General features: G+C 65.6%; 50 protein-coding genes and 1 tRNA gene (2 of these 51 running past the window's edge). 24 read left to right on the top strand and 27 right to left on the bottom strand.

The window, feature by feature from the left end:
* A protein-coding gene (locus AC1DQQ_RS00790; RefSeq protein ID WP_478043994.1) for an alpha/beta hydrolase family protein crosses the window boundary here: on the top strand, positions 1-926 show its 3' end. Its footprint begins 1,093 nt before the window's first position; 926 of the gene's 2,019 nt are visible here — the last part of the coding sequence; the start codon falls outside the window, past its left edge; it ends in the stop codon at positions 924-926.
* A gap of 91 nt (positions 927-1,017) precedes the next feature.
* Positions 1,018-1,611 carry an orotate phosphoribosyltransferase gene (gene pyrE / locus AC1DQQ_RS00785; protein WP_478043993.1) on the top strand — a complete coding sequence of 198 codons (594 nt, stop codon included), beginning with the start codon at positions 1,018-1,020 and terminating at the stop codon, positions 1,609-1,611.
* Positions 1,612-1,691: 80 nt separating this feature from the next.
* Here pyrE and AC1DQQ_RS00780 read toward each other — a convergent pair whose 3' ends face one another.
* The 3 genes from AC1DQQ_RS00780 to AC1DQQ_RS00770 form a co-directional block, all read right to left on the bottom strand.
* On the bottom strand, positions 1,692-2,441 hold the full coding sequence (locus AC1DQQ_RS00780) for an isocitrate lyase/PEP mutase family protein (RefSeq protein ID WP_478027652.1): 750 nt from the start codon (positions 2,439-2,441) through the stop codon (positions 1,692-1,694).
* Positions 2,442-2,554: 113 nt separating this feature from the next.
* Positions 2,555-3,352 carry a LytR/AlgR family response regulator transcription factor gene (locus AC1DQQ_RS00775; protein WP_066826631.1) on the bottom strand — a complete coding sequence of 266 codons (798 nt, stop codon included), beginning with the start codon at positions 3,350-3,352 and terminating at the stop codon, positions 2,555-2,557.
* Positions 3,349-4,509 carry a sensor histidine kinase gene (locus AC1DQQ_RS00770; RefSeq protein WP_478039865.1) on the bottom strand — a complete coding sequence of 387 codons (1,161 nt, stop codon included), beginning with the start codon at positions 4,507-4,509 and terminating at the stop codon, positions 3,349-3,351. The genes AC1DQQ_RS00775 and AC1DQQ_RS00770 overlap by 4 nt, the downstream gene beginning before the upstream one ends.
* A 119-nt stretch (positions 4,510-4,628) precedes the next feature.
* On the opposite strand from AC1DQQ_RS00770, the gene AC1DQQ_RS00765 reads away from it, so the two are divergent.
* From AC1DQQ_RS00765 to AC1DQQ_RS00755, 3 genes are read left to right on the top strand one after another with little or no spacing between them, the layout of a single operon-like run.
* Entirely contained in the window at positions 4,629-5,039 is a 411-nt protein-coding gene (locus AC1DQQ_RS00765; protein WP_478043992.1) for a hypothetical protein, read from the top strand.
* Positions 5,040-5,087: 48 nt separating this feature from the next.
* Positions 5,088-7,334, top strand: coding sequence for a TonB-dependent receptor (locus AC1DQQ_RS00760; protein ID WP_478043991.1), 2,247 nt, complete (start codon positions 5,088-5,090; stop codon positions 7,332-7,334).
* Entirely contained in the window at positions 7,331-8,674 is a 1,344-nt protein-coding gene (locus tag AC1DQQ_RS00755) for a PepSY-associated TM helix domain-containing protein (RefSeq protein WP_478043990.1), read from the top strand. The genes AC1DQQ_RS00760 and AC1DQQ_RS00755 overlap by 4 nt, the downstream gene beginning before the upstream one ends.
* A gap of 115 nt (positions 8,675-8,789) precedes the next feature.
* On the opposite strand, the gene AC1DQQ_RS00750 is transcribed toward AC1DQQ_RS00755, so the two are convergent.
* Both AC1DQQ_RS00750 and ligA read right to left on the bottom strand, forming a co-directional pair.
* Positions 8,790-11,558 (bottom strand): TonB-dependent receptor, encoded by a 2,769-nt coding sequence (locus tag AC1DQQ_RS00750; RefSeq protein WP_478043989.1) that lies wholly within the window; start codon positions 11,556-11,558, stop codon positions 8,790-8,792.
* 150 nt (positions 11,559-11,708) lie between these two features.
* Positions 11,709-13,844, bottom strand: a complete 2,136-nt coding sequence (gene ligA / locus AC1DQQ_RS00745; protein WP_478043988.1) for an NAD-dependent DNA ligase LigA — start codon at positions 13,842-13,844, stop codon at positions 11,709-11,711.
* Positions 13,845-13,864: 20 nt separating this feature from the next.
* Here ligA and AC1DQQ_RS00740 point away from each other — a divergent pair, with 20 nt between their 5' ends.
* A complete protein-coding gene (locus tag AC1DQQ_RS00740; protein WP_478043987.1) occupies positions 13,865-14,269 on the top strand; it encodes a hypothetical protein in 405 nt (134 codons plus the stop codon).
* 44 nt (positions 14,270-14,313) lie between these two features.
* Here AC1DQQ_RS00740 and AC1DQQ_RS00735 read toward each other — a convergent pair whose 3' ends face one another.
* The 3 genes from AC1DQQ_RS00735 to AC1DQQ_RS00725 all read right to left on the bottom strand — a co-directional run bounded on the left by AC1DQQ_RS00735 (position 14,314) and on the right by AC1DQQ_RS00725 (position 17,772).
* Complete coding sequence (locus AC1DQQ_RS00735; RefSeq protein ID WP_478043986.1) at positions 14,314-14,862, bottom strand: hypothetical protein; 549 nt, start codon at positions 14,860-14,862, stop codon at positions 14,314-14,316.
* A 46-nt stretch (positions 14,863-14,908) separates the two neighbouring features.
* Positions 14,909-16,573 (bottom strand): DNA repair protein RecN, encoded by a 1,665-nt coding sequence (gene recN / locus AC1DQQ_RS00730; protein ID WP_478043985.1) that lies wholly within the window; start codon positions 16,571-16,573, stop codon positions 14,909-14,911.
* Positions 16,574-16,821: 248 nt separating this feature from the next.
* Complete coding sequence (locus tag AC1DQQ_RS00725) at positions 16,822-17,772, bottom strand: outer membrane protein assembly factor BamD (RefSeq protein ID WP_478027642.1); 951 nt, start codon at positions 17,770-17,772, stop codon at positions 16,822-16,824.
* A 142-nt stretch (positions 17,773-17,914) separates the two neighbouring features.
* Here AC1DQQ_RS00725 and AC1DQQ_RS00720 point away from each other — a divergent pair, with 142 nt between their 5' ends.
* The gene (locus AC1DQQ_RS00720; RefSeq protein ID WP_478027641.1) at positions 17,915-18,739 is read left to right on the top strand and encodes a class I mannose-6-phosphate isomerase; all 825 of its coding nucleotides are present in this window, start codon (positions 17,915-17,917) and stop codon (positions 18,737-18,739) included.
* A 50-nt stretch (positions 18,740-18,789) separates the two neighbouring features.
* Positions 18,790-19,959 (top strand): glycosyltransferase, encoded by a 1,170-nt coding sequence (locus tag AC1DQQ_RS00715; RefSeq protein WP_478027640.1) that lies wholly within the window; start codon positions 18,790-18,792, stop codon positions 19,957-19,959.
* On the opposite strand, the gene AC1DQQ_RS00710 is transcribed toward AC1DQQ_RS00715, so the two are convergent.
* The 5 genes from AC1DQQ_RS00710 to yajC are packed head-to-tail and all read right to left on the bottom strand — an operon-like array spanning position 19,946 to position 24,582.
* Complete coding sequence (locus AC1DQQ_RS00710; protein WP_478027639.1) at positions 19,946-21,196, bottom strand: DUF3089 domain-containing protein; 1,251 nt, start codon at positions 21,194-21,196, stop codon at positions 19,946-19,948. The two genes, AC1DQQ_RS00715 and AC1DQQ_RS00710, sit on opposite strands and share 14 nt — an antisense overlap.
* Before the next feature lie 57 nt (positions 21,197-21,253).
* Entirely contained in the window at positions 21,254-21,625 is a 372-nt protein-coding gene (locus AC1DQQ_RS00705; RefSeq protein WP_478043984.1) for an Mth938-like domain-containing protein, read from the bottom strand.
* Positions 21,625-22,599, bottom strand: a complete 975-nt coding sequence (gene secF, locus AC1DQQ_RS00700) for a protein translocase subunit SecF (RefSeq protein WP_478027637.1) — start codon at positions 22,597-22,599, stop codon at positions 21,625-21,627. The genes AC1DQQ_RS00705 and secF overlap by 1 nt, the downstream gene beginning before the upstream one ends.
* A gap of 13 nt (positions 22,600-22,612) precedes the next feature.
* Entirely contained in the window at positions 22,613-24,238 is a 1,626-nt protein-coding gene (gene secD, locus AC1DQQ_RS00695; protein WP_478043983.1) for a protein translocase subunit SecD, read from the bottom strand.
* Positions 24,238-24,582, bottom strand: coding sequence for a preprotein translocase subunit YajC (gene yajC / locus AC1DQQ_RS00690; protein ID WP_478027635.1), 345 nt, complete (start codon positions 24,580-24,582; stop codon positions 24,238-24,240). The genes secD and yajC overlap by 1 nt, the downstream gene beginning before the upstream one ends.
* A 386-nt stretch (positions 24,583-24,968) precedes the next feature.
* Here yajC and AC1DQQ_RS00685 point away from each other — a divergent pair.
* The 3 genes from AC1DQQ_RS00685 (at position 24,969) to AC1DQQ_RS00675 (ending at position 26,719) form a co-directional block, all read left to right on the top strand.
* Positions 24,969-25,045: transfer RNA gene (locus tag AC1DQQ_RS00685), tRNA-Pro, on the top strand.
* 559 nt (positions 25,046-25,604) lie between these two features.
* Positions 25,605-26,174: a cation efflux transmembrane domain-containing protein gene (locus AC1DQQ_RS00680; protein WP_478027634.1), complete on the top strand. Its 570-nt coding sequence runs from the start codon at positions 25,605-25,607 to the stop codon at positions 26,172-26,174.
* A gap of 164 nt (positions 26,175-26,338) precedes the next feature.
* Positions 26,339-26,719: a nuclear transport factor 2 family protein gene (locus AC1DQQ_RS00675; RefSeq protein WP_478027633.1), complete on the top strand. Its 381-nt coding sequence runs from the start codon at positions 26,339-26,341 to the stop codon at positions 26,717-26,719.
* 94 nt (positions 26,720-26,813) lie between these two features.
* On the opposite strand, the gene AC1DQQ_RS00670 is transcribed toward AC1DQQ_RS00675, so the two are convergent.
* Complete coding sequence (locus AC1DQQ_RS00670) at positions 26,814-28,430, bottom strand: FAD-dependent oxidoreductase (RefSeq protein ID WP_478044501.1); 1,617 nt, start codon at positions 28,428-28,430, stop codon at positions 26,814-26,816.
* A gap of 41 nt (positions 28,431-28,471) precedes the next feature.
* Positions 28,472-28,834: a UBP-type zinc finger domain-containing protein gene (locus AC1DQQ_RS00665; protein WP_478043982.1), complete on the bottom strand. Its 363-nt coding sequence runs from the start codon at positions 28,832-28,834 to the stop codon at positions 28,472-28,474.
* Positions 28,835-28,925: 91 nt separating this feature from the next.
* Here AC1DQQ_RS00665 and AC1DQQ_RS00660 point away from each other — a divergent pair, with 91 nt between their 5' ends.
* Complete coding sequence (locus AC1DQQ_RS00660; RefSeq protein WP_478043981.1) at positions 28,926-30,299, top strand: FAD-containing oxidoreductase; 1,374 nt, start codon at positions 28,926-28,928, stop codon at positions 30,297-30,299.
* Positions 30,300-30,467: 168 nt separating this feature from the next.
* Here AC1DQQ_RS00660 and AC1DQQ_RS00655 read toward each other — a convergent pair whose 3' ends face one another.
* A complete protein-coding gene (locus tag AC1DQQ_RS00655) occupies positions 30,468-31,364 on the bottom strand; it encodes an N-acetylmuramic acid 6-phosphate etherase (protein WP_478043980.1) in 897 nt (298 codons plus the stop codon).
* 238 nt (positions 31,365-31,602) lie between these two features.
* On the opposite strand from AC1DQQ_RS00655, the gene AC1DQQ_RS00650 reads away from it, so the two are divergent.
* The 4 genes from AC1DQQ_RS00650 (at position 31,603) to AC1DQQ_RS00635 (ending at position 36,596) form a co-directional block, all read left to right on the top strand.
* Positions 31,603-32,475 (top strand): glucosamine kinase nucleotide-binding domain-containing protein, encoded by an 873-nt coding sequence (locus AC1DQQ_RS00650; RefSeq protein WP_478043979.1) that lies wholly within the window; start codon positions 31,603-31,605, stop codon positions 32,473-32,475.
* Positions 32,476-32,719: 244 nt separating this feature from the next.
* A complete protein-coding gene (locus AC1DQQ_RS00645; protein ID WP_478043978.1) occupies positions 32,720-33,772 on the top strand; it encodes a serine hydrolase domain-containing protein in 1,053 nt (350 codons plus the stop codon).
* The gene (locus AC1DQQ_RS00640; RefSeq protein ID WP_478043977.1) at positions 33,769-35,013 is read left to right on the top strand and encodes an exo-beta-N-acetylmuramidase NamZ family protein; all 1,245 of its coding nucleotides are present in this window, start codon (positions 33,769-33,771) and stop codon (positions 35,011-35,013) included. The genes AC1DQQ_RS00645 and AC1DQQ_RS00640 overlap by 4 nt, the downstream gene beginning before the upstream one ends.
* Positions 35,013-36,596 (top strand): sodium:solute symporter, encoded by a 1,584-nt coding sequence (locus tag AC1DQQ_RS00635; protein ID WP_478043976.1) that lies wholly within the window; start codon positions 35,013-35,015, stop codon positions 36,594-36,596. Before AC1DQQ_RS00640 ends, AC1DQQ_RS00635 begins: the two co-directional genes overlap by 1 nt.
* Before the next feature lie 33 nt (positions 36,597-36,629).
* On the opposite strand, the gene AC1DQQ_RS00630 is transcribed toward AC1DQQ_RS00635, so the two are convergent.
* Together AC1DQQ_RS00630 and AC1DQQ_RS00625 are read right to left on the bottom strand one after the other, a co-directional pair.
* Positions 36,630-37,691 carry a class I SAM-dependent methyltransferase gene (locus tag AC1DQQ_RS00630; protein WP_478039827.1) on the bottom strand — a complete coding sequence of 354 codons (1,062 nt, stop codon included), beginning with the start codon at positions 37,689-37,691 and terminating at the stop codon, positions 36,630-36,632.
* A 113-nt stretch (positions 37,692-37,804) separates the two neighbouring features.
* The gene (locus tag AC1DQQ_RS00625) at positions 37,805-38,206 is read right to left on the bottom strand and encodes an SRPBCC family protein (protein ID WP_478043975.1); all 402 of its coding nucleotides are present in this window, start codon (positions 38,204-38,206) and stop codon (positions 37,805-37,807) included.
* A gap of 126 nt (positions 38,207-38,332) precedes the next feature.
* On the opposite strand from AC1DQQ_RS00625, the gene AC1DQQ_RS00620 reads away from it, so the two are divergent.
* Entirely contained in the window at positions 38,333-38,923 is a 591-nt protein-coding gene (locus AC1DQQ_RS00620) for a bifunctional transcriptional activator/DNA repair enzyme AdaA (protein ID WP_478039823.1), read from the top strand.
* Positions 38,924-39,062: 139 nt separating this feature from the next.
* On the opposite strand, the gene AC1DQQ_RS00615 is transcribed toward AC1DQQ_RS00620, so the two are convergent.
* Positions 39,063-40,079 (bottom strand): LLM class flavin-dependent oxidoreductase, encoded by a 1,017-nt coding sequence (locus AC1DQQ_RS00615; protein ID WP_478043974.1) that lies wholly within the window; start codon positions 40,077-40,079, stop codon positions 39,063-39,065.
* Positions 40,079-40,984, bottom strand: coding sequence for an ATP-grasp domain-containing protein (locus tag AC1DQQ_RS00610; protein ID WP_478039819.1), 906 nt, complete (start codon positions 40,982-40,984; stop codon positions 40,079-40,081). The genes AC1DQQ_RS00615 and AC1DQQ_RS00610 overlap by 1 nt, the downstream gene beginning before the upstream one ends.
* Before the next feature lie 199 nt (positions 40,985-41,183).
* Between AC1DQQ_RS00610 and AC1DQQ_RS00605 the strand changes: the two genes are divergently transcribed.
* The 4 genes from AC1DQQ_RS00605 (at position 41,184) to AC1DQQ_RS00590 (ending at position 46,071) form a co-directional block, all read left to right on the top strand.
* Positions 41,184-43,055, top strand: a complete 1,872-nt coding sequence (locus AC1DQQ_RS00605) for an ABC-F family ATP-binding cassette domain-containing protein (RefSeq protein ID WP_478039817.1) — start codon at positions 41,184-41,186, stop codon at positions 43,053-43,055.
* Between the two features lie 282 nt (positions 43,056-43,337).
* Positions 43,338-44,891 carry a WS/DGAT/MGAT family O-acyltransferase gene (locus AC1DQQ_RS00600; RefSeq protein WP_478043973.1) on the top strand — a complete coding sequence of 518 codons (1,554 nt, stop codon included), beginning with the start codon at positions 43,338-43,340 and terminating at the stop codon, positions 44,889-44,891.
* Positions 44,891-45,355, top strand: a complete 465-nt coding sequence (locus tag AC1DQQ_RS00595) for a phasin family protein (RefSeq protein WP_478043972.1) — start codon at positions 44,891-44,893, stop codon at positions 45,353-45,355. Before AC1DQQ_RS00600 ends, AC1DQQ_RS00595 begins: the two co-directional genes overlap by 1 nt.
* A gap of 8 nt (positions 45,356-45,363) precedes the next feature.
* Entirely contained in the window at positions 45,364-46,071 is a 708-nt protein-coding gene (locus tag AC1DQQ_RS00590) for a hypothetical protein (RefSeq protein ID WP_478039812.1), read from the top strand.
* Positions 46,072-46,158: 87 nt separating this feature from the next.
* On the opposite strand, the gene AC1DQQ_RS00585 is transcribed toward AC1DQQ_RS00590, so the two are convergent.
* The 7 genes from AC1DQQ_RS00585 to AC1DQQ_RS00555 form a co-directional block, all read right to left on the bottom strand.
* The gene (locus tag AC1DQQ_RS00585; RefSeq protein WP_478043971.1) at positions 46,159-46,944 is read right to left on the bottom strand and encodes an esterase/lipase family protein; all 786 of its coding nucleotides are present in this window, start codon (positions 46,942-46,944) and stop codon (positions 46,159-46,161) included.
* Between the two features lie 35 nt (positions 46,945-46,979).
* On the bottom strand, positions 46,980-47,513 hold the full coding sequence (locus AC1DQQ_RS00580) for an N-acetyltransferase family protein (protein ID WP_478043970.1): 534 nt from the start codon (positions 47,511-47,513) through the stop codon (positions 46,980-46,982).
* Positions 47,510-48,586 carry an alpha/beta fold hydrolase gene (locus tag AC1DQQ_RS00575; RefSeq protein ID WP_478043969.1) on the bottom strand — a complete coding sequence of 359 codons (1,077 nt, stop codon included), beginning with the start codon at positions 48,584-48,586 and terminating at the stop codon, positions 47,510-47,512. The genes AC1DQQ_RS00580 and AC1DQQ_RS00575 overlap by 4 nt, the downstream gene beginning before the upstream one ends.
* A 98-nt stretch (positions 48,587-48,684) precedes the next feature.
* Complete coding sequence (locus tag AC1DQQ_RS00570; RefSeq protein ID WP_478039804.1) at positions 48,685-49,032, bottom strand: poly(R)-hydroxyalkanoic acid synthase subunit PhaE; 348 nt, start codon at positions 49,030-49,032, stop codon at positions 48,685-48,687.
* A 180-nt stretch (positions 49,033-49,212) separates the two neighbouring features.
* Positions 49,213-49,845, bottom strand: coding sequence for an Isoquinoline 1-oxidoreductase subunit (locus tag AC1DQQ_RS00565; RefSeq protein WP_478043968.1), 633 nt, complete (start codon positions 49,843-49,845; stop codon positions 49,213-49,215).
* Positions 49,842-51,995, bottom strand: coding sequence for a xanthine dehydrogenase family protein molybdopterin-binding subunit (locus tag AC1DQQ_RS00560; RefSeq protein ID WP_478043967.1), 2,154 nt, complete (start codon positions 51,993-51,995; stop codon positions 49,842-49,844). The genes AC1DQQ_RS00565 and AC1DQQ_RS00560 overlap by 4 nt, the downstream gene beginning before the upstream one ends.
* Positions 51,992-52,459, bottom strand: coding sequence for a (2Fe-2S)-binding protein (locus AC1DQQ_RS00555; protein WP_478043966.1), 468 nt, complete (start codon positions 52,457-52,459; stop codon positions 51,992-51,994). Before AC1DQQ_RS00555 ends, AC1DQQ_RS00560 begins: the two co-directional genes overlap by 4 nt.
* A 100-nt stretch (positions 52,460-52,559) precedes the next feature.
* Here AC1DQQ_RS00555 and AC1DQQ_RS00550 point away from each other — a divergent pair, with 100 nt between their 5' ends.
* The 3 genes from AC1DQQ_RS00550 to AC1DQQ_RS00540 all read left to right on the top strand — a co-directional run.
* Positions 52,560-55,028 (top strand): DegT/DnrJ/EryC1/StrS family aminotransferase, encoded by a 2,469-nt coding sequence (locus tag AC1DQQ_RS00550; RefSeq protein ID WP_478043965.1) that lies wholly within the window; start codon positions 52,560-52,562, stop codon positions 55,026-55,028.
* Entirely contained in the window at positions 55,025-56,095 is a 1,071-nt protein-coding gene (locus AC1DQQ_RS00545) for a glycosyltransferase family 2 protein (protein WP_478043964.1), read from the top strand. Before AC1DQQ_RS00550 ends, AC1DQQ_RS00545 begins: the two co-directional genes overlap by 4 nt.
* An 88-nt stretch (positions 56,096-56,183) precedes the next feature.
* Positions 56,184-57,150 carry the 5' portion of an acyltransferase family protein gene (locus AC1DQQ_RS00540; protein WP_478027607.1) on the top strand. Its footprint extends 110 nt past the window's final position, so only the first 967 of its 1,077 coding nucleotides appear in the window; its start codon is at positions 56,184-56,186; its stop codon lies beyond the right edge, outside the window.

The raw sequence follows: 57,150 nt of genomic DNA, 5'->3' as shown, positions 1-57,150 counted from the left end.
ATGCCAAGCGCGAGACGATCCTGTTCCGCGTCGCCAAGATGGGTCAGGCGGAGACCTGGTACATTTTCGATACGGTGTCGGGCGGCATCGGACGCTTCGCTTATGGCAACGACACGCTGAAGGACGCGATGCTCAATCCGGTCTCGGTTGTCACCTATCCGGCGTCGGACGGGAAGAAGATCGAGGCGATCCTGACCATGCCGCGCCATCGCGCCGGCCAGAAGAATTTGCCCTTGATCGTGTTGCCGCATGGCGGTCCCTGGGCTCGTGATCGCGCCGATTGGGACCCCTATGGCTGGGCGCAATCGCTCGCCGAGCTCGGCTATGTCGTGATCCAGCCCAATTATCGCGGCTCGACCGGCTATGGCAGCGAATGGGAAAAGGCGTCCGAAAAGGCCTGGGGCTATCGGATGCAGGACGATCTCAACGACGCCATTCCCTGGCTGGCCGGCCAGGGAATCGCGGATCCCAAGCGCGTCTGCATGTTCGGCTGGTCCTATGGCGGCTATGCGGCATCGCGTGCTGCGGAACGCGATGGCGACAAATATCGCTGCGCGATCAGCGGCGCCGGCGTCCACGACCTCATCGCGATGCAGCGCTATGACAAATCCTATCTCGGCCGCTACGGCGCCAAGATGGGCATGGGATCGGCCAGCGGTGACCTGGAAGACGCATCGCCGGGTCTCCATCCGGAAAAATACTCGATCCCGATCCTCATCGTCCAGGGGGCAAAGGACGTCCGCGTCCCGCCCGCCCAGGCGCGCGACCTGGTCGGACGACTGAAAAAGGCGGGCAAAGTGGAGGGCAAGGACTTCTTCTATCTCGAGCAACCGCTCAATACGCATAACCTGCTGCGCGAGGCCGATCGTGTGCAGTTGATGCAGGAGGTCAAGAAGTTCCTCGACCGATTCAACCCGGCGACCTGATCGCGCCGGTTGACGCATCGCCGGGGTTGATCGAAGGAGGGGCGCCGCCGGCCGCGGTGGCGCCCTTTCCCTTTGCCCCCGTGAGGACCCCATGGCCGCCCCGTACGACCGCGAAGCCCTTCGCACGCTGCTCGCCACGCGCACGCTCAAGCGCGGCGATTTCCTGCTCGTCTCGGGCAAGCGCAGCCGCATCTATTTCAATATGAAGGCAACGATGATGACGCCCGAGGGCGCGGCGCAATGCGCGCGCGGGCTGTTGTCGGTGCTGGGCGATCTGGACGCCGATTACGTCGCGGGGCTGGAAATGGGCGCGGTGCCGCTGCTCGGCGGGATCGCGGCATTGAGCTGGGACATCGGCCGGCCGATCGGCGCGGTGTTCGTGCGCAAGGCGGCGAAGGCGCATGGCACCTCGCTGATGGTCGAGGGGCTCGACGATAGCGGCGGCGAGACGCTCCAGGGCAAGCATGTCGTGCTGATCGACGATGTCGCGACCAGCGGCGGATCGATCCTCAAGGCCGCCGAGCAGATCGAAGCGGCGGGCGGCATCATGAAGGACGCGATCGTCATTCTCGACCGCGAACAGGGGGCGGATGCCAATCTCGCCGAGCGCGGGATCACGCTGCACGCGCTGTTCACCGCGACCGATCTGGGAGTGACCGAGGCGGACAAGCTGCCGCTCGACTGAAAGCCGTCGCCCCGGCGGAGGCCGGGGCCTCAGGCCGTACCGCGACTCTCCTGCGATCCCGGCCTTCGCCGGGATGACGGTTATTTCCAGTTGATTGCCGGCCGCGCTTGCTCCTCGAGCCAGGCCATCGCCGCGAACCACGGGCTGCCGCCATAACTGACGCGCGCGACGCCGGCATCGGCGAGCGGCTTGGTTGGCGCGCCAGGACCGGGAATGACGTTGATCAGCGCGCCGGTACGCTTGACGATCTCGGCGATCGCCGTCGTATCGCGCAGACCGGGGACGAAAATGCCGCTCGCACCTGCCGCCATATAGGCCGCGGCGCGATCGACGGTTTCGTCGAGCATCGATGCGTCGTGCTGGTCGGCCGGCGCGCGCAGATAGAGGTCGATACGGGCATTGATGAAGAACGCCTCACCCGCGCCCTTGCGCGCCGCCGCGACGCGGTCGGCCTGGGTCGCGATCGGATAGACGCCCTCACCGCCGATCACCGAATCCTCGAAATTGCAGCCGACCGCACCGGTCGCGGCGAGGCCGGCCAGATTGACGGTGATCCCGGCCGCGTCCCGGGCATAGCCGCTCTCGAAATCGATCGAGACGGGGACGTCGACCACATTCATGATCCGCTTCGCATTGTCGAAGACGAGATCGAGCGGCACTTCCTCGCCATCGCCGAAGCCGAGCGACCCAGCCGCGCCGTAGCTGCCGGTCGCGATCGCCTTAGCCCCCGCCTTGGCGATCGCCACCGCGCTACCCGGATCCCAGCAATTGTAGATGATCAGCGGGTCGCCAGGGACGTGGAGCGCGGTGAAGGTTTCAAAGGCGGACATGACGATTCTCCTGGAAGGCTCGACTTTTGTTGCCAATTTGTTCCGCACTGGTCAAGCGATGGGAATCCGGCGGAGCGAGCGGGGAGAGCCGACGTGACCCTCCCCGCTCGGCTCTAGTGGACGAAGCGCGCCACCACGTCGCGATAGCTGCGGCTGACTTTCACCTGGCCGCCCGAATCGAGCACCAGGAAACATTCGCCATTGGTATGCGGCTTGACCTGTCGGACAAGGTCGAGATTGACGATCGTCGAGCGATGCACGCGCTGGAAGCGGCGCGGGTCGAGCCGCTTTTCCAGATCCTTCATCGTCTGGCGCAGGATCAGCGTGTTGTCGCCGGTCTTGATGCACATGTAGTCGCCCGCCGCTTCGACCACCTCGATCGTGTCGACGTCGACGCGGAAGATCTTTCCACGATCCTTGATGTTGATCAGCTTTTCGAAGCGATTGGACGACACCTCGCCGCCATCGGCGATCTCCTCAGCTGCTTCCGGCGCAACCTCGGCGAGCGCTTCCTTGTATTTGCCGACTTCCTCGGCGGTGCGCTTCTCGCTCAGGCGCTGGCGGACGCGGTCGAGCGTGTCGGCAAGACGCGATTCCTCGACCGGCTTGACCAGATAATCGGTCGCCTGTGCCTCGAAGGCGCGAATGGCGTGGTCGGAATAAGCGGTGACGAAGACGAACAGCGGCGGTTCGACTTCCATCAGGCCCTGGATCACCGAAAAGCCGTCGAATCCCGGCATCTGGATATCGAGAAACACCAGATCGGGCTTGTTTGTCTTGATACTGCGGATCGCCTCGCGCCCGTTGGCGCAACGATCGATGATCTCGACATCGTCATGCGCTTGAAGGCGGAGTTCGAGCCCCTGGATCGCGAGCGCTTCGTCGTCCACCAGGATGGTTCTTATGGTCATGCGGCCTCTCTATTCGGATCTTCCAACTGGTACGGAATCTCGATCTCCACAGCAAAGCCGCCCCCTGGTGCAGACCGAGCATCGAAACGGTGGTCAGGTCCGTACGCCTGAGCCAACCGATCTCTTATATTGGCGAGCCCCACGCCAGTTGAAAGGCTCGGCCCTAACTTGCTCTCGATCAAGCCGGGGCCAGTGTCCGAGACGGTAATCCGGACCCGTTCGCCGACGAGACGTGCCGAAACTGCGATTTCCGCCCCCTCCTCGCTCGGCGTGACCGCATATTTGATCGCGTTTTCGACCAATGGCTGGAGCAACAAAGAGGGCAAACGCGCGCGTTCGGCGCGGGGATCGATCTCGAATACCGGGCGCAGGCGCTTTTCGAACCGCATCTTCTCGATCTCGAGATAGAGTTTGAGCGTATGTACCTCCTGCGCGACCGTCACGTTCGCGGTCGGCTCGTAAATCAAGGTGAAGCGCAGGAAGTCGGCCAGCCGCGACAGCATCGCATTGGCGCGCTCGGTTTCCTTGAGCAGCACCAGGGTCGAGATCGAATTGAGCGTGTTGAACAGGAAATGCGGGTTGAGCTGATAGCGCAGCATCGCCAGCTGCGCCGACGACGCCTGATTGCCGAGCACCAGCAGCTGGTCGGCCTGCTGTTCGACGATCAGATAGAAATTGATCCCGAAATAGAGCGCCGACCATCCCGCCAACACGGTGAAATTGAGGAACAGCTGGCCGAATACCAGGCCCAGGTTGAGGCCCGGATTGTCCTTCATGATGCTGTAGGAGAAACCGTTGAGCACCGCCGCCAGGAACGTCGCGCCGGCCAGCGTCACCACCGTCAGCAGGATCGCGCTGATCCGCGGCAGGCGGCGATAATAACCGTACAGGGTCGAAAGCAGCAACGTGATGCAATAGCCGACGATCGATTCGATGATCCCGGGGACCAACGCCGACATCGGTGCGCCATTGGACACCGACGACACCGAGCGAAGCAGCAGATAGCCGCCCCAGCCGACACCCTGCAGGATCCAGAACGCACGACTCTTGTCCTCGAAGAACGGACGCGAAAAGATCGCGGGAGTCCAGAAGCGGCGCTTCTGGCCCGTCAATGAGGTGTCGGCCGGCGCCGGCACGGGAGAGGAAATCGTGGCCATCGGGCTGGTCCCTTTATACCGGCCGGACCGGCCACGCAAAGCATCGCCTGTGGGCGGTTGTCCATGGACAGGAATATCAATGGCATCGGCGCGGTCTTTTGCTTAGGAGCAGCCCCGCAATGAATCCCGCCACTCGCCCCGACATGCTTGGCCGCCGCTTCGGCTGGCTGGTGTTGCTGGTGGCCGCGTTGCTGGTGCGCAGCGTCGCTCCCGACGGGTGGATGCCGGTGGTCAACGCTGCCGGCGGGATCGAGATCACCGTCTGCAACGGCACCGGCCCCGACGACGCCATGGTGCTGTCGCCCGATGGCAAGCTGCATCACAAGGCGCCAGGCAAAAGCCAGCCCGGCGACCACGTTTGCGCCTTTTCGGGGCTCGGCATTGCCGACGTGCCGCCGACGCTCGTTACGCTAGCCGCGCCGATCTTCGCGCCCGGAGCCGCGCCGACGCTCGATCCGATCGACGCCTTCCCCGGCCGCGGCCTCGCCGCGCCTCCGCCTCCCGCCACCGGACCGCCTTCCCTCGCCTGAACCGACGCTGCCTCCGGCAGCTTGAGCGATTCAGTAAGGGGAATGATTGTGACTATTGCCAAGCGCACCCTGTGGTGCGCGTCGCTCGCCGCGATGGCGAGCGCCATCGCGCTGCCCGCGCATGCCGCCGATGACCCCGCGCCAGGCGACGACCGCCGCGACGACATATTGATCACCGCGCAACGCCAGCAACAGACGATCGAGAACGCACCCTCGACACGCGCGTCGGTCGACGCCGACACGATCGCGCGGACGGTCAACGCGATGAACGTCGAAGACACGCTCAAATATCTGCCCAGCCTGATCGTGCGCAAACGCCATATCGGCGACACCCAGGCGCCGCTGGCGACGCGCACCGCCGGCCTGGGCGCCAGCGCACGCAGCCTGATCTATGCCGATGGCGCGTTGCTGTCGGCATTGATCGGCAACAACAACACCTCGGCCAGCCCGCGGTGGAGCGCGGTCAGCCCGCAGGAGGTGGCGCGGATCGACGTGCTCTATGGGCCGTTCTCAGCGGCCTATCCGGGCAATTCTATCGGCGCGGTGGTCAATATCACGACGCGCCTACCCGACGAACTCGAGGCGACCGCGACCGCGGGGGTCAGCGTCCAGACCTATGACCTCTATGGGCGGCGCGATACCTATCCGGCCTATCAGGCGGGGCTGACGATCGGTGATCGCTTCGGCCCGCTGGCGCTGTTCGCGAGCTACGATCACGTCACGAGTCGTTCGCAGCCGATCGGCTATGTCACCGGCGCCGCGGGCCCGGGCGTGGTCGGGGCGATCCCTGATCGCAACCGGACGGGACAGCCGATCACTATCCTGGGGTCGAGCGGGATCGAGCGTCAGGGGCAGGATCGCGTCAAGCTCAAGGCCGCGCTCGACCTGAGCAGCGATATTCGCCTGACCTATGTCGGCGGGCTGTTCCTCAACCGCACCAATGCCAGCGCCGAGAGCTATCTGACGGCGACCGCGACCGGCCTCCCCGCCTATCCCTCGGCATCGTTCGCCAGCGGCACCTACCTATCGCGCCAGCGCCACTGGTCGCACGCCGTGTCGCTCGGGGGATCGGCCGGCGCCGTCGATTGGCAAGTGATCGGAACGCGCTACCGCTTCGCCGATGACGAGCAGCGGGTGCCGACGGGCTCCCTACCCGCCGCTTTGTCGGGCGGTGCCGGCAACGTCACCCGGCTCGACGGCACCGGATGGGACACGCTCGATGCCAAGGCGGCCTGGAGTCGCGGCGGCAATGTGCTGAGCGCCGGTGCGCATTGGGACCGGTTCGTACTGGCTAGCAATCGCTATGCGACGACCGACTGGATCAAGGGCACCGACGGCGCGCTGAACCAGCAGTCGCTGGGGAAGACGCGCACCGCTGCCTTGTGGGCGCAGGACGCGCTCGACCTTCTGCCCAGGCTGACGCTGACGCTCGGCGGCCGCTACGAATGGTGGCGCGCCTATGACGGGGTCAATTTCTCGGCCTCGCCGATTGTATCCAATATCCAATCCGAACACTCAGCCGCCCGCTTTTCGCCCAAGGCGTCACTGGCCTGGAAGCCCGCCGACAAGTGGAAGGTGCAGCTGTCCTATGGCGATGCCTGGCGCTTCCCAACGGTCGGCGAACTCTATCAACTCGTCACCAGCGGCGTGCTCGGCGCAATCCCCAATCCCGACCTCAAGCCGGAACATGCTCGTTCGGCCGAGCTCGCCATCGAACGCGTGGATGCGAAGGGATCGATTCGCTTGTCCCTGTTCAACGAGGTCGTGACCGATGCACTCTTATCGCAGACCGGCACCCTCACGGCGGTCAGCGGCGGGACGCTCACCGCAAGCTTCGTCCAGAATGTCGACCGCACTCGAGCGCGTGGCGTGGAACTGGCCGTCGTCCGCAACGACCTGATCCCGCGCATCGATCTGTCGGGGAGCGTGACTTATGCCGACGCCACGACGCGCGCCGATCCCGGTCTTCCGGCGGCGGTCGGCAAGCTGATCCCGACCGTACCGCGCTGGAAGGCAAATGCGGTCGCGACCTGGCGGCCGGTCGATGGCGTCTCGCTGTCGGCGGCGGCGCGCTATTCGAGCCGGATGTACGGCCAGCTCGACAATAAAGACGTGGTCGGCAACACCTATCAGGGCTTCTACAAATTCTTCGTCGTCGACCTGCGCGCGCAATTTGTCGTCGCGAAGAAGTATGCGCTCGGGCTCGGCGTGGATAATGTCAACAATGACAAATACTTCCTGTTCCACCCCTTTCCGCAGCGGACGTTCCACGCCGACCTGACGATCAAGCTATGAGCGTCCGGCCGCCCGGCTCGCGCTGGTACAATGCGGTCTGGCGCTGGCATTTCTATGCGGGGATGTTCTGCGTCCCGTTCGTTTTGTGGCTGGCGATCACCGGCAGCATCTACGCCTGGCGGCCGCAGATCGAGGCGTGGCTCGACCGGCCTTACGACTCGCTCGTCCCCATCGCTACGCGCGCGACGCCCGAGGCGATCGCCGCGGCTGCGGTGGCGGCAGTGCCGGGATCGCGGCTGCACAAATATGAGCTGCCGCAATCGGATAGGGCAGCGGTGCGAGTCCTGGTCGGCACCGATAGCGGGGATCGGCGTGTCTATGTCGATCCCTACAGGCTGATACCGCTCAAGGTCGTGGCCGAAGACGATCGACCGATGCAAATCGTGTCGCGCCTGCACGGCGAGCTGCTCGCCGGCACCTGGGGTAGCTACATCGTCGAGACCGCGGCTTGTTGGACCCTCGTGATGATCCTGACGGGCCTGTATCTCTGGTGGCCGCGAGGACGAAAGGGATATGCGGGCCTGCTCTATCCCCGCCTGTCGGGCGGCCGGCGATTGTTCTGGCGCGATCTGCACGCGGTGACCGGCATCTGGGTGTCTCTGCTCGCCCTGTTCGTGATCGCCACCGGCTTGCCTTGGGCAAAAGCATGGGGAAGCTATTTCAAGGAAATCCGGACGGTGACCGGCACGCTCGACGGGCCGGTCGACTGGACGATTGGCGGCCGCAAACCCGCCGACGACCCGATGCTCGGCGATCATGCCGGACATATCGGCATGGCAATGGCGCACCAAGGCGTCCGGCCGGGAGAGCTGAATCGCGCGGTCACCGTGGCGACAGCACTCCACTTCGCGCCGCCGGTGCTCGTATCGCCGCCGGGCAAGGAGCCACACAGCTGGACCATCTCATCCGACGCCGCCGACCGGCCGTTACGCGCACAAGCAGTGGTCGACGGCGCGACCGGCGCCGTGCTGGCGCGCAAGGACTTTGGCGAACGCCACTGGATCGACCGCGCGGTTGGCTATGGCATCGCGACGCATGAGGGCCAGTTGTTCGGCATTGCCAATCAAATGCTGATCACGCTTGGCGCGCTGATGCTGATGACGCTGAGCGTATCGGGAGTAATTTCATGGTGGCGGCGTCGCCCTTCGGGGCGACTTGGCGCACCTTTGCCGCTGTCGCGCCCGCGCTTCCACGCCGTGTTGATCGCAGTGATTGTCGCGCTCGGGCTGGCGATGCCGCTGTTCGGCGCGTCGCTGCTGGTGGTGCTCGCGGTCGAGCGCGGACTGAAACGCTGGTCGGGCATCGCCCGCTGGTTGGGATTGCGAACCGCCCGGGCCTGACGCTTCAGCCATCGCGGCGCGGCCTCAATCCCCAACCGATCCGTCGCTGGCAAAAGAAAGCGCCGCCCCTGCCCGAAGGCAGGAGCGGCGCCCTTAGTCCGTCGATCGGTTCAAATCAGAACTGGAAGTTCAGCGTGCCGATGAAAGCGCGCGGGCTGCCGATCTGGACGAACGGTACCGAGTACTGGACCGTCGAGCCACCGGTGAAGCCGCCGACATAGTATTTATTGAAGATGTTCTGGACGTTGACCTGGAAGAAGGTCTTATCGTTCAGGCCGAGGAAACCGAGCTTAAGGCGAGCGTCGAAGTCGACGGTGCCATAAGCCGGCGTCTTCGCGCCATAGACCTGATAGACGAAGCCACGCGTCCCGGCGAACGCCGTCGTCGTGCCGCTAGTGTTCGCCAGCGTCGGGCAGACCTGGTTCACAAGCGACGCGGTGCACTGCAGGTTCGGCAGGTTCTGATCATTCAGATAGCGCGGACCAGTGACCTTGCCCTGAAGCGCAAGTGAGAGCGGGCCAACATCACCCTGCAAACGCAGGCCGTAGGTATAGGTGGGCGAACCCGATTCGCGCTTGCCGGCCGTCGCGGCGTAGATCGGCGCACCGACCGAGGTGCAGTTCACGGTCTGAGTATTGGCGCACTCGCCGATCACAACGTCATTCTTGATTTCAGACTTAAGATACGAGCCCCAGGCATAGACAAGGACTTCGCGGATCGGACGATAAGCGAAGCTGGCATCGATGCCGTATTTGTCCACGCGACCCAGGTTGCGATAGATCGTCTGGTCGGTGGTGACGTCATAGGCGCTCGCCAGACGATTGGTGAAGCGCGTGTACCACGGGCTGATCGTCGCCTGGATCTTGCTGGTCGTGTAGCGGACACCGGCGTCGAAATTGTCCGTCGTCTCCGGGGTCGGATGCGCCGCCGGATTGCTCAGGGCATAGAAAAAGCTCTGATACAGGTTATCCGTGCCAGGGACCTGCAGGCCCTTCGAATAGTTTACGTAAGCTGTGAAACCACCGCCGAACTTATAGGTCGCGCCGGCGTTCGGCAGCACCCGATTGTAGGTGAACACGCGGCGCTGGGGTGCGGACGCAAGTGGGTTCGCCGTAGCATAGACCGTGTTGTCGGCGCTGTTGCCGCGGCCGAGGCAGTCGACGTTGCCGTTCGCTGCCGTGGTGAAGCAGAAGTTGTTGAGGTTGCGCTTGAACCAGGGTGCGCGGACGCCGAGGTTCAGGGTCAATCCGCCGAACGTGCCGCGATACTCGCCCGCGACCTGATCGAGGATTGCGTAGGACAACCGGTCGCGCTTCTCGACGAGGCGACCATTCGTCGCGGTGAGACCATTGTTGATCGGGAACACGTCGAACGGCACGCCGTTCGCCTGCAATTTGCCGAGCTCGCCCGTCTGACGGTGACGGCCGTAATCGTGCGAATAGGCGATACGGATCGAGTTGTTCTCGTTCAGATCGTAACGCAGCGACGAGATCAAGCCGTAGCGATGGGTGACCGTCTGGCTTGGCGCCAAAAGGGTGACCGTGTCGAGCTTGTCGCCGTCCCCGTTCAGATCGGTGCCAAGATAATATTGGCCGCCGATGAAGCCGTAGAGCGGCGTGGTGATCGCGCCACGCGTCGCATTCGCGGTCTGCGTATAGCCGACGGTTTCGCGACCGGTAACCGTGCCGCCGCCGTTCGCCTTGACGTACTGGAAGCTCGGCTCGACCGTCAGGACAAGGCCGGGGGCGAGCGTAAAGCGCGAACTGATGCGGATATTGCCGGTATTCGACGGATTGTATCGCTCATCGAAGCTCGTGCCGCACGCTATGTTGTTGTTGGAAGCGGTCGGATCGTTGACGGTGCCCGGCGCGTCGGCAACGCCGAATGTGCCCTGTTTCGTCTGGCAGCGCGCGATCGAGTAAGGCAGCTCATCGCGGCTGAAGGGGAAGCGGTTGCCCGATCCCGTTCCGGGTGTCCGCAAGCCGTTGTCGATCAGGAAAGGATTGAGCGTGGTGATAGCAGGATCGGTCGGCGTTCCGACAACCGGCGCACCCGCGCGCGGCGCAGTGATCTGGGTAAGATTGCGCGTGTCGTACCGCAGCGGCGCCGAACCGAAGAAGTTGTTGCGGTTGACGTTGTAATTGGCCGCGATCGAGATGAAGTCGCCGTTCGAACCGATCGGCTGATAGACGCGGCCGTTATACTGCGCCTTGCGGATCTTGCCGAAGTTGTTGAACACCACGTTGTTCTCGGCGTGGCTCATCGACAGCCAGGCCTTGGTGCCGAACTTGGTGAACTCGCCCGTGTTGATCAGGCCAAAAATGCGGAAGAAATTGTAGTCGCCGATCGAACCCTGCAGACGCGCACCGAATTCGTCGGTCGGCATGATCGTGCGATAGTTGACGGTCGAGCCCGATGCCGCGGCGGTCGGGCTGTCGACGTCGGTCGAGCCGTAGCTGACATTGACCTGCTCGATCAATTCGGGGTCGAGCTGCTGGTTCGAATAGAGTGCGTAATTGCCCGTGTCGTTCAACGGAACGCCGTCGAAAGTCAGCGCGATGCGCGACGAATCGAAGCCGCGGATGGTCAGCGTGCCGCCGCCCGAACCGAACGGATCGTTATTCTGGAAGCTGACGCCCGGCAGTGCGTTGATCGTGTCGAGGATCGAGTTGCCCGGGGTTTGACGCGAGATGAACTCCTGGTTCAGCACGCCGCGCGCCTTGGTCGTGTCCGGAATCTGCATGCCGCCGACGCCCTTGGAATTGGTCGTCGCGGTGATAACGATGTCGCCTTCGAAGTCCGCCGAACCGGCCGACTGCGCAAAGGCTGCCCCCGGAAGCATGATCGCGGCCGCAGCCACGCCAATAAGAAATTGAGTCCGCATTATATTCCCCTTTGGGCGCGAGTCGCTGTTGAGCGCGGCGTTGTTTCACCGTCGCGAGGGCCCATGGAGACTGAATATTTCGGTTGAATGACAACGCAAGAGGGCGATGAGATTACTGTGGATTAAGCCATGCTGCGTTGCAAAAAAGCATCATCCCGCGTCCGCCACGATTGCGGCCCATCCGGCCTCATCCATGACTTCAATATTGAGTTCGGCCGCTTTCTTGAGCTTTGAGCCGGCCCCAGGCCCCGCGACCACGAGGTCAGTCTTCGCCGACACCGATCCCGACACCCGCGCGCCGAGCGCTTCGGCCTGGGCCTTGGCCTCGTCGCGGCTCATCGTCTCGAGACTTCCGGTGAACACGACGGTCTTGCCGCTGACGCGTGATTCGCGCGCCTTGAAGACAAAGGCGGGCGGGCTGACTTCCGCCAGCAGGTCATCCCACACCGCGCGGTTATGCGGCTCGTGGAAGAAATCGGCCAGCGCATTGCCGACCGCGGCACCGACATTGTCGACGCCGATATGCTCGGCGATCGCCTTGTCGCGCCGCGCGCGGAATTTCTGCTCGTCTTCCGCCAGCGCGGGGACGATGCTGTCGCGGAGTGCGATGATCTCGTCGGCCAGCGCCTTGATCTCCGGCAGGGTGGCATGGCGCTTCAGCAAGTCACGCGCGGTGACCACGCCGACATGCCGGATGCCCAGCCCGAACAACAGCCGCACCGGATCGGGCGCGCGCTTCGCCTCGATCGCCTCGAGCAGATTGTCGACCGATTTCTCCTTCCATCCCTCTCGGCCAAGCAGTTCCTCGCGATACGCGGCGAGGCGGAAGATGTCAGCGGGCTCGGCAATCCAGCCGAGATCGAGGAATTCGCGAATCGTCTTGTCGCCCAGCCCTTCGATGTCGAGCGCGCCTCGGCTGACGAAATGGCGCAGCCGCTCCTGGCGTTGCGCAGGACAAATCAACCCGCCGGTGCAGCGGATATCGACCTCGCCTTCCTCGGCCAGAGCTTCCGAGCCGCATTCCGGGCAATGGGTCGGGAAGGTCCAGGGATCGCGCGGCTCGTCGCGGGTCAGATTCTCGACGATCTGCGGGATGACGTCGCCCGCGCGCTGCAGCACGACGCGGTCGCCCGGCCGCACGCCGAGCCGCGCGATCTCGTCGGCATTGTGCAACGTCGCGTTGGTCACCACGACGCCGCCGACCGTCACCGGCTCGAGCCGCGCGACCGGGGTCAGCTTGCCGGTCCGCCCGACCTGGATGTCGATCCGCTCGAGCGTCGTCTGCGCGCGCTCGGCGGGGAATTTGTGCGCCAGCCCCCAGCGCGGCGCGCGGCCGACAAACCCCAATCGCGCCTGCCAGTCGAGCCGGTCGACCTTGTAGACCACGCCGTCGATGTCGAACGGCAAATCGGCGCGCTCAGCCTCGATCGCCTTATAGGTGGCCAATGCTTGGTCGAGCGTGCCACCCGGCTGGAACTGGCGCGTGACGGGAAAGCCCCAGTCGCGGATCGCGGCGATCACCGCCGATTGCGTGTCGCCCGGTAGCGCGCTGGCATCCCCCCACCCCCAGGCAAAGAAACGCAATGGACGCGATGCGGTGACGGCCGCGTCCTTCTGGCGCAGCGACCCGGCCGCGGCATTGCGGGGATTGGCGAATTGGCGCGCTTCCTTGCCGGTGTCCTCGGCTTCGGCGAGCAGGCGCGCGTTGAGCGCGGCGAACGCCTGTTTCTCCATATAGACTTCGCCGCGCACCTCGAACAATTCGGGCGCGCCGGCGGGAAGCGTCGCGGGGATATCGTCGATCGTGCGGACGTTGGCAGTGACGTCCTCGCCGATCTGGCCATCGCCGCGCGTCAGCGCCTGGACCAGTCGCCCCATTTCGTAGCGCAGCGAGCAGCTCAGTCCGTCGATCTTGGGTTCGGCAGTCAGCGCGATCGCTTCGCCTTCGCCCAGATTGAGGAAGCGGCGGACGCGGCCGACGAAATCGCCGACCTCCGCGTCATCAAAGGCATTGTCCAGGCTGAACATCGGCCGCGCATGCGCCACCTTGGCGAGGTGTCCGGCAGGCGCGGCGCCAACTTTGCGGCTGGGCGAATCGTCGCGGATCAGATGCGGGAATGCCGCCTCGATCGCGCTGTTGCGGCGCATCAGCGCGTCATAGTCTGCGTCCGAAATCTCCGGCGCGTCGTCGGCATGATAAAGCCGGTTATGGTGCGCGATCTCCGCCGCGAGCTGCTCGAGTTCCTGAGCGGCGGCTTCATCGTTGGCGGGCAGCGGAATCGTCATGCGCCTTTCTTTAGCAGCCAATGCGGCGCAGGAAACCGCGCCGCTCGCCGCAATTGCGCCATGCGCGTCCGGCAAGTTCGACGGCGATGCTGATCGTCCTCCTCGCGATGCAGGCGGCGCCCGTCACCGGCGAGCGGACAATCCATTCCGGCAACGATCTCAACGGGTTCGACCTGGCCAAGGCCAAGCCCAAAGCCGCCGACAATGCATGCGGCGTCGACAACCCCGGCGACGATATCGTCGTCTGTGCGCGCCGCAAGATGATGGATATCGACACCAGCCGGATGCCCGATTTCGCCGAAAAACCGGTCCGCTCGGTCGTCGATCTTCCCGGAGGCGCCAAAGCCGGCCTCGGCACAACCTCGCGCGATGTCGGCGGATTCACCTCGAAAGCTATCATGGCGAAAGTGAAGATCCCTTTCTGAATTTCCTTCCCAGCGAGGGAGAGGAGTTCGGCTGCGATCTAGTTCTAGTGCCCGACTACCGTCGCCACCACGAGCACGACGATCCCGGCCAACGACAGCAGCGACAGCCGCACTGTTCGCTCGATCCAGTATGAGCGCCGCCGCGTGAGCGCGAGCGTGGCCGCGATTTCGCGCGAAAAGGTCGTGAAGTTGGCGACATAGCCCCAGCGCGCGCGAAACAGGAACAGACAGATCGCGCTCGATCCGGCCAGCAACCCCATCAGCAGCAGGACGGGCACCATATGCGCGGTCGCGATGTCCAGCCTTGCCGTGTTACGCGCGATCAGGCCGAGAAAGGCCAGGATCAAGCCGTCGAACGAAAGGATTCCGCGCGCCTTCGTCAATTGCCGGTCGACGATGCGGTCGACATAAGCAACCGCCGCATCGCCATAGGTCGGATGATCGTCGATCGCACCGTCATCGCTCTTTTCGTATCGCGCCGTGAGCGCTTCGTGATGTCCTTCGGTGCCGCCGGGAATGTCGGGAAACCAGGTCATCGCCCAGATCGCGGCGACGATCAGCACCGCAACGAAGATCAGGTCGAACGTTCCCATTATGCTGCGCCGAGCGTCCAGGCGGCGCGCGAGGAACGCGACGCGGTCATGCCGCCTCGAGCAGGCGTTCGGCCTGGGCGCGCGCCTCGTCGGTGATGGTCGCGCCCGACAACATGCGGGCAATCTCCTCGCGCCGCGCCGCGCTGTCGAGCGCGCTCACGCCGGTGCGCGTGACCAGGCCGTCGGAGGATTTGGCGATGAAATAATGCTGCCCGCCGCGCGCCGCGACTTGCGGGCTGTGCGTGACCACCAGCAATTGCGTGCGATCGGCCAATCGCGCGAGCCGTTCGCCGATCGCGGAGGCGACCGCGCCGCCGACGCCGCGATCGATCTCGTCAAAGATCATCGTCGCCGCCCCGCCTTCCTCGGCCAGACTGACCTTGAGCGCGAGGATGAAGCGCGACAATTCGCCACCCGACGCGATCTTGGTCAGCGGCGCGAACGGCGCGCCGGGATTGGTCGCGATCTCGAACTCGACACGGTCCTTGCCGCCCGGCCCCCATTGCTCGTCGGGCAAGGTCTCGATCATCGTGCGGAAGCGCGCGGCATCGAGCTTGAGCGGGGCGAGCTCGCCCGCCACCGCCGCATCGAGCCGTGCGGCCGCGGCATGGCGTTCGGCGGACAAAGCGTCAGCCGCCGCTTCATAGGCAGTGCGGGTTTCGGCCACCCGGCGATCGAGTTGGGCGAGCCCTTCCTCCCCCGCCTCGATCGTCGCGAGCCGCCCGGCCATGTCCTCGGCGAGTTGCGCGAGATCGTCGGGCTGGACGCGATGCTTGCGCGCCATCGCGCGGAGATCGAACAGCCGCGCCTCATCCTCTTCGAGTGCGCGCGGATCGAACATCAACGCGGCGCGCGCGGCCGCGAGTTGATCCTCGGCCAGCGCGCCTTCGTTGATCGCGCGGTCGAGCGCTTCCAGCGCTTCGCCCAGCGCAGGATGCGCATCGGCAACTCGCTCGAGCACCCGCGCGGCCTGACGCAGCCGGGCAAGCCCGCCGTCCGAGCCGGCCAGATACTCGTCGAGCGCTACCATATCCTCGGCAATCTTCTCGGCGCGCTGCATCGAGCGGCGGCGCTCGGCCAGCGATTCTTCCTCGCCGGGTTCGGGGGCGAGTTGGCGCAGTTCGGCGACGGCATGCGCGAGATAGTCGCGATCGCGCGCCGCGGCATCGATCTCCGCGCGCGCCACTGCCAGCGCATCCTCGGCGTCGCGCCAGGCGCGATAGGCTTGCGCCGCCAATCCGGCATGGCTGCGCCCGAACGCGTCGAGCAAGGCTCGGTGACCGCGCGGGTTGAGCAGCCCGCGATCGTCATGCTGGCCGTGCACCTCGACCAGATATTGCGCGAGTTCGCGCAGCAATCCGGCCGAGGCCGGCTGGTCGTTGACGAAACCGCGGCTGCCGCCATCGGCCTTGACGATACGGCGGATGATCAGCGGCTCGCCCGGATCGATCTCGAGCGCATTCTCGGCGAGCAAAGAGGCGATCGGACCGCCATCATGCGGCGTGTCGAAGCTGGCGGTGACCACCGCCTGCGCCGCGCCCTGGCGGACCAGCCCGCTATCGGCGCGCGCGCCAAGTGCGAGCCCCAGCGCGTCGAGCAGGATCGACTTGCCCGCGCCGGTCTCTCCGGTCAGCACGCCCAGCCCGGCGCCGAAATCGAGTTCGAGCGCTTCGATCAGCACAACGTCCCGAATGGCGAGCGAGGTCAGCATCGCGCCATCCTTAGCGGCAAAAATGATGCCGGGTCATCCCGCTAATTTGTCGCGCACGCTCAGGGGAGAGAGGCGCTTTTCTCCTCTCCCGCTTGCGGGAGAGGGAGGGGCCCGCCGCCGTAAGGCGGTGGGAGGGTGAGGGTCTTCTTTCTTCTTCTGTCTCGACATACGCATGGAAGAAGGAAGAAGACCCTCACCCAACCCTCTCCCGCGCGCGGGAGAGGGCTAATAAGTGGAGAGGCTAAACCTTACTTCGGAATCGGGCCATTGCCCGCGCCGCCGGTGTTGCTGGTGCCGGTCGAACCGCGACCTTCGTCCTTGGCAGCGACGCCCGGCGTGCCCGGCGCGATCGGCTGGGCGTCCTTGAAGCCGACCGGGATCGGCAATTCGCCCGCCGCCAGCGGCGCCGTCGGCTTATAGGGATGGTCTTCCATCAATTTATAGGCGCGCTTGTACCAGTCGGTGCCGGGATAATTGGCGCCGAGCACGGCGGCCGATTTCTGCGCTTCCTCGGGCACGCCGAGCGCGAGATAGGTTTCGGTCAGGCGCATCAGCGCCTCCGGCACGTGAGTCGTGGTCTGATAGCCGTCGACCACCGCGCGGAAGCGGAGCGTCGCCGCCAGCCACTGGCCGCGCGTTTCGTAGAAACGGCCGATCTCCATTTCCTTGCCCGCGAGGTGGTCGCGGACCAGATCGATCTTGAGCCGGGCATCGGCGGCATATTTGGTGTTGGGATAGCGGCGGACCAATTCGCCCAGCGCGTCGAGCGCCTGCTGGGTGATCTTCTGGTCGCGGGTGACGTCGGCGATCTGCTCGTAATAGCCGAGCGCCACCAGGTAATAAGCATAAGGCGCGTCGCGATTGCCGGGATGGACCGCCAGGAAGCGCTGCGCCGACTGGATCGACTGCGTGTAGTCGGTGTCCATATAATAGCTGAACGAACTCATCAGCTGCGCGCGGCGTGCCCAGATCGAGTAAGGATGCTGGCGCTCGACTTCGTCGAACAGCACCGCCGCTTCCTTGTATCGACCCTGGTCGAGCCGGGTCTTGGCGAGCGTGTAGAGCGTGCCGACATCGCGCGCGATATAGGGCACGTCGCCCTTCTTCAGGCCGCCGCCGCGGCCGGCGCAGCCCGCCATTGGCAAAGCGAGGAGAGCGATGAGCGCGAACGCGACGGGACGGGACTTGGCAATACGCATGGCGCGTGGTCTTAGCGCAGCGCGCGCGGGGCGCAAACTATCCTTTTACGCGGCCCGTCGCGTTGCGATGACGTTGCGCGGGATCAGTCGCCGGGTCCATGCGTTCGCATCCTGAAACCGTTAACCGGGAGGGCTTTGACCGATGACCGCCACCTTGCTTGCCACCAAACGCGTCGAAAAGCCGTGGGGCCGGCACACTTTATGGCCAGGCTTCAGCGATCCGGCGCCCGGCGGCGACCCGGTCGGCGAGATATGGTTCCAGACTCCGGACGCGGGCACGCCCGACCTGCTGATCAAATATCTGTTCACCAGCGACCGGTTGTCGGTCCAGGACCATCCTGATGACGAAGCGGCGCGCGCGGCGGGCTATCCGCGCGGCAAGGATGAATGCTGGGTGATTCTCGACGCCGAACCGGACGCGACGATCGCGCTCGGTACGAAGGAGCCGACCACGCGCGAGAAGCTGCGCGCGGGCGCGCTCGACGGATCGATCGTCGACATGCTCGACTGGAAGCCGGTCAAGGCCGGCGACTTCCTCTATTCGCCGGCCGGCACCGTCCATGCGATCGGCGGCGGCATCACCTTGGTCGAGGTCCAGCAGAATGTCGATCTGACCTATCGCCTGTACGATTATGGCAGCGACCGCGAACTCCATCTCGATGCGGGGTTGAAGGTCGCCGATCCCAATCCATTCGTGCCCGAGCCGATCGTCGGCGAAGTCGAGCAAGGCCGCACGATCCTGTGCGAGGGCCCGAAATTCGTGCTCGAACGCTGGACCGGCGGCGATCGGACGGTCACCTTGCCGGATGGCGTCACCGGCTGGCTCACCCCGCTCAAGGGCGAAGGCGTCGCTGACGGCGTCGCGTGGCGTGCCGGCGAATGCGTGACGGTCAGCGGGACGGCGCACGTCCACGCCGCGATAGGAAGCGACGTCCTGTTCGCTTATCCCGGCGATACGCGCGTTTGAACTTGGGCCGCTCTAGCCCTCATTAACCATATCGGGTTTAGAACAGACGGATGCTGCGCGTCCTCACGCTTTCGACCCTGTTTCCCGACGCCGGCCGGCGCAATTTCGGGGTGTTCGTCGAGCGCCAGACATTGGGGCTGGCCGCGCATCCCGATGTCGAGTTGCGCGTGGTGGCGCCGATCGGACTGCCCCCCTTTCCGCTCGCGCTGCGCGGCCGCCATGCCCAGCTGGCGGCGCTCCCGCTGGGCGAGCAATGGAAGGGCGTCGACGTTTACCGGCCGCGCTTCCTCGCGATGCCGGCTACCGCCGGTCGGCTCCATGTCCATTTCCTGATCCGCGCCTTGGCCCCCTTGCTGACCGATTTGCGGCGCGAGTTCGCCTTCGACGTGATCGACGCTTCGTTCTTCTTTCCCGACGGCCCCGCCGCGGTCGCGCTCGGGCGGCGATTCGGCGTCCCCGTCTCGATCAAGGCGCGGGGCAGCGACATTCATCACTGGGGCACCGCCGCCGCAACCGCTGGCCAGGTCCGCGCCGCGGGCAAGGGCGCCGCCGGGCTGCTCGCCGTGTCGGACGCGATGAAGCGCGACATGGTGGCGATGGGCATGCCGGCCAAGCAGATCCGCGTCCATCGTACCGGGGTCGATCTTGGCCAATTCGCGCCGCGCGATCGTGGCGAAGCCAAGGCGGCGTTGAACGTTCGCGGACCGCTGGTGGTGTCGACCGGCGCGCTGATCGAGCGCAAGGGCCACGACATCGTCATCGAGGCGATCGCAGCGCTGCCCAACGTGCATCTGCTGATCGCCGGCGAAGGTGCCTGTCGCGGCGCCCTCGAAGCCAAGATCGCGGCGCTGGGACTAACCGATCGCGTCCGGCTGCTTGGCGCGGTGCCGCACGGCGACATGGCGGCCTTACTCGCTGCCGCCGACGTCATGGCGCTGGCGTCCGAGAATGAGGGCCTGGCCAATGCCTGGGTCGAGGCACTCGCCAGCGGCGTCCCGGTGGTGATCCCCGATGTCGGCGGCGCCCCGGAAGTCGTGACCGAACGCGCTTATGGCCGGATCGTCGGGCGCACCCCGGCCGGGTTCGCCTCGGGCATTGCCGCGGTGCTGTCGGACCACACGCCGCCAATGACCGTCAGGGCCGGCGCCGAGCGCTTCACTTGGGAAGCGAACACCGCCGGCCTGTACGATCACCTGAAAGCGCTGGTCACTTCTTCTTAGGCAGGTCCAACGGCGTCCCGCGCCAGGATGCCGCCTGATATTCGCTGAGGCTCACCAGATTGCCCATCTCGACCGGCATGTCGATCAGATGGAGTCCCCAATCCTTGAGCGTCGCGCCGTTGACGACGACATCGCCGACGATCGTATCGGTGCGCGGATCCTGGGGATTGGCGTTCACCGTCACCGCCAGATAATTGAACCCGCCGTTCGACACGCATTCGGCGGAGATCAGCCCGGGCACCGAGACGAACGGCGTGGTGACCGGTGCATTGTCGCTGGTCCACGGTCCCATCGGCGCGCTGGCGAGTCCTGCGCCCTTGGCGCCAAGGACCGCATCGGTCACTGCCTTGCCGCCACCCAGTGCCGCCGGATTGACGCAGGCCGCGACCATGCCGGGCTGTGGCACCTTGCCGAAGCGGCTATTCTCGGGTGGGGGCGAATCGGCACGGAAGGTCACGTAGCTGACGACGCAGCCATATTGATCCATCGCCTTGCACAGCTTAGTCCGCTTGAAGTCGCCCCCGACATCGCCGCCCACCGGCACCGCGACATTGGTGCCGAGCAGATAGGCAGCGATCAGCAAGCGGCGCTGGCTGGGGTCATTCTCGATCACCTCGGCGAGCAGTTGCTTGAGGATCCCTGCTCCCTGGCTGTGGCCGATCAGCACGACGCCGCGGCCAGCCTGATATTTGTCGCGATAGGCGCGCCACGCCGCCTCGATATCGAGATAGGCGAGCTTGCGGTCGGCGGCGCTCGCCTTGCCGGCCATGATGTCGCGCAGCGCGGTCAGCGTGACCTGGCGATAGAGCGGCGCATAGACGCGGCACTTGGCGCTGAAGCGCGCGGCCTGCGATGCCGCGACCTGCTTTTCCTCCGGCCCGATATTGAGATCGCTGTTGGGCGTCGGGTCGAGCGACACGGTCGGATAGACGTAGAAGCAATCATATTTGGGCGCAGGGTCGGCCTTGAACTTGACCACCTTGCGCTTGCCGTCGCCGGTGATGACGGTGACGTTCTGGTCGACCGCACAAGCGTCCTGGCGGCCGGGCAGGCAGAGCCAGCCCGCGTCGGCGTTGTAATCGGGCGCAGGGATGGCGGCGAATTGCGGCGGGGGCGGTGCCGGCACGACGATCGGCGCGGGTGGTGCCGCTGCCGGCGATACCGTCGGCGCGGTTTGCGCCATGACGGGCGCGGCGAACGCCGTCATCAGCGCGCCCACGAACAGCAACCTCTTCATGTCAAGACTCCCCTAGCTTTTATGCCCGGGCGGAGCCTAGCCGAGCGCGCGCCGGGATCAAGCCACGGGGTAGAAGGCGCCGACGACCCAGCGTCCCTCGCCGCGCAACATGCCCCAGGCGCGCGCCGCCGCGCGGCTGTCCATCGCCTCGATGCCGATACCCCGCGCCTCAAGCGCGCGAACCAGCGTCACCGGTGGCCGAACCAAAGTCGGGCCGGTTCCGAGCAACAGGAATTCGGGGCGCGGGTCGAGCGCCAGCACCAGCTCTAAATCGCCCTGATCGAGTACCGCGAGCGGGCGTGGCGTCCAGCCATCGGCACGCTCGGGCGTGATCGCCAGCGCGTGATAGACATTGTCGTCGACGCGAAAGCCGGCCGCGCTCAGTCCCGAGACGACCGGCCCGTCGCTACGGGCACGGTCCATCCGCATCAGTTGTTACCCGGTCCGACGCGCTCCGCCCCGGTCGCCGCATTGGGCTTGCCCGGCTTGTCCGGCGTCGGCTCGGCACGCAGGCCGAGCGTGATGAGCAGAGACGACGACACGTAGATCGACGAATAGGTCCCGACGATCACGCCCAGGATCATCGCCGCGGTGAAGCCCCGCAGCACGTGTCCGCCGAAGATCAGCAGCGCGACCAGCGCGAGCAGGATGGTCAACGAGGTCATCACGGTCCGCGGCAGCGTCTCGTTGACCGACAGGTTGATGATCTCGCGCATGTCCATCTTGCGATAGCGGCGCATATTCTCGCGGATGCGGTCGTCGATGACGATCTTGTCGTTGATCGAATAACCGATGATCGTCAGCACCGCGGCGACGATGTTGAGGTCGAATTCGAGCTGGGTCAGCGCGAAGAAGCCCAGGGTCATCAGCACGTCGTGCATGATCGCGACCACGGTCGAGACGCCGAATTGCCATTCGAAGCGGAAGATCGCGAACAGCCCGATCAGCAGCACCGCGACGACCACCGCGAGAATGCCGTTCCACACGAGTTCGCCCGACACCTTGCCTGACACCGCGTCCTGCTTGGAGAATTGCGCGCCGGCGAAGTTCGCCGCCAACGCCGCCTTGACCTTCTCGACCACCTGGTTGGTCGCCGCCGGATCGCTGCTTTCCGGACGCGGCAGGCGGATCGACAGCGTGGTCGGACCCCCGACCTGTTGCAGCGACGCCTCGCCGACCTTCAGGTCGTCGACCACCTTGCGCACCTTGTCGACGCTCGGCGCGACCATGAACTTCTCTTCGATCATGATGCCGCCGACAAAGTCGACGCCCATGTTGAGGCGGTGGATGAACACCAGCGCCACCGCTGCGATGGTCAGCAAGGTGGTCAGCCCGAACGCCCAATAACGCAGGCGGACGAAATCGATATTGGTATCGTCGGGGACGATCTTGAGCAGGCGCATGGTGAGCGGCCCCTTAAATGTTGATGGTCTGCGGACGATGCTTCCGCAGCCAGAGGACGACGAGCATGCGGGTGAAGGTCACCGCGGTGAACACCGAGGTCGCGATGCCGATCAGCAGCACGACCGCGAAGCCCTTCACCGGGCCCGATCCCAGCAACAGCATGACAACGCCCGAAATGGCGTGAGTCATGTTCGCCTCGAAAATGGTGCGGCTGGCTTCCTTATACCCCAGCTCGACCGACTGCATGACGCTTCGCCCGCGCCGTCGTTCTTCGCGGATACGTTCGTTGATCAGCACGTTGGCGTCGACCGCGGTGCCGATCGTCAACACGAAACCGGCGATACCGGGCAAGGTCAGCGTACCGTTGAGCACCGCGAGCACGCCCATGATGACGAGCACGTTGATGACCACGGCGTAATTGGCGTAGAGGCCGAACCGGCCATAGGTCACCAGCATGAACAGGACGACCAGGATCACGGCGATGATCGACGCCTTGATACCGGCATCGATCGAGTCCTTGCCGAGTTCGGGACCGACAGTGCGTTCCTCGATCACCTTGAGCGCGACAGGCAGCGCGCCCGACTTGAGCTGGATCGCGAGATCATTGGCGCTCTGGAAGGTGAAGCCGCCCTGGATGACGCCGCTGCCGCCCAGGATCGGCCCTTCGATATTGGGGGCCGAAATCACCGAGCCGTCGAGGATGATCGCGAACGGCTTGTTGACGTTCTCCTGCGTGGTCTTGGCGAAGCGCTTGCCGCCTTCGGTATTGAACTGGAACGCCACGACCGGCGCGTTGGTCTGCGGATCGTTCTGGACGCGCGCGTCGGTCAGATCCTGACCGGTGATGATCGCGGCGCGGCGCACCGCGATGACCGGTACCTTGTTCGCCGGATAGCCGACATAGGGATAGCCGCGGCCCGCGGCACTCGGATAGGGCAAAATCTGGTCGCCGATCGGCGACTGTCCCTGCGCCAGTTTGGCGGTGTCGGCCGTCGTATCGACCAGCTTGAACTCGAGCTTGGCGGTCTTGCCCAGCAGCGCCTTGAGCGCGGTCGGATCCTGCAGGCCCGGCACCTGGACGACGATACGCGTCGCCCCCTGGCGGAGGATGGTCGGTTCGCGTGTGCCGAGCGAGTCGATGCGGCGGCGCACGACCTCGGTCGCGCCGCTCATCGCGCTGTCGATCGCCTCGTCGACCCCGGCCTTGGTCGGCGTAATCACGAAGCGCGTCGAATCGACGACCTGGATGTCCCAATCGCGCTGCCCGGTCATCTGCGCGCCCGTGGTCATTTGCGACAGGCGCTGGCGCGCATCCTCCAGCTGAGCGACGTTGCGCAGCATGAAGCTGACCTTGCCGCCGTCGGTGGTGATATCGCCGACGTCGATCCGGGGCGCCTTGCGCATCGCAGTCGCGACGCTGTCGCTCATCAGGTTGACGCGGTCGGTCACCAACTGGCTGGTATCCGCTTCGAGCAGCAGATAGCTGCCGCCGGCGAGATCGAGACCCAGGTTGATGCGCGGATGGACCGGCCAGCCTTTGGTCATGTCCTCGGGGAAGAAGCTCGGGATCGCGAGCGCCATCAGCACCGCGAGGAACCCGAAGATCGAGAGGACTTTCCAGCGCGGGAAATCGAGCATCAGTCGTTCGCCGGCTTTGCCGTGGTCGGCGACAGGATCTCGGTGATCGCGCCGCGCGCGACCTGAACCTTGACGTTAGGCGCGATTTCCAACTCGACATAGCTGTCGGTGGTCTTGCTGACCTTGCCCAGGATCCCGCCCGAGGTGATCACTTGATCGTTCTTCTTGAGCGCGTCGATCGCGTTGCGCAGTTCCTTCGCGCGCCGCTGTTGCGGGCGGATCATCAGGAAATAGAAGCCGACGAACAGCAGGATGAAGGGAGCGAAGTTGACCAGCAGGGCGAAGGGGTCGGAACCGGGAGCGGCGCCGCCGGCGACCTGGGCATAAGCTGAAGGAATGAACATGAGCATCCTGAAAAAAGGGCATGGCTGACGCGCCCGTCAGGGGCGCTACCGTAAGCGCCGCGCGCTATCACCATGCGGAGCGCGGTGCAACACATCGCCACCGTCCCACCACCCGGCACCAGGGTGCTTGCTCAGACTACTTCCATAGCGTGCCTAGGCTCCAGTGACTTCCGGCGTCATCCCGGCCTTGTGCCGGAATCCAAGGCGCCGCGAGTCCTGGGCAAGAGGTTCGAGCCGATCCCTCAGCCGCTCGTTGGACCCCGGGACAAGCCCGGGGCGACGGCAGGGCTCGTAACGAGCGACTCCGGCACGCTTGCATCGCGTGCGCCAAGCGCTTAGAGGCGCCCGCTCCGGCCCGCACCTAGATGGCGCGGGTTCGCTCTGGTCGGGGCGTAGCGCAGCCTGGTAGCGCATCACACTGGGGGTGTGGGGGTCGCAGGTTCGAATCCTGTCGCCCCGACCAATTATTTCCATGAGTTAGCACGCGGCCATCGGCCACACGCCCGCTGGCCGTTATTTGAACGCCCTTGCGATCTGCCAGATCAACATACCGAAAGTGGCGATAGTCGCGATGAAACATACAGCGGTGGCAAAATAGAGCCAGCGCTCGCTGGAGCCATTGTCAGCGGACCTCTGCTGACTCCCTGTCCTCGGCGACACAGCTGAATCTGGCGATCCGGCGACAGGCTTCTGACGAGGAAGCCAAAATCGAGGGGCGGCGTCCCAAAAACGACGGTCCGATCCGCAGAGGCCAGGCCCCGGCCTTGAAACAGCAGTCCGTTTGGGTTCGCCATCGATAGTGCGCGGCATGGAACACACCTCCGCAATCCTCATGCAGGATCAGCGCGCACGCCACGATGCGTAATGTTCCGGATATTCGCAGTTCCGATATACTCCCGGTAAGCACCGATCACCGCTCTCGAGTGTCTCCGGATAGCGACGACGCCGACCCCATATTACTTTCTATCGATTGACGGCGTTGCTACCGCCTGGCGATGAAAAGCGATCTTTCGAGCCATCTTTTGCGGCGTGCCGTTTTATGGGTCGCGACTCTCAACCTCGCCTATTTCGGCGTCGAATTCTCGGTCGCGCTCACTATCGGTTCGGTGTCGCTGTTCGCCGATAGCGTCGATTTTCTCGAAGACGCACTGGTGAACGTCCTGATCCTTGTCGCGCTCGGTTGGACGGCAAAGAACCGGGCGCGCGTCGGAATGGCGCTTGCGGCGATCCTGTTGGTGCCGGGACTCGCGACCTTGTGGACCGCTTGGGAAAAGCTCAAGGTACCGGTCGCGCCGTCGCCCTTTGCGCTGTCGGCCACCGCGATCGGCGCGCTGGCGATCAACCTGCTTTGCGCTCTCCTGCTGGCAAAGCACCGCCATCATAGCGGAAGCCTTACGCGAGCCGCGTTCCTGTCCGCTCGCAACGATGCGCTCGCCAATATCGCCATGATCGCGGCGGGATTGGTCACGGCGTTCGCCTGGCATTCGGCATGGCCCGATTTGATTGTCGGCCTGGCCATTGCGGCGATGAATGCGGACGCCGCGCGAGAGGTTTGGAATGCCGCTCGCGATGAACATGGCGCGGCGGCTTAGCCGCCTCAACGGTTGAGGAATTCCGACCCCTTCTAAATCACCACCGGATTTGCGGTGCCACGTGCAACAATCCCAAACTCTCCCTCCGAGGATGCCAACTCAAATACGCAACGTCACGATCATCAGTTTATATCCGCGCCACTACAGAAGCACAGGAGACCCGGATGGACGATCGAACCGCGCTGGCGGTGCTGGAGCGTCATTGGAACGCCTCGGACGCCGGCGATTTCGCGGCGGAACATGACATCTATTGCGACGACGCCATGCTCGATTATCCGCAATCGGGCGAGCGGATTCGCGGCCGGGACAACATCCGGGAGAGTCGCTACGTTCAGCCCAGCAAGAAGCGCTTCGCGGTTCGGCGGATCATCGGTCGCGGCGACCTTTGGGTCACCGAATTCACCCTCACTTATGACGACACGCCGTCCTATGTCGTGAGCATCATGGAGTTCCGCGACGGACTAGTGGCGCACGAAACACAGTATTTCGCCGAGCGCTTCGAGCCAGGCCCTTCGCGCGCGCATCTCGTCGAACGAATTGTGTGAGTCGCCTAGACGGCTCAACGTTCAGCGTTGGTGCCCGGTGGATGCCGGCACAAGGCCGGCATGACGAATTGGAGATATTGAATATCGATCAACCCTAGCGGTTCAGAAACTCCCACACCTTCGAAATCACCACCGACCCTTCACCCACCGACGATGCCACGCGCTTGACCGAGCCGGCGCGCACATCGCCGACCGCGAAGATGCCGGGGCGCGAGGTGGCGTAAGGCGAGGCCCCGCCGACCGCATCGCCGGTCAGCACGAAGCCCTTGTCGTCAAGATCGACCAGGCCGGACAGCCAGCCCGTATTCGGCGCGGCGCCGACCATCACGAACACGGCGCAGGCCGGTGCCTGGCGATGCGTGCCGTCCTGGGTGTTGCGGATCGTCACCGCCTCCAGCTTCTCACCGCCGTGCAGGCCGGCGACTTCGACGCCATATTCGATGGTGACCGCCGGATCCGCCTCGAGCCGGCTGGAGAGATAGCTCGACATCGAGGCGGCCAGCGACGAGCCGCGCACCAGCAGCCGGACATGGGCGGCGGTGCGGCACAGGAACATCGCCGCCTGGCCGGCCGAATTGCCGCCGCCGATGACGAAGGTCTCGGCTTCGCGGCAATAGCGCGCCTCCATCTCGGTGGCGGCATAATAGACGCCGGCGCCTTCGAATTCGGCGAGCCGGTCGATCGGCAAGCGGCGATATTGCACGCCGGTCGCGACGACGATCGCCCCCGCGCTAACGCGACGGCCATTGTCGAACGTGGCGCAGAAGCGGCCACCCTCGAGCGTTTCGAGCTTCGCGACGCGGCGCGGCATCGCGAACTTCGTGCCGAACTTCATTGCCTGGATCTCGCCGCGCCACACCAAGTCCGCGCCCGAAATGCCGGTGGGGAAACCCATGTAATTCTCGATCCGGCTCGACGTCCCGGCCTGGCCGCCGATCGCGGTATCCTCGATCACCAGCGCATTGAGCCCCTCGGCGCCGGCATAGACGCCGGCGGCAACCCCGGCGGGACCGCCACCGACGATCAGCACGTCGAATTCCTGGTCCTCGGCGAAATCATGATTGACGCCGAGCAGCCGCGCGACCTTGCCGGGCGTCGGGTCGGTCACCACGGTATCGCGGCCGAAGATCACCGCGGGCTGGCTCGCCGAAATCCCGCTGCTCCGCGCGACATCCTCGGCCTCGGGCGATCCGAGCGGCAGCGAGGTGAAGGGCAGACGATTGCGGCTGACGAATTCGGCCACGCGCCGGACGTCGCGGCTGGCATCCTCGCCGATCAGCACCAAGGCTGCGTCGCGCGCCTCGAGCTGGCGGCGGCGGCGGGCCGACAGGACGGTGATGATGATGTCCGACATTTCGGGAATCTGCGACATCAGGCGCAGCATGTCGGCGCGCGGCACTTCGATCACCCTGGTATCGACGACCGTGCGCATCGGCATCGACCAATTGCCGCCGCTCAGCAGCGCGATCTCGGCCATGAACTGAGTGGGACCGAGCGTGGAGGGAACCAGGCGCTCGCCGGTGAAGGCGTTGACCACCTCGATCTCGCCATGCTCGACATAGACGAAGCGGTCGATCGGCTCACCCGGGCGGCACAATATCGTGCCCGCCGGATAGTTCGCCACTTGCCCCGCCGCGCGCAGTGCCGACACATGCGATGGCGCGAGCGGCGTCCGCTGCATCTCGCGCAAGTCGCGGCCGATCGTCTCCATCATTCGTCCCCGTTCGTCGTCGTCCTGCCCCCTATCGGTTGCTAGACTTGCGGTTTCAACCCGCGGATCGCCGACGGTATCAGCCGACCATAGTCGTCGATGAAGCGAGGGATCGGGCCGCGCTGCTCGGTAGTAGCGCCCTCGAAATCGACCTCGACCTCGTCGACAAAGCACCAGCCCCAGCCCTCGGGCGGGTCATAGCCCTCGATGATCGGGTGCCCGCTGGCGTGGAAATGCGCGGTCGCATGCCGGAAGGGCGAATCGTCGCAGCAGCCGACATGCCCGCAGGTCCGGCATAGCCGCAGATGCACCCACCAGCTGCCGTTCTGCAGGCATTCGGCGCAGCCCAGCGTTTGCGGCGTCACGGTGGCGATGGTGTCGAGATGATCGCAAGTCGTGGCCATCGATTCCTCCTGGGCCGATTCTTCCTCGGGCGATTCCATCATGGCGCGCTCCGGCCGCGGAGGCTACCGTTCGCGCGATGGATTCGACCCGATGACCCGATACGATGCCATCATCGTCGGTGCCGGCCAGGCGGGACCGCCGCTTGCCGGGCGATTGACCGATGCCGGCATGCGGGTCGCGCTGATCGAGCGCAAGCTGGTCGGAGGTACGTGCGTCAACACCGGCTGCATGCCGACCAAGACGCTGGTGGCGAGCGCTTATGCCGCCCACCTCGCGCGCCGCCGCGACCTCGGCATCGTGGTGGGCGAGGTCGGAATCGACATGGCGGCGGTGGCTGCGCGCGCGCATCAGGTCACAATCAACGCCCGGACCAATAACGAGACGTGGCTGGCCGGAATGAACGGACTGACGCTGCTGCGCGGCCATGCCCGGTTCACCGGTCCGGCCAGCATCGCGGTCGACGGTGTAGAGATCAGCGCCCCACGCATCTTCCTCAATGTCGGCGGGCGCGCGTCGGTGCCCGACATGCCCGGCGTCGGCGAAGTGCCCTATCTCGACAATACCGACATGGTCGCGCTCGACAGCGTGCCGCGCCATCTCGTCGTGATCGGGGGCAGCTATATCGGCCTCGAATTCGCGCAGATGCATGCCCGGTTCGGCGCGGCGGTCACGGTGGTCGAGCGCGCCGACCGCCTGGTGCCGCGCGAGGATCCGGAGATTTCCGCCGCGATCCAGGCCATCCTGGAGGATGAAGGCATCGCCGTCCGCACCGGCGCCAATTGCATCGGCTTTCGCCCGCACCCCGACGGCGTTGCGGTGTCGGTCGATTGCGCCAGCGGCGAGCCCGAGGTGATCGGTAGCCATCTCCTGCTCGCGGTCGGACGGCGGCCCAATACCGACGATCTGGGTCTCGACGCCGCCGGCGTCGCGGTCGATCAGCGCGGCTATATCCTTGTCGACGACCGGCTCGCGACCAATGTTCCTGGCATCTGGGCACTGGGCGACTGCAACGGACGCGGCGCGTTCACCCATACCGCCTATAACGATTTCGAGATCGTCGCCGCGAATCTGCTCGACGGCGGCGACCGCAAGCTCAGCCAGCGCGTTCCCGGCTATGCCTTGTATATCGACCCGCCGCTCGGCCGCGCCGGCATGACCGAGACCGAAGCCCGCGCCAAAGGCCATGACGTGCTGGTCTCGACGCGCCCGATGACGCGGGTCGGCCGTGCTGTCGAAAAGGGTGAGACCAAGGGGATGATGAAAGTCGTCGCCGACCGCGCGACGCGCCGCATTCTGGGCGCGGCGATCCTGGGCACCGGCGGCGACGAGGCGATCCACGGTATTCTCGACGCCATGTCGGCGGACGAGCCGTTCGACACGTTGCGCTGGGCGGTGCCGGTGCATCCGACGGTGTCCGAGCTCATTCCGACCTTGCTGCTTGGGCTGGAGGCGAAGGGCGGTTGAGCGATCGACCCGTCGTTAGAATCCTTCAATCACCTTTAGCCGTCATGCCGGACTTGTTCCGGCATCCAACGTGCAACGCCGGCTGGATTCCGTAATGGAGAGTTGGACCCCGGCACAAGGCCGGGGTGACGATTTAGATTGTTAGAATTCAACTACAGATGGCTGACGTCACTCGGCTTCGGCTTGCCTCAAAGTCGCGAGCGCATCGCCCAGATTGCCGCCGGCGCTTGCCAGCCGCTCAACGGCCTCCTCCGGGCTCACGCCGCGAGCGATCAGTACCGCCCGCCTGAGATCGTTGCCGGCGAGCTCGAGCGCATCCGCCGCCCGCGCCTCGTCGATACCGGCCAGCGTCGCCACCATGCGCCGCGCGCGCTGGAAGAGCTTTTCGTTGGAAATGCGCATATTGACCATCAGCCCGCGATGGACGAGCCCGCAGCGCAGCATGATCGCGGTCGACAGCATGTTGAGCGCGGCCTTTTGCGCGGTGCCCGCCTTCATCCGGGTCGAGCCCCCGACGATCTCCGCGCCGGTATCGGCGACGATCGGGTGATCGGCGGCGGCCAGCAGCGGCGTTCCGGGATTGTTGGCGATGGCGATGGTCAGTGCACCACGGCCGCGCGCCGCTTCGAGCGCCGCGACGGCATAAGGCGTGCGACCGCTCGCGGCGACCGCGATCAGCACGTCGTTCGGCCCGACCTCCGCCGCCGCGACTTCCTCTCGCGCCGCCTCGACATTGTCCTCGGCGCCTTCGACGCTGCGCATCAATGCGCCTGTACCGCCGGCGACCAGGAAGACGAGCCGGTCCGACGGCCAATTATAGGTCGGGGTGAGCTCCACCCCATCCTGCACCGCCAGCCGTCCCGACGTGCCGGCGCCGGCATAGACCAGACGCCCTCCCTTGTGCATGCGGGCTGCAGCCGCTTCGGCCGCGGCGGCGATCGCACCGATCTGGTCCTTGAGCGCGGCGATCGCGGCAAGTTGCCCTTCGAGCATCGTTTCCACCACCGACAAAGTCGGCCAACGGTCGACATCGGTATAGCGGGGATCAACGGTTTCGGTCGGCATCGGGACCCTCGAAGGCAAAGTGCGGTTGGTTGTCGCGACCCTGACTACCGGGACTGGCCGGGCGCGCAAAGCGCGGGCGCTATAACCAACATGACACTAGCCATAACCGCGGCGAACACCTCTGTCAGATTGAGGCTCGACACCGCCGCGCCCTTCCGCAATGCCATAGCCATGCCAGGCACGAGTCCAGTTCGAGCGGCAATCACTCATGGTCCGGCCTTCGCGGGAAAGCAGGCGCGTGGCTGAAATCTATCTCGGCGTCGATGCCGGCGGCAGCCATTGCCGCGTCCGCGTGACCGACGCCGCCGGCCAGGTGCTCGGCAGCGCCGAAGGCGGCCCCGCCAACACGCGGATGGGGCTCTACCCGCTCTACGACCGGTTGCTGAGCGTCACCAGCGAGGCGCTCGAGGCGGCCGGCATCCCCGAGCGGCGCTGGAACGAAGTCGCCGCCGGCATGGGCATTGCCGGCATTCGCCGCCCAGGCATGTCGAAGGCGTTGGCCGCGCTCGACTTTCCGTTCGCGAGCATCTCGCTCGACAGCGACGCCGCAATCGCCAATCTCGGCGCGCATAACGGGGCGGACGGCGCGATCCTGGTGCTCGGCACCGGATCGATCGGATTCGCCCAGGTCAATGGCGAGCGGTTCACGGTGGGTGGCTACGGCTTCCCGATCTCGGACGAAGGCAGCGGCGCCGCGCTCGGATTGAGCGCCGTGCGTCACGCGCTGCGGGCGATGGATGGGCGGACCAAGCGTACATCTTTGTCCAAGGAAATCGCCGGGAAATTCCGGCACGACACGTTGCGCGCGATTGCCTGGATGGATCAGGCGACGCCGGCCGATTATGCCGGCTTTGCCCCGCTCGTGATGAATTATGCCGAAGCGGGCGACGAGATCGCGCTGTCGATCGTCGAGGATGCGGTGCTTCACGTCGAACGCTTCATCGCAACGATCTTCGCGCGCGGCGCCCCGCGGCTAGCGCTGGTCGGCGGGCTGTCGGCGCGGCTGCGCCCCTGGCTCCGCGTCCGCACCTCAGAGCGCCTGGTCGAGCCGCTCGGCGATCCGGTATCGGGCGCGCTGCTGCTGGCGAGAGGAACGGCGGTGCATGACTGAGCGGAAGGTGGCCAGTTTGCGATCCGCGGCGCTCCTGCGGAAGCAGGAGCCCAGGGTAGCGAAGTACTGGACGGCCCTAGGCTCCTGCTTCCGCAGGAGCACCTATGTCCTGGCCACAGCCGCCGGCGCTCTCATCCTGGCGGGCCAGCCCGTTCCGGCCGCGACCTCGTCCCCCACTCCAGCGCTACAACTCATCGTCGCGACTGCCCGGCAAGACACGCGCTTTGCCCCCGCCTTCACCGAGGTGAACGCCTGGGTCGCCAAAAAGGCGTTTCCCGGCGCGGTGCTCGCGGTCGGGCAGCATGGCCGGCTGCTCGCGCTCAAGGCGTTCGGCCGGATCGACTCCTCGGCCGATGCGCCGCCGATGCCGGTCGACGCGATTTTCGACCTCGCCTCGCTCACCAAGGTGATCGGCACGACCAGTGCGGCCGAGATCCTCTACGATCGCGGGCAGCTCGATCTCGACGCTCCGGTAGTACGCTATCTGCCTGAGTTCGGCGGCACGCCGGGGCACGACACGATCACCGTTCGCAACCTGCTCAGCCATAGTTCGGGCCTGCAGTCGGCGGACGGGCTATGGCGGAACGCCAAGGATCGGCAGGATCTGCTGCGCCAGATCTACGGCACGCCCACGCTCACGCCGCCCGGGACAGTGTTCGCCTATCGCGACACCAACATCATCCTGCTCGGGGAGATCGTACAGCGGCTGTCTGGTCAGCCACTCGACCGTTTCCTCGCACGCGAAGTCTTCGCTCCGCTCGGCATGAAGGACACCGGCTTCCGCCCGTCGCGCGCCCTGCTGTCGCGCATCGCGCCGACCGAGCAGGACGACACTTTCCGCCACATGCTGGTGCGTGGCGTCGTCCATGACGAGAATGCCTATATGATGGGCGGCGTCGCCGGCCATGCCGGGCTGTTCTCGACCGCGCGCGACCTGGCGGCGCTCGCCCAGCTCTATCTCAACCATGGCAGTTATCGCGGCAAGCAGCTGATCAAGGCGAGCACGATCGCCTTGTTCGAAACCCCGCAGAACATGCCGCCCGGCAGTTCGCGCGCGCTCGGCTGGGACATGCCGTCGCCCGGCGGCTTCACCGGTCCGCTCGCCTCGCCCCACGCGATCATCCATACCGGCTTCACCGGCACGTCGATCTATATCGACCCCGATCGCGACGCGTTCGTCGTCCTGCTCACCAACCGCGTCAATCCGACCCGCAACAATGCGTTGATCGGTCAGGCGCGACCGGCGATCCACACGGCGGTGCTGTCGGTGCTGGACGGGACCGCCCCGAAACAATGAGGCGCGGGCTCTTCCTCGTGCTGCTCGCACTGGTCGCGGCGACGCCCGCCGCCGCGCGTGTGCGGACGGGGATCGACGTGCTGGAGGACCAGCGGTTTGCACCGTTACGTGAGATCGCGGCACGCCATGGCAGGCATCTGCGACTCGGTATCCTCGCCAACCCGGTGAGCAGGGACGGCCAGGGGCGCCGCACGATCGACGTGCTGCGCGAAGACGCGCACGCCGCGGTGCCGGGGCTCGATGTGGTGCGACTGTTCAGCGGCGAGCATGGCATCGACGCCGCGACCGACGACACCAATATCGACGACGAGATGGACAGAGCCAGCGGGCTGCCGATCGTCAGCCTGTACGGCAAAACCGACGCCGAGCGGCATCCCAACGCGCAGCAGCTCACCAACCTCGATGCAATCGTCATCGACCTGCAGGATGTCGGCGTGCGCTACTGGACCTTCCAGACGCTGACCAAATATTTCCTCCGGGCAGCGGCCGCCAACAAGGTCGAGGTAATCGTGCTCGACCGGCCCAATCCGATCAACGGGATCGCGGTGCAGGGACCGGTCTCCACCGCGGGGATCGAGGACTATACCACGCCGTTCCCCGAGCCGATGCGCCCCGGGATGACGCTCGGCGAACTGGCGCGGATGTTCAACGGCGAAGAGCGGATCGGCGCGCGGCTCACCGTGATCCGCATGACCGGCTGGAAGCGCGGCGACTGGTATGACGATACCGGGCTTATGTGGATCAACCCCTCGCCCAATCTGCGCAGCGTGAACCAGGCGACCGCGTACGCCGGCACCGCTCTGCTCGAAGGGACCAACGTCAATATCAAGGGGCCGGGCGACGGGCCGTTCCTCCGTTTCGGTGCGCCGTGGATCAAGGGTACCGAGCTCGCTGCCCATCTCAACGCGCGCGCAATCGCAGGCGTCAGCTTCCTGCCGGTGAGCTATGTGGCGGCGGCCGACAAACTCTATCCGTTCGCCGGGCAACGCGTCGAAGGAGTCGAGATCCTGATCCACGACCGTACGCGGCTCGACGCGCCGGCACTGGGCGTGGAGATCGTCGCCAGCTTGTGGAAACTGTACGGCGCGGCGTTCCAGATCGATCGCGTCGACCGATTGCTGCGCAACCGCACGGTGTTCGACCAGATCAAGGCCGGCAAGGACCCACGGGCGATCGCGGCGAGCTGGCAGGCCGACCTCAACCGCTTCAAGGCGCGCCGCGCGCGCTATCTGTTCTACTGATGGCGACGTCGCTGCCATTCGGCCTGCTCGATTGGGTCGTGATCCTCTTCTACATCGCGCTGCTCGTCGTCGGCGGCTGGTGGTTCACGCCTCGACATACCGGCACCGCGAAGGAGTATTTCCTCGCCGGCGGCAACGTCCCCGCCTGGCTCGCCGCGATCTCGGTTCTGTCCGCGACCCAGTCGGCCGCGACGTTCCTGGGCGGGCCCGATTTCGGCTATCATGGCGACTTCACCTATCTCGGCACCAATCTGGGCGGCCTGATCGGCGCGATCTTCGTCGCGCGCGTCCTGATCCCGCGTTTCTATGCCGCACGCGTGACGACCGTCTACGAACTGCTGACCCTGCGCTACGGGATGCTGGCGACGCGCTGCACGGGCGCGATGTTCCTGGTCGGACGCGTGCTGGCCAATGGGGCGCGCCTCTATCTCGCGGCGATCGCCGTCGCGATGGTGATGACGTCGACGGTCAGCGCGCAGGGTATCGTGATCGCGGCGACGGTGCTGGTCGTCGCCAGCTTCCTGTCGACCTTCGTCGGCGGATTGCGGTCGGTGCTGTGGATCGATCTCTTCCAGTTCGTGATCTTCCTCGGTTCGGCGATCGCCGTGCTGGTATTCCTGCGCCTGTCGATCCCGGCGACCAATGCGGAGATCATCCAGGGCCTCGCGCACGCGCCGGGGAATATCGACAAATTGCGGCTGTTCGACTTCTCGCTCGATCCGTCCAAGCCCTTTTCGCTGCTCGCGATCGTCACCGGGATCGCGCTGCTCTACGTCGCGTCGTCGGGGCTCGACCAGGACACGACGCAGCGGCTGCTCGCGTGCCGCGATGCGAAGACCGGCGCGCGCAGCCTCTATTGGTCGGTGTTCGCCACGGTGCCGGTAGTGGCGATCTTCATCACGATCGGGCTGCTGCTCCACGTCTTTTACGATCGCGCCGAGTTGATGGGCGGCACCACCGCGATCGCCGGCCAGGCGTTCGATGGCGAGAAGATCAGCATCTTCATGCACTATATCCTGACGCAATTGCCGTCGGGGCTGCGCGGGCTGGTCACTGCGGGCATCGTCGCCGCCGCCGTCGCCACCACCAATTCCGCGCTCAACGCCATGTCCTCGGTGCTGATCCAGGATTTCTACCGGCCCTGGCGCGAGCGGCGAAGCGCGGCCGCCGAATATCACTATGTCCAGGCCGGGCGCGCCGGGATGGGCGTGATCGGCGTGGCGATGCTCGGGGTCGCGGTGCTGTCCTTCTATTGGCAACATTATGCCAAGCTCGGCCTGCTCGAGTTTGCGCTGCAGGTGATGGTGTTCGCTTATGCCGGATTGCTCGGCGTCTATTTCGCCGCCGTCCTGACACCGCGCGGGAATAGCGGATCGGTGATCGCATCGCTGATCGCCGGTTTCGTCACGGTGCTCCTGCTCCAGCCGGGGATCGCCACGGCGATCGGCCTGCCGACGGCGCTATGCCACCTGGCCTTTCCGTTCCAGCTCTGCATCGGGACGACGGTCGCCTTCCTGATCGCGATCACGCCTCGCGGCACGCCAAATCCGGAAGGCTCCACCGCAGGGACGGCGGGCGGCTGATCCTCGACCGCCACTCCGACCGATTCTCCGACCTCACCGCGCCTCGAGCACCATGTTGAACGGTCCCTCCGCCGCGCGCCGGACTGACTCGAACCCGCCTTGCCGGATGACCTCGGTCAGCTTTGCCTCGCCGGCCTGTGCGCCCAGGCCCTCGCCGACTTCCTGATCGAGCGAGGTCGGCACGCAGATCATCGTCGAGGCATTGTAATAGAGCCGGCCGACCGGGTTCATATTCTGCGCCGGCGCGTCGCCGGCGATCGGCTCGACGATCATCCAGCTGCCACCCGGCGCCAGGATGCGCCGCATATGCCCAGCGCAACCGCGCGGGTCGCCCATGTCATGCAGGCAATCGTACATCGTGATCAGGTCGAAGCCCTGTTCGGCGATATCCTTCGCGGTCGCCACCTCGAACCGCACGCGATCGCCCAGCCCATGCTCGCCGGCATGGCGCCGCGCTTCGTCGATCGACGGCTCGTGGAAATCGTATCCGACGAAATTGCTCTCGGGATAGGCCTCAGCCATCAGCAGCGTCGAAAACCCGACCCCGCACCCGACATCGGCGACCCGCGCGCCGGCGTGCAGCTTGGCCTCCACCCCGTCGAGCGCGGGAATCCAGGCCTGCACGATGTTGTTGACATAGCCCGGGCGGAAAAAGGCACCGGTCGCACAGAACAGGCAGCCGGCATGATCCCCCCAGCGCACGCCCTTGCCCTCGCGAAAACATTCCTCGACCTTGGGCTCGGCCTCGATCATCGCGGCGACCAGCTCGAACGCGCCGGCGAGATAGACCGGGCTGTCGCGGTGGTGGAACACCATCGCCTGTTCGGGCGACAGGCTGAACTGCTCGCTGGCCGGATCGTAGTCGACATAGCCGTTCGCCGTCTGGGCCAGCGCCCATTCGCGCACATAGCGTTCGTGCAGGCCGCCCGCGCGATGCGCCAACTCGGCGGCGGTCGCCGGAGCGTCGGCCAAAGCGTCGAACAACCCCAGACGAAGGCCCAGGCGGACGGTCGGCACACTCATCGCGCCACCCAAATCTCCCAGCATCTTTCCGACAAAGGCATGAAATTTCGCGTCGTCGATAGCGGCAGCCATGGCATGTCTCCCCATGCGTGATGCGCCCGACACTCCATCTTTCGCGGAGTCACGGGCGTTTTATCACAGCGCCGAGGCGGCCGCGAATCGAACGTCGAGCGGCGACGCGCGGCTCAGCGGCTTCCCTCGAAATGCGCCTTCATCATCGCCAATCCATGCGCCATCGCGGGCGAGACCTGATCGACCAGCGCGTCCGGTAGGAGATCGGCGATCCAGGCGACGTGCGTGCCATCGGCCGCGGCCGTGACGGTCAGGACGCCGTTATGATGCTCGAACTCCTTGATCGTCCAGACCAGACGCTGCGCATCATCGTCGATCGAGACGATCGTCTCGTCGAACACCWGCCCATTGACGAAGGTGACCCGGCGGACCGGCGCGCCCTCGCAGGGCAGCATCTCGGTGGCGGTGACGAAACCCGGCACGAGGCGATCGTGCAACCGGCCGACATCGCGCGCGGCGTTCCACACCTCGTCGGGATTCGCCGCGATGAAAGTCTGATGATGAATCGAGGCCATGACATTCTCTCCGATCGTTGGATCACCATCGGATATCGCCATTGCCCCAATCCGGCTGGCAGGATTCGGACGCGGTCAACGGGATCGGGCGACAGGGCGAGCGCGACCATTTATAGTTGGATGGTGATGACACGGCCCGCCGACCCGCCAGCCGAACTCGATTTCGAATTCTGCGAGCGTGTGCGCTACGCGCGCGATGCCGCGTTCGACGGCGCGATATTCATCGCCGTCACCTCGACCCGGATCTATTGCCGGCCGGTCTGCCCAGTGCGCCAGCCCATGTCGCGCAACGTCCGCTATTTCCCAAGCGCCGCCGCGGCGGAAGCAGCCGGCTTCCGGCCATGCCTGCGCTGCCGGCCGGAAACCGCGCAGCATTCGCCAGCCTGGCGCGGTGCGCGCGCCACCGTCGATCGCGCACTCCGGCTGATCGAGCAGGGTGCGCTCGATCAGGCCGGCGTCGAGGCCCTGGCCGAGCGCCTGGGGATCGGCGGGCGTCATTTGTCGCGGTTGTTCCGGCGCTATCTCGACACGACACCGCTCGCGGCGGCGCGCACGGCGAGGATTCAGCGCGCCAAGCGGCTGATCGACAGCACCGACCTCGGCATGACCGAGATCGCGCTCGCCTCGGGCTTCGGCAGCGTGCGATCGTTCAACGCCGCGTTCCAACAGGTCTATCGCCGCCCACCCACCGCGATCAGGCGACGCGCAGCCGGTTAGGGTCGTTTTCAGCCTTGCTGATCGGTGCCGGCCCGCTCCCCCACCCGGCTTCCCATAGAATATCCTGATTGGGAGGCCGGGTGGGGGGAGCGGGCCGGTGCCGCAACCGTTTCAGCTTTGCTGAAACAACCCTAGACGCTCAGGCGGTGCCCATCACCTGCACCGCGAACCGCTCCATCTCCTCCGTTTGCGGGCTCATCTGGAGCAGCAACAAGTCGAGGCCGGCATCTTCATATTCGGCGATGCGCTCCTTGAGCTGTTCGGGCGTGCCGACCAGATTGGGGCGCAGTCCACGGTTCGACACCGAATATTCCTGGATCTTGAGTTCGCGTTCAAGCTGGGTGCCCGACAGCCATTGGTCGAAATTGGCATAGCMGGCGGGCAGGTCGCTGACCGTGGTGATGCGGTCGAGCTCGCGCTTGGCCTCGGCCTCGCTGTCGCGGACGATCGCATAGGCCGCCATGCCGTAGTGCATCGGCGCGCCGCCGGCCGCCTCGCGCCGTGCCGCCATATCGGCGATCTTGGGCGCGATCGCCTCGGCCGGATCGCCGTGCATCACATAGGCGTCGCATTGCGCCGCGATCATCGTCTTGGCCTTCTCGCTCTCGCCGCCGGCATAGACCGTCGGGCGTTTGGCGGGTTTTGGCGAGCAGATCGCATCCTCGGTCTTGTAGAACTGGCCGTCGAAGCTGAAGCGTTCCTTGGTCCACAGCCCGTCGACCACCTTCAGCCATTCCTCGGTCCGCGCGTAGCGATCGTCATGCTGATCGAACTGCAAGCCATATTGCCGCGCCTCGTCCGCCCACCAGGACGACACAACGTTGAGCGCGAGCCGCCCGTTGGAGATACGATCGATATTCGCCGCCGCTTTGGCGAACAAAGCCGGGTGGTGGAAATTGGGGCGTACCGCGACCATCAGCTCGATCTTGTCGGTCACCGCCGCCAGCGCCGCCGCGGTCGACCAGGCATCGAGCGCGGGCTGCTCCACACCCTTGATGTCGTTCAGATTGAGCTCGGCGATCAGCGACAGGTCATAGCCCCATTGCTCCGACCGCTGGGTCAGCCGCTTCACATAATCCCAGCTCGCCTGCATCCCCTCATCGGGGACGTTCCTGAGCCAGCCGCCGAACACCGGCATCCAGTAACCGTAGCGCATCAGGATTCGGCCTCCGCAATGAGAGTGTCGAGCCAGTCGATCAGCTTTTCGTGCGGATCCCAGCCGAGCACGTTCAGCGGCTGGGCGACGAAATTCGACAGCGCGTTGATATCGTAGAAGCGCGGCGTGCCGTCGCGGTCGTCGATCATCACTTCGATCCCGCCGACGTCGAGGTTCATCGCGCGGGAGATGGTCTCTACCGCCGTGATCAGCTCGGGCGCGGGCTCGATCGCCTTCATGCTGATGGTCGAATCGGCGACGCAGGCATCGGCCGGACACAGGTCGAACGCGCCGCCGCCAACAATCTCGATCGCGTAAAGGTATTTGCGGTTCAGCGTCTCGATCCGCGTGATCGTCCCGCCGCGCGCCGGCACATAATCCTGCACCAACAGGACGCCATCGACGCTGACCGGCAATTGCTTCTCGGCCACCGCCCAGCGCAGCTCGGCCATATTGTCGAAGCGCATGATCCCGGCGCCCGACCCGCCGATATTGGCCTTCACCACCAGCGGGAACGACAAGGTCGCCGCGGCCGCTTCGATATCGGCGGCGCGATGGACGACGCGGGTTTCGGGAATGCCAAGGCCCAGGCCGGCGATCAGCGCGAGCTGGCGCGCCTTGGACGCGTCGATCGCCATGACGTCGGCGCCGTTGACCACGCGTGCGCCCGAGCGGCGCCAGTGATCGAGTAAGGCCATAGTGTGGAAGATCGGATGCTCGTCGGCGCGCAGGAAACTCGACATCGCGATGCGGTTGAGCACCACCGGCGCGGGGATTTCGGTGTTGGCCGGGTTCCAATAGCCGTCGGGACCGAACGAATTGTAGGAAACGCCGCGGCGATCGAGTGCGGCGAACAGCGGGGCGAACCACTGAGGATGTTCGTAGAGAATCGCTAGGTCGGTCACTTCATTCCTCGTCACCCCGGCCTTGTGCCGGGGTCCAAAGCGCAACTGGGACTCGCTCGAGCCTCGCCTCCGCCGCTTGCCGCCCGTTGGACCCCGGCACAAGGCCGGGGTGACGGTTTTGGGTAGCGCGCAGTAAATAAAGGCGCTGCCTGCCTGTGGATAGGCAAGCCCGTCACCACCTGCTACAGGCGCGGCCCTCATGCTCAATCTGACCGACATCACGGTCCGCCTCGGCGGGCGGACGATCATCGACGGCGCCACCGCGAAGCTGCCGCCGCGCAGCCGCGTCGGGCTGATCGGGCGCAACGGCGCCGGCAAGACGACGCTCGTCCGCGTCATCGCCGGGATGCTCGAGCCCGATACCGGGTCGGTCGACATGCCGCGCGGCAGCCGGCTCGGCTATATCGCGCAGGACGCGCCGGCGGGCGCCGCGACACCGTTCGAGACCGTGCTCGCCGCCGATGTCGAGCGCGCCGCGTTGATGCATGAGTCCGAAACCAGCCACGACCCCGATCGTCTGGGCGAAATCCACGAGCGGCTGAATGCGATCGACGCGCATACCGCACCGTCGCGCGCCGCACGAATCCTGGTTGGCTTGGGCTTCGACGAGGAAGCGCAGCATCTCCCGCTCGACAGTTTCTCGGGCGGCTGGCGGATGCGCGTCGCGCTTGCCAGCCTGCTCTTCTCGCAACCCGACCTGCTGCTGCTCGACGAGCCGTCGAATCACCTCGATCTCGAAGCGGTGCTGTGGCTGGAGGATTTCCTCAAATCCTATCCCGCGACGATCGTTTTGGTCAGCCACGAGCGCGACTTCCTCAACAACGTCGTCGACCACATCCTGCATCTCGAGCGCGGCAAGACCTGGCTCTATCCGGGCGGATACGACGCGTTCGAGCGCCAGCGCGCCGAGCGCCAGGCACAGGCCGCCTCGGCGCGCGCCAAGCAGCAGGCCGAGCGCGAGAAATTGCAGGATTATATCGCGCGCAATTCGGCACGCGCGTCGACCGCCAAACAGGCACAGAGCCGCGCCAAGGCGCTCGCGCGGATGCAGCCGATCGCCGAAATCGTCGACGATCCGTCGTTGAGCTTCGACTTCCCCAATCCCGGCGAATTGCGCCCGCCGCTGATCACGCTCGACATGGCGGCGGTCGGTTACGGCGAGACGCCGGTGCTCAGGAAGCTCAATTTGCGGCTCGATCCCGACGATCGCATCGCGCTGCTCGGCCGCAACGGTAACGGCAAGACCACGCTCGCGCGCCTGCTTGCAGCCCAGCTCGCGCCGATGGAAGGCGCGATGAACGCGACCGGCAAGATGAAGGTCGGCTATTTCACCCAGTATCAGGTCGAGGAGCTCGACAGCGGCGACACCCCGCTCCAGCACATGACGCGGATCATGAAGGGCGCGACGCCGGGCGCGGTGCGCGCGCAGCTCGGCCGCTTCGGTTTCTCGGGCGACAAGGCGACGACGATGGTCGGCAAATTGTCGGGCGGCGAGCGCGCGCGGCTGGCGCTGGCGCTCATCACGCGCGAGGCGCCGCACCTGCTGATCCTCGACGAGCCGACCAACCACCTCGACGTCGATGCCCGCGAGGCGCTGGTCCAGGCGCTCAACGCTTATTCGGGCGCCGTCGTGATCGTCAGCCACGACCGCCACATGCTCGAGATGAGCGCCGACCGGCTGGTGCTGGTCGACAACGGCACCGCGTCGGATTTCGACGGCAATCTGGACGATTATATCGCGTTCGTGCTGGCGAAGGATGCCGGGAGCGAAGGGTCGTCCGAGGCCAAGGTCAGCCGCAAGGACGCCCGCCGCGCCGCCGCCGAAGCGCGCGAACAGAGCCAGGGGCTGCGCAAGGCGGCCAAGGCAGCCGAGGCCGAGCTGGCGAGGCTGACCGAGCAGCGCAGCGTGATCGATCGCGCGATGTTCGATCCGTCGTCAGCGGCGCCGGATCTCGCCAAGCTGACGATGACGGCGCTGATGAAGCACCGTGCCGAGGTCGAGGCGAAGATCGAGGCGGCGGAAGCTGCGTGGCTGGAAGCGAGCGAGAAGCTGGAGCAAGTGGCGGCGTAAAAACTCCTTCTCCCCTTGTGGGAGAAGGAGGGAGGCGCGAAGCGCCGGAAGGATGAGGGGGACTCACAGGCGGTATCGCTCGCAACTCCCCCCTCACCCTTCCGCGGCTACGCCGCTCCCTCCCTCTCCCACAAGGGGAGAGGGAGAATTGGCCGCATCGCGCCGCCTCTTGAGACCCCAGCTTTCGCTGGGGTGACGGCTGTTGGCGATTCGCTCCCCGCTCCTCCCCATGATACGCTCCCTCCCCGACCGGCCTGCGCCGGCGCATGGGGAGAGAGCCTGATGCAGCAATTGAGCGCGCAGGATGCGTCGTTCGTCTATCTCGAAACTCCGCACACGCCGATGCATATCGGATCGGTCGGCATCTACGATCCATCGACCTCGCCCGGCGGGTTCGTGCGGTTCAAGGACATCCTCCGCTTCATTGCCAGCCGGCTCCAGGGCGCGCGCAGTTTCCGCCAGCGGCTGGTCCGCGTGCCGTTCGACGTCGACCATCCCTATTGGATCGAGGATCCCGAGTTCGACCTCGAATTCCATGTCCGCCACATCGCTTTGCCCAAGCCCGGCGACTGGCGCCAGCTCTGCATCCAGGTCGCGCGGCTGCACGCGCGCCCGCTGGATCTGTCGAAGCCCTTGTGGGAATTCACCGTGGTCGAGGGGCTGGACAACATCCCCGGTCTGCCACCGGGGTGCTTCGCGCTGGTCTCTAAGGTCCATCACGCCGCGATCGACGGCATGTCGGGAGTCGAGATGTCGGCCGCCGTCCACGATCTCGATCCGTTGATGGCCGAACCCGACAAGCCCGATACCTGGCAGCCGGAGAATATGCCGCGCGTCGCCGATTTGCTGACCCGCAGCTATTTCAACAATCTGCTCCAGCCGATGCGCATCGCCGAGACGATCGGCCGCTCGCTCCCCGGCATGGCCAAGCTCGCGGTCCAGGCGGGCAAGGGTGATGTCAGCCTGAAGAACTCGCGTGCCGCGCCCAATACGCGGTTCAACGGCAAGGTCGGCGCGCACCGCGTGTGGGACGCCGTGCCGTTCAAGCTGGCCGAGGTGCGCGCGGTCAAGGACGTGGTGCCGAACGCCACGGTTAACGACGTCATCCTGACCGTGGTCGGCGGAGCGCTACGCTCGTACCTGCTCGACAAGGGCGAATTGCCCAAGGAAACACTGACCGCGATGGCGCCGATTTCGGTGCGGCAGGAAGGCGAGAAGGCCGCGCTCGGCAATCTCGTCTCGGCGATGGTGGTCGGGCTCGGCACCCAGATCGCCGATCCGCTCGAGCGGCTGCGCTTCGTCCATGGCGAGGCGGTCAATTCGAAGGCGATGACCAATGCGGTCGGCGCGCGGACCTTGGCCGATTATTCGAAGCTGATCCCGTCAGGGCTCGCCGGGCTCGGGGCGCGGCTCTACACGCGGGTGGGTGCGGCGAACATGCACGCGCCGGCGTTCAATTGCGTGGTGACCAACATCCCCGGCCCGCGCGTGCCGCTCTATTTCTGCGGCGCGAAGATGCTAGCGATGTACGGGACGGCACCAGTGTTCGACTCGATGGGGCTGATCAATCCGGTCTATTCCTATGGCGACACGATCGCGGTGTCGTTCACCGCCGACCGCGACATGCTGCCCGATCCGGACAATTACGCCCAGGCGCTGCGGGAGTCGTTCGAGGCGCTGAAGGCCGCGGCGACGCAACCGGCCACCAAGCCCGCCAACGAGAACAAGCCTGCGCCAAAACCGCGCGCCGCGGCGAAACCGCGCGCGGCCGCTAAACCCAAAATTCCTGCCAAACCCGCCGCCAAGCGGGCACCTCGTGCCAAAGGAGCTAAATGATGGCGAAGAAGGTCAAGGACGCGATCGACAAGGGCGCCAAGCGCGCCAAGGACGCGACGGACAAGGCCGCCGCGGCGACCAAGAAGGCAACCGACCGCGCGGCGAAAGCCGCGAAGGACGCCACCGACAAGGTAGCCGGTAGCGCCAAGGCCGCCGCCGACCGCGTCGAGGGTGCGCGCGAGACCCTCAAGAAATCAGGCGAAAAGATCAAAGCCTCGGGCGAGAAGATCGCCAAGCAGGGCTCGGCGGTCAGCATGAAGATGATCGAGCATGCCGAGGAGAATACGCACCAGGCCTTCGCCGCGATGCGCGCGGCGGCGAGCGCAAAGAACCCGGCGGAAGTGGCCAAGATTCAGGGCGACTATCTCAAGCAACAGGGCGCCCGCGCGCTGGCGCATGCGCGTGAGATTGGGGAACTGATCCTGCGGTTTGGGCGGGATGCCGTGGGGGAAGGGAAGAAGTAGCAAGCGCGATGCGGCGTGGAGCGGCAGCCCTGCTGGCAGCGGTGCTGGCAGGACCTTTGTGTGCTTGTCAGATCAAGGCCCAAGCGCCGCTGAACGACTTTCCGCCGGGGCATTGGTCCGAAACAGGATCGGAAAACTGGCGCATGCCTCACCTGGCGACCGAGTTGACACGCTCCGATCTCGACCATGCCGGTCATGGCGTGGAGCTACGGGTGATATGCTTCGCGGGTTTTGTTGAGGGCCCGCAGGGAGAGATTCCTGATGCTGAGGATGAAATTTACACCGTCGACGGCAGTCTTGGCGAACTCGCAATCGACATTAGGCTGAAAGGCTTGCCGACCGTCGCCGAACTCAAGAATCTCGAATACGGCCAACGCGCGGAGGAACAACGCGCGCCAGGGGTTGACCATAACGGCCCTGACTTCCCGGAAGTCGATCTAAGTGTCGACGATATCCGCGAGAAAGTTAGGATGTCGAACTACGGCAACAGGATCATCGTACCGATCGGCCGAGCGGCGCTCGAAGCCTATCCCCGCCACCTTTCGGAACTCCCATTTCCGTCAATCGGTCACATCCTAACCCATCGGGCCATGCGGATATTCATACCGCTAGCAAATGGCGAATTGCGAAGCGTCTATTTCGACGGCCGTGATCCGACGTGGAGAGCTTTTCTCAGACGGTGCGAAATGGTGCCCGCTACGGAAGACCCTTGGTAGATTCTGCAACGACCCGAGCGGGCGTGAAGAAGTCGGCGGTTGCATCGAGAGTGCGCATTTTCGCCAGTGTCCGCGCGCGGGGCTTGTCTAGGCGTGCCCCGCCGACGGATACACCAACGCCCGCAACCCCGTCCGCTCGAACGGGTGCCAGTCATCCTCCGGCTGCGCCAGACGGTCCGCCACCGCGTAGAGCACGCTGGCGTTGATCCCCAGGCCGCAATGGCTGCCATAGACCTCGATATTGTCGCTGGTGGGTCCAACTTCCTCGCAGCAATTCTGCCACGCCACCACGCCGTCTGCGCGAGAATAGATTGCGGTCGAGGGGACCGGCGGCGGGGCGGAAACCTCGTTCAGTTGCGCCTTGGTGTGATCGTCGTCGATCTTCTGCCCGGTGAACATTTCATAGGCACGCCAGACGTTCGATGCCTTGGGGCTGCCCGAAAAGGGCGAGCCCAGGGTGATGACCTGACGCACCGCGTGCGGGATGCGCTTGGCGACGAGGCGCGCCATCACGCCGCCCAGGCTCCAGCCGACCAGGCTGACTTTCTTGCCGGTCGCCTCGTGCACTTCGAGAATGCGCGCGATCAGTTTCTCGCCTTGGTGACCAATCGCCTTGGGACCGAGATTGCGGCCAAGTTCCCAGGCATGCGCGTCATAGCCGAGCCCTTTGAGGAAGGCGCGCAGCACCGTGGTCGAACGATCGCTGGTGACGAATCCCGGCAGGACCATCACCGGGTGCCCATCGCCGCGCGGCGCGGTGGCGAGCAAGGGTGCGGCCCAGGGCAACGCGCCCAGTTCGGCCAGCGCGCGGGGCAATTCGGTCAGCGCGAGCAGCGCGGAGGGTGGTTTGGTCTGTACGTCAGTCTGCGGCATTGTTGCTCCTTACCCGGCACTTACGCGCCGCCCCCTCATTCGATCCCTGTCGCAGCATGCAGTGCGGCGACGCGCGCGGCGTCGTAGCTCAGGATCGCGACGTCGTGGCTGCGGCCGTCCGCGCCGCGGACCTGGTCCCTGAGCATCGCTTCGGCGCGGAACCCCACGCCTTCGAACAAAGCGATCGACCCGGTCTGATCGACCGTCATCCGCGCGGTCAATTTGGTCAGCCCACGATCCTTGGCGATCATGAAGACCCCCTGGAGCAGATCGCTGCCCAGCCCCGCGCCGCGCCGCCCGGGCGCGACCAGCAGCCGCACTTCGCCGACATGCGCGCTCCAGCTCAGCGGATCGCGGACCAAGGCTGCAGTGGCGACGATCTGCCCGCCATCCTCGGCGATCAGGCTGTCGATCTCGCCGTCCTCGATCGCCTTGAGCCAGGCGGCGACCACGCGCGGTTCGCGCACGTCGCGGCTAAGGAACAGCAGATCGTGTTCGGGCAGCGACCGGGCAAAGCCGACCATCGCCTCGGCATCGGACGCGCGGAAGCGGCGGATGGCATGGCTCATATCGATCGCACTCCCAGCCATTCGACCAGATTAGGCCACAGCCGCTTGATCGCATTGCCACCGGCGACCAGGCTGACGTGCCCGCCCTTGAGCACGATCTCGTTCTTGTCCTTGGAGCCAACCATCCCGACCAACGGTGCCGAGGCGGCGGTCGGCACGATATGGTCATGCTCGGCAGCGACATGGAGGAATGGGACGGTGATGTTGCCGAGATCGACGCGGCGCCCGCCGACCTCGAGGTTGCCCTCGAGCAACTCGTTGCCCCACATCAATTTCTTGGTGGTCTGGCGGAAATACTCGCCCGCCAGCGGCAATGTGTCGGCCGACCAGCGATCGAACATGCGATACGATTTCACGAAATCGTCGTTCCACAGATTGTCGTAGAGCCGGATATTGCCCGCCGCGCGCTGGCCGGGACGCAGCATGTCGAACGCGGTGTAGAGATAGTCGCCCGGGCAATTACCGAACGTGTCGACCAAGCGGTCGACGTCGAAGAAGCGGCGATCGGCCCAGCTCTGGAACATCTCCATCCTGGAGAAGTCCACGGGCGTGGTGAAGGTGACCAGGTTGGCCAGCCCGTCGTCGGGGTGGAGCGACGCCCACAACAGCGACAACACGCCGCCGAAGCAATAAGCGACGACGGTGACGTCATCCTCGCCGCTTTCCTCTTTCACCCGCGCGACCGCGGCCGGCAGGAAATCGAGCACATAGCTTTCGAGGCTGAGGTTGCGCTCGTCGGCGCGCGGCGCGTCCCAGTCGAGCATGAAGACGTCGAAGCCGGCATCGAGCAGATATTCGACCAGGCTCTGGCCGGGCACCATGTCAAAGATGTAGCCGCGATTGGTCGTCGCCATGACCAGCAGCAGCGGCACGCGGTACACGTCGTCGGTGCGCGGGTGATAATGATAGAGCCGCATCGTGCCGCGCTCGATCAACACGTCCTTGGGCGTCGCGCCGAGAATCGGACCGCTCGTCTGGAAATATTCGAGCCCTTTGAGATTGCGCTGCATCGCGCGTTCGAACTCGCGGGCGGCGCCGTCGGCGAGGTCGAAGGCGGCAGTCGCGGTCGCCACTTAATCGTGCTCCTGCGAAAGCAGGAGCCAAGGGCCGCAAGCGACCCGCCCGTTCCCCTGGATTCCTGCGGTCGCAGGAATACGGGCGGGCAACACGGTCAGCTCTTTTTCTCCGGAGGCTTGCGCGTGCGGCTCGGCTTGGGCCGAGCAGGACGTTCGGGCTTGCCGCCGAGCTTGGCCTCGATCCGACCAAGCTGGTCCTCGATCCGCCCCAGGCGCGCAGACAAATCCTCGATCTCGGTCCGGCTCGGCATGTTGGCGGCGGCGAGCGCGCGGGTCATCATCGCGCTGATCGCTTCCTGCGTGCTCATCGTCGCGGCGGTGGCACCGTGCATCGCACGGGTGAATTCGTCGGATCGGGCGAAGTCGCCCCCGACCTTGTTGGCCATCTTCTCCCATTCGCCCAGCATCTCGCGAAAGAACGCGGCTGGATCGGTGCTTGTCATGGGAGCATCCTGAGTCTCGGTGCCGATTACGTCAAGCGAGCATTTTGCTGCGGGTTGAGGTGCGGCGCTGCGAACTCCCCTCCCTTCCAGGGAGGGGTCGGGGGTGGGTGGCGAGCGGAGCGAGCTCCCTTCGGTCGCACCCACCCCTAACCCGTCCCTGGAAGGGAGGGGAATACTGACTCACTTCGGACAGGCCGCCCCGCTTTCCACCCACGCCTTTGTAAGCGCGCCAAACTCGGCCTGCGTCCCCGGCGCGGGGATACGGCCCGGTCCCGGTTTCCAGCCCCAGCCGACCAGCTCATCCTTGCCATTATGGTCGATCAATTGCTCGAGGCTGAGCCCGCCATTCTTCTTCGTATCCTTGATCACCGCGCAGATCTGGCCGAGCGTCAGTCCCTGCCAGGCCATGCTGCGCGGTGCCAAATGCCATTTGGGATTGCCCGGCACCGATCCACCGCCATTGCCGAAGGCGGCGTTGCGCGGACCGTGGCAGGTCGCGCATTCCATCCCCGGCGCGCCGAACCCATCCGGCCCGCGCGTCACCGGCGGCGAATGGAGCAGCATCGCATCGCCCTGGGTCGGGCTGTCGGTGCGCGGATGGCAATTGAGGCAGCGCGGCGACATCAGCACCTTGCCCATTTCGGTGAAGATCGCCGCCGAGCGCGCGTTGCGATCGGCGATGCCGGCGAATGCGCTGGCGGGCTTCAGCCCCGATGCTTCTCCGCCACGCGCGATCGACAGTGGCAGGATGATCACCGAGGCGATGAGCGCGACGACGCCGAAGCGCGGGAGCGAAATCATACCCCGGATCATGCCTTGCCTCCCAGGGTCGCGAGGTTGGAGGGATGAGCAAACGGCAATCGTTCGACCACCTTGCCGGTCAGCCGGCGCCAGGCATTGGCGACCGCGGGCGCGGCCGGCGGCAACCCGGGCTCACCGATCCCGGTCGGATCGGCGGTCGACTTGATGATCGCGACCTCGACATCGGGCATCTCGCCGATCCGCATGGATCGATAGGTGTCGAAGTTCGACTGTTGGACCACCCCGCCCTCGCCCAGCGTGATCTCGGCATAGAGCGCGTGACCCAGGCCATAGCCGATCCCGCCTTCGACCTGCGCGCGCATGACGTTGGGATTGATCGGCACGCCGCAATCGATCGCCGCCCAGATCTTGTGAACCTTGGGCAGCCCGTCAGTGCCGACCGACACTTCGGCGATCTGCGCGACAAAGGATCCGAAACTCTTGTGGAACGCGACGCCGCGGGCGCGGCCGGATTTGGCGGTCAGCCCGCCGGCAAGCTCGGCGACGCGCTTGAGCACGGTCTTGGCGCGCTCTTCCTTCATCAGCGCGAGCCGCGCCTGGATGGGGTCCTGTTTGCCGAGCTCGATCAGCCGGTCGAGGAAGGTCTCCATGACATAGGCCGTGTGGGTGTTGCCGACCGAACGCCACCACAGGGTCGGCACGCCGTTCTTCATCACGTTCACGCCGACGCGGTAATTGGGGAAACCATAGGCCGACTTGGTCAGCCCCTCGACCATCGCATCATCGAACGGCTCCTTGGCGTCGAAAAAGGGCGTCCCGATCATGAACGACTGGCCGGTAGTGATCGTGTCGAGCGCGACGATCGCGCCTTTGGCATCGATCCCGCCGCGCACCTTATGGACCATCAACGGGCGATAGCGGCCGCCAGTGATGTCGTTCTCGCGGGTCCACATATGCTTGACCGCCTGGGTGCCGCCAAGCGCCTTGACCGCCTGGGCGGATTCGACTGCATGGCCCATGTCAGGGGTAGCGCGACGGCCGAAGCTGCCGCCGGCATATTGCTCGTGGAGCGTCATGCCGGCGAAGGGCACGCCGAGTACGCCTGCGACCGCAGCGGTATCGCCGACCTGGAACTGGCTGCCACACCAGAAATCGGCGCCGCCCGCTTTGGGCTCGATCACCGAGTCCATCGGCTCCATCGGCGCGTGCGCCAGGAACGGGAAGACATAGGTCGCCTCGATCGTCTTGGCGGCGCCCGCAAGCGCCTTGGCCGCGTCGCCATTGGCTTCGCATTGCGTGCCGGGATTCGCCGCCTGCGCCATATAATCGCGCAGCATCGCCTCGGTCGACCGCGTCTCGGCCTGGCTAAGATCCCAGTCGACCGTGAGCGCGTTGCGGCCCTTCATCGCCGCATAGGTATCCTTGGCATAGACGACCACACCTTGCGGGATCGGCTTGACCGCGACCACCCCGGGCACCGCCAGCGCCGCCTTGTCGTCGACCGACTTGACCTTGCCGCCGAACGCAGGCGGATGCTGGATCACCGACACGACCATGTTCGGGCGCTTGATGTCCATCGTGAACTGCGCCGCGCCGGTCGATTTGATCAGGCTGTCGATCTTGGGAACGTCGGTGCCGATCAGGGTCCATTGCTCGGGCGTCTTGAGCATTGGCTTGGCGGGGACCGGCATCGTCGCGGCGGCGGCGGCGAGATCGCCGAAGCTCGCTTTCCTAGCGCCATGGCTGACGACGCCCTTGGCTACCTTGATCTCACTCGCGGGCACGTTCCAGGTCTTGGCGGCAGCCGCGACCAGCATCGCGCGCGCCGCGGCGCCGGCATTGCGCATCTGCATCCAGCTATTGGCCATCGCGGTCGAGCCGCCGGTGCCCATCGTGCCGAAGGCAAGGTTCTTGTAGAGCGGGTCGTTGGCCGGCGCGAATTCGACGCGCATCTGGGTCCAATCGGCATCCATCTCGTCGGCGACGATCGTCGTCAGGCCGGTCGCCGGCCCCTGGCCGAACTCGACATGCTTGATCACCACGCTGACCGTGTTGTCGGGCAGAACCCGAACGAAGGCGTTGGGCGCGAAGGTCGGCCCGGCGGGAGCCATTGCTTTCGCGCCGCGCATCGGCAGCATCAGGCCGAGCACCAGGCCGGACCCGGCGAGGAACTGGCGGCGGTCGGTCGCGACGGCGGTCATGCCGACACCTTCGCGCCGGCGGCCGCGTCCTTGATCGCCTGGCGGATACGGACATAGGTCGCGCAGCGGCAGATATTACCCGCCATCCCCGCGTCGATATCGGCATCGGTTGGCTTTGGCTTCTGCGCGAGCAGCCCGATCGCGCTCATCACCTGGCCCGATTGGCAGAAGCCGCATTGCGGCACGTCGATCGCGACCCAGGCCTTTTGCACCGCTTCGGCGATCGGGCCCGAAACGCCCTCGATCGTCGTCACGGCTTTGCCGGCGACCGTGTCGATCGGCGTGACGCAGGACCGCCGGTTCTTGCCGTCGAGATGGACGGTGCAGGCGCCGCATTGCGCGATGCCGCAGCCATATTTGGTGCCGGTCAGCCCGGCATGATCGCGGATCACCCAGAGCAACGGCGTGTCTGGATCGCCATCGAACGACATGTGCTTGCCGTTGAGGAGGAATTCGACCGCCATGCCAGCGTCTCCTTGGTGTTCTCTTGAGAAGGTTAGCCACGCAACTGTCCGCCGCCAAGCGTAACCTGTTTTTAGGTCCACGCCGCTAAGCCGGACGGCGATGGTTCAACTCCGCTACCCGCTGGTCGATCCCAATCCGCCGCGCCTCAGCGAGCATCTCGACGTGCTGACGCGCGTCGAGCAATCGGGCATTTATTCGAACAACGGGCCGGAACTTCGCGCCTTCGAGGCGGAAGCGACCGATCGCCTGTTCGGCGGCCAGGGCGCGTGCCTCGGCGTGGCCAATGCGACGCTGGGCCTGATGCTCGCAATCCGTCAGGCGATGGGGCGCGAGCGCGGCGCGGGCAAGCTCGCGCTGATGCCCGCCTTCACCTTCGCCGCGACCGCGCAAGCCGCCGAATGGTGCGCACTGACCCCGCTGCTCGCCGATATCGACCCCGACGACTGGTCGATGTGCGCCGCCGCCGAGGAGCGCCTGCTTCAAAAGCATGCCGGGCAGATCGCGGTCGTGGTACCCTATGCGACATTCGGCAATGCGATCGACCTCGACCGCTATGCCTGGATGATGCGGCGGCACCAGGTTGGCGTGGTCGTGGATGCCGCCGCCTCACTCGGCACGATCGATACCGACGGCCAGGGATTCGGCGCGGGTGCACCCTTCCCGATCGTCTATTCGCTGCACGCCACCAAGACGTTCGCTGTCGCCGAGGGCGGGTTGATCCATTGCGGCGACCCGACCCTGATCGACGAACTGCGCGCGATGGCGAATTTCGGTTTCGCCGGCAGCCGCTCGGCGGCGATGCCGGGAATGAACGCCAAAATGTCCGAATTGGTCGCGGCGATGGCGCGGCTGAAGCTCGCCCAATTGGACGATGTGGCCGCACGCCGCGCGGAGATCGAAGCAAGCTATCGTCAAACGCTCGACGGCATGACGTTGCAAGCGGTCGAGGGGGCGCGCCGAGCGCTGCAATTCATGCCGGCTTTGCTCCCAGACCAGATCGATCGCGACCGTTTCGTCGCCGCGCTGGCCGCGGACGGCATCGGCTGCGGCACCTATTTTAGCCCGCATCTCGGCCAGCAGCCGTGGATCCGCGATCACGCCGTCGTCGGTCCGACCCCGGCCGCCGACCGTGTCGCCGATCGCATCGTCTCGCTCCCCATTTCCGATCGCATGACCGCGGCCGACGCGCACCACATCGCGGCGCGGGTCAATGCTGCGATCCGCGCCCAGGGCAGGCCGGCGAGCGCGCGCGACGTCGACGCGATGCTGATCGTCGGTGGTGGTCCGGCCGGGACCGCGCTCCTCACCGCCGCGTCGAAACAGGATCGGCTGGTTGCGCTCGCGCGGGCGGGCCTGACCGTCGTCGAACGCGACGATGCGCTCGGCGGCGGGCGGCTGGGGCAATATGCGATTTCATCGGATTCGACCGCGGAGACCTTTTTGTCGGCGGTCAGGAATAATCCGCACCCGGAGATCGCCGCGCTGATCGACCATCCGGCGGCACGGCAGGTCGCCAGGTTCGTCGACGCGCTCGGAGTACCGCTGAGCGATGCCGGCCCGTTGCTGCGCGTGACCGGCGACCGGCTCGGCGCGATCGTCGCGGCCAATGGCGGCAATGTCGCCACCGGGCACGAAGTGGTCGAAGCGCGGCGCTCGCCGCAGGGCGGCTGGACGACGCGGCTGCGGCGGCTGGCCGACGGCAGCGAGAGCGAGCGGCGATCGCATAACATCGTGATCGCGACCGGCGGGCACCAACCGCTCGACGAGCTGGTGGCGCGCGAGGTCGCGGGCGCGCCATTGCACCGCTTCGCCGACGGCCGTCTGATCCAGTCCGACGAATTGCTCGCCTTGGGCGGGCTCGATCGCGCGGCCGATTTGCTGCGCAGCAAACGCAATCCAAAAGTGGCGGTTATCGGCGGCTCGACCAGCGCGCTCGCCAGCGTCGCGTTGCTGTTGCGCAGCCGTCCCGGGATCGCCTTTGGCGCGGGCGGCATCACCCTGCTCCATCGCCGGCCGCTGCGGCCGTTCTATCATAGCGACGCCGCGGCGCGGGCGGACAATTTCACCGATTTCGGCCCCGACGACATCTGCCCGGTATCGGGGTTCGTCTATCGCCTCGGTGGCTTTAGGCTGGAAGCACGAGAGCTCGTGCTGCGCATGCTGCAGGTCGACGGCCGCGTGCCGGATCCCCGCGTGGCGATGCATCGGATCGCGGATGATGACGTCGAGGCGCGAACGATCGTCGAGACTGCAGATCTGGTGATCGCTGCCTTGGGCTATCGCCCGCGCGCTTTATCCCTGCTCGACACCGACGGAACGCCGGTCGCGCTGGCGGCGCATGCCGGGCGGCCGATGGTCGACCGTTATTGCCGCATCCTCGACGCCCACGACCAGCCGATCCCGGGCGCGTTCGGCATCGGGCTCGCGGCCGGGTTCGTGCCCTGGGGTCGGATGGGCGGCGAGACAAGCTTCCGCGGCCAGGCCAATGGCCTGTGGCAATGGCAGAACGATGTCGGCCAGATGATCGTCGATCAGGTGCTGGGCGAGCGCCAAAGGGCGGTGGCATGAGCGGCCCGCAGACCGACCCGACCGTCAGCGTGGTGATGGCCGCCTATAACGGTGCGACGCTGATTGGGGAGACGCTCGACAGCCTATGGGCGCAGAGCTTCGCCGATTTCGAAGTGATCGTGGTCGACGATTGCTCGACCGACGACACCCTCGCAGTGCTGCGTGCCTGTCCCGACCCTCGCCTTCGCGTCATCGCGGCGGAGCGGAATGCCGGCCCGGTGCGCAGCCGCAACCGCGCCTTCGCCGAGGCGCGCGGGCGCTATATCGCCGGGCTCGACCAGGACGATATCTGCCTGCCCGGCCGGTTCGAGCGCCAGGTCGCCTTTCTCGACGCACATCCCGGCATCGCCTTGGTCGCGGCGAGCGCCGCGATTCTCGAGAACGGCGCGGTTACGTCGAGCATCAAGTCGCCGGTGACGACGCCGCGGCTGGTCGAATGGCTGTTATGGATCGAGAATCCGCTGGTCTGGTCGACCGTCATGCTGCGCCGCAACCGCGTTTCGCCGAATGACGAATTCACCCGGCCCGATTATCTCTATGCCGAGGATTTCGACCTCTATCACCGGATGGCGTGTCAGGGAGGGATCGCCCGGATCGACGATCCGCTGCTGCTCTATCGCAAGCATGGCGGCGGCGCGTCGCAGCTCTATGCCGAGACGATGAGCACCAACGCGATGCGGGTGCTCGCGGAAAGCTATGCGACCGAAGGGTTCGACGATGCCGAGGTTGGCGCCAAGCTGATCATCGAGCATCTGATGCGCGCCGTACCCGTCTACGACCGCGCCACCTTCGAGCGGCTGGGCCATACGATCGGCGCGCTGCAGGCGCATTTCATCGCCACGCGCGAGGTCGATGCGGACAGTTTGAGGATGATCCGCTGGGAATCGGCGCTGCGCTGGGGCCGCGTGGTCCGCGCCGGGCTCAGGGCCGGCACGATCGGGCTGATGGCGGCCATGGCGGTGCGGCCCGACCATCTCGGCATGGGCTATTCGAGCATGGAGGAACTGGTCGGCTCGCGGCTGATCGGCGGTGCGCGAACGGCTGTCGGGAAAGGCCGCGCCGCGTAAGGCGCCAGCTCGGCCAAACGCCGGCGCCATATCGCTTGCCATCGGCCGCGCCGCGCGCGATGCCTCGTCGGATTGAGAAGGGGGCAATGTGTCGAACCGCACCGGTGGCGCCGATCTGATCGGGCCGCTTACCAGCATCCGCTTCTTCGCCGCGTTCGCGGTCGTCCTTTATCATTCGGGCGCAGCCTTCGCCGCCGCCAGCCCGCACATCGCCACGCCGCTCAAGACATTGCTGTTGAACGGCTATCTTGGCGTGACCTTCTTCTTCGTGCTGTCGGGATTCATCCTGCACCTGACCTATCGCGGCAGGATCGCGACATCGAACCAGATCAAACGGTTCGGGATCGCACGTTTTGCGCGGCTCTATCCGGTATATGTGCTCGCGGTGCTGGCGATGCTGCCGTTCGCGACGCTCAAGGGCTGGGCGGATGTGCCGCAGTTCCTGCTGATCCACTGGTGGATCCCCAATGGCGCGCTCGGCTGGAACGACTGGAACATGCCGACCTGGACGCTGTCGGTCGAATTCTTCTTCTATCTCTGCTTCCCGCTCCTCTCGCGCCTGGCCGAGAGGCTGGGGAGCGGATCGCTATTGCTGCTGATCGCCGCCTTGCTCGCGTTCGCCGCGATCACCGGCAGTTCGGCGCTGATCGACAATCAGTTCGCGTTGTTCGCCTGGATGAAGTGGACGCCGGTGCCATTGCTCCGCCTGCCCGAATTCCTGATCGGTGTGTTCGTCGCGGAACTGCACCTCAGGGGTCATAGGATGCGGATACCCGCCTGGCCGATCGCCTTGCTGCTGGTCGTGGGTCTGGCTCTCGCGACATCGCCGCGGATCGCGGCGTTCGCGACCGCGATGTCGGCGCTGTTGATCATGGCGATCGCCGGCGACCAGCAGTCCCGCTTCGCCCGCGCCTTGAGCGCCCGCTGGTTGGTCCTGCTCGGTGCCGCGAGCTACGCTTTGTACCTGATGCACCAGCCGGTCCATTTCGCGGTACTGGCGCTGCTCGGATCGTCCAAGGCGATGGTCGCGCTGCAATATCCGATCCTGATCGCAG

Source organism: Sphingomonas sp. P4_G3 (assembly GCF_056401105.1).
This window is presented reverse-complemented; position numbering and strand designations above follow the sequence as displayed.

Bases quoted from the DNA above. Each gene is read 5' to 3' on its own strand.
- pyrE (WP_478043993.1), top strand. From the start codon at position 1,018: ATGGCCGCCCCGTACGACCGCGAAGCCCTTCGCACGCTGCTCGCCACG.
- AC1DQQ_RS00780 (WP_478027652.1), bottom strand. From the start codon at position 2,441: ATGTCCGCCTTTGAAACCTTCACCGCGCTCCACGTCCCTGGCGACCCG.
- AC1DQQ_RS00775 (WP_066826631.1), bottom strand. From the start codon at position 3,352: ATGACCATAAGAACCATCCTGGTGGACGACGAAGCGCTCGCGATCCAG.
- AC1DQQ_RS00770 (WP_478039865.1), bottom strand. From the start codon at position 4,509: ATGGCCACGATTTCCTCTCCCGTGCCGGCGCCGGCCGACACCTCATTG.
- AC1DQQ_RS00765 (WP_478043992.1), top strand. From the start codon at position 4,629: ATGAATCCCGCCACTCGCCCCGACATGCTTGGCCGCCGCTTCGGCTGG.
- AC1DQQ_RS00755 (WP_478043990.1), top strand. From the start codon at position 7,331: ATGAGCGTCCGGCCGCCCGGCTCGCGCTGGTACAATGCGGTCTGGCGC.
- AC1DQQ_RS00750 (WP_478043989.1), bottom strand. From the start codon at position 11,558: ATGCGGACTCAATTTCTTATTGGCGTGGCTGCGGCCGCGATCATGCTT.
- ligA (WP_478043988.1), bottom strand. From the start codon at position 13,844: ATGACGATTCCGCTGCCCGCCAACGATGAAGCCGCCGCTCAGGAACTC.
- AC1DQQ_RS00740 (WP_478043987.1), top strand. From the start codon at position 13,865: ATGCGGCGCAGGAAACCGCGCCGCTCGCCGCAATTGCGCCATGCGCGT.
- AC1DQQ_RS00735 (WP_478043986.1), bottom strand. From the start codon at position 14,862: ATGGGAACGTTCGACCTGATCTTCGTTGCGGTGCTGATCGTCGCCGCG.
- recN (WP_478043985.1), bottom strand. From the start codon at position 16,573: ATGCTGACCTCGCTCGCCATTCGGGACGTTGTGCTGATCGAAGCGCTC.
- AC1DQQ_RS00725 (WP_478027642.1), bottom strand. From the start codon at position 17,772: ATGCGTATTGCCAAGTCCCGTCCCGTCGCGTTCGCGCTCATCGCTCTC.
- AC1DQQ_RS00720 (WP_478027641.1), top strand. From the start codon at position 17,915: ATGACCGCCACCTTGCTTGCCACCAAACGCGTCGAAAAGCCGTGGGGC.
- AC1DQQ_RS00715 (WP_478027640.1), top strand. From the start codon at position 18,790: ATGCTGCGCGTCCTCACGCTTTCGACCCTGTTTCCCGACGCCGGCCGG.
- AC1DQQ_RS00710 (WP_478027639.1), bottom strand. From the start codon at position 21,196: ATGAAGAGGTTGCTGTTCGTGGGCGCGCTGATGACGGCGTTCGCCGCG.
- AC1DQQ_RS00705 (WP_478043984.1), bottom strand. From the start codon at position 21,625: ATGCGGATGGACCGTGCCCGTAGCGACGGGCCGGTCGTCTCGGGACTG.
- secF (WP_478027637.1), bottom strand. From the start codon at position 22,599: ATGCGCCTGCTCAAGATCGTCCCCGACGATACCAATATCGATTTCGTC.
- secD (WP_478043983.1), bottom strand. From the start codon at position 24,238: ATGCTCGATTTCCCGCGCTGGAAAGTCCTCTCGATCTTCGGGTTCCTC.
- yajC (WP_478027635.1), bottom strand. From the start codon at position 24,582: ATGTTCATTCCTTCAGCTTATGCCCAGGTCGCCGGCGGCGCCGCTCCC.
- AC1DQQ_RS00675 (WP_478027633.1), top strand. From the start codon at position 26,339: ATGGACGATCGAACCGCGCTGGCGGTGCTGGAGCGTCATTGGAACGCC.
- AC1DQQ_RS00670 (WP_478044501.1), bottom strand. From the start codon at position 28,430: ATGGAGACGATCGGCCGCGACTTGCGCGAGATGCAGCGGACGCCGCTC.
- AC1DQQ_RS00665 (WP_478043982.1), bottom strand. From the start codon at position 28,834: ATGGCCACGACTTGCGATCATCTCGACACCATCGCCACCGTGACGCCG.
- AC1DQQ_RS00660 (WP_478043981.1), top strand. From the start codon at position 28,926: ATGACCCGATACGATGCCATCATCGTCGGTGCCGGCCAGGCGGGACCG.
- AC1DQQ_RS00655 (WP_478043980.1), bottom strand. From the start codon at position 31,364: ATGCCGACCGAAACCGTTGATCCCCGCTATACCGATGTCGACCGTTGG.
- AC1DQQ_RS00640 (WP_478043977.1), top strand. From the start codon at position 33,769: ATGAGGCGCGGGCTCTTCCTCGTGCTGCTCGCACTGGTCGCGGCGACG.
- AC1DQQ_RS00635 (WP_478043976.1), top strand. From the start codon at position 35,013: ATGGCGACGTCGCTGCCATTCGGCCTGCTCGATTGGGTCGTGATCCTC.
- AC1DQQ_RS00630 (WP_478039827.1), bottom strand. From the start codon at position 37,691: ATGGCTGCCGCTATCGACGACGCGAAATTTCATGCCTTTGTCGGAAAG.
- AC1DQQ_RS00620 (WP_478039823.1), top strand. From the start codon at position 38,333: ATGACACGGCCCGCCGACCCGCCAGCCGAACTCGATTTCGAATTCTGC.
- AC1DQQ_RS00605 (WP_478039817.1), top strand. From the start codon at position 41,184: ATGCTCAATCTGACCGACATCACGGTCCGCCTCGGCGGGCGGACGATC.
- AC1DQQ_RS00600 (WP_478043973.1), top strand. From the start codon at position 43,338: ATGCAGCAATTGAGCGCGCAGGATGCGTCGTTCGTCTATCTCGAAACT.
- AC1DQQ_RS00595 (WP_478043972.1), top strand. From the start codon at position 44,891: ATGGCGAAGAAGGTCAAGGACGCGATCGACAAGGGCGCCAAGCGCGCC.
- AC1DQQ_RS00590 (WP_478039812.1), top strand. From the start codon at position 45,364: ATGCGGCGTGGAGCGGCAGCCCTGCTGGCAGCGGTGCTGGCAGGACCT.
- AC1DQQ_RS00585 (WP_478043971.1), bottom strand. From the start codon at position 46,944: ATGCCGCAGACTGACGTACAGACCAAACCACCCTCCGCGCTGCTCGCG.
- AC1DQQ_RS00580 (WP_478043970.1), bottom strand. From the start codon at position 47,513: ATGAGCCATGCCATCCGCCGCTTCCGCGCGTCCGATGCCGAGGCGATG.
- AC1DQQ_RS00570 (WP_478039804.1), bottom strand. From the start codon at position 49,032: ATGACAAGCACCGATCCAGCCGCGTTCTTTCGCGAGATGCTGGGCGAA.
- AC1DQQ_RS00565 (WP_478043968.1), bottom strand. From the start codon at position 49,845: ATGATCCGGGGTATGATTTCGCTCCCGCGCTTCGGCGTCGTCGCGCTC.
- AC1DQQ_RS00560 (WP_478043967.1), bottom strand. From the start codon at position 51,995: ATGACCGCCGTCGCGACCGACCGCCGCCAGTTCCTCGCCGGGTCCGGC.
- AC1DQQ_RS00555 (WP_478043966.1), bottom strand. From the start codon at position 52,459: ATGGCGGTCGAATTCCTCCTCAACGGCAAGCACATGTCGTTCGATGGC.
- AC1DQQ_RS00550 (WP_478043965.1), top strand. From the start codon at position 52,560: ATGGTTCAACTCCGCTACCCGCTGGTCGATCCCAATCCGCCGCGCCTC.
- AC1DQQ_RS00545 (WP_478043964.1), top strand. From the start codon at position 55,025: ATGAGCGGCCCGCAGACCGACCCGACCGTCAGCGTGGTGATGGCCGCC.